Here is a 57,671-nt window from a genome sequence, read left to right as displayed (position 1 = left end):
AATTTATCTGTATTTTAGATTTTATTACCGCCGAATTTCAGCAATTTCTTAGGGCAATTGATCTAATTAATAATGAAGGAATAGAAACTTTATTAGAACAATTACTCGATGCTTTTACCCTCAAAATTGGGCAAATTCTACAAGCTGATCGCACTACTATTTTTTTAGTTAATCGAGGAAAAAATCAACTCTGGTATACCAAAGTTGATGAAGAAACTGGACTGGCAAAGGAAATCCGTTTACCGATGGATTCGGGAATTTTAGGATATGTTGCCCGCACGGGTAAGGGAATGAATGTCAGCGATGCTCATGCCTGTGAATTATTTGATGTGGATGTGGATGAACCCCCCGGATATTATGCCCGCACCATTCTGTGTATGCCGATTTTTAGCAGCCAAAATCCACAGGAATCCGTGGCGGTGGTACGGTTATTAAATAAAGCTGGAGATACGGAATTCACAGAGGAAGATGAACAACAATTTAGAGCTTTTGCCGATTCAATTGGGATTATTTTAGAAAGTTGTCAATCGTTTTTTGTTGCCGCCCGAAATCAACGGGGAGTCGCCGCCTTATTAAAAGCAACAACCACTTTAGGACAAAGTTTAGATTTAGAAACCACCTTACAAGCGGTGATGGAACAGGCACGGGATTTAATGCAAGCCGATCGCAGCACCTTATTTTTATTACAAAAAGAAACTCAAGAATTATGGACAAAAGTGGCGAATGCCGAGGGTTCAAAAATGATAGAAATTCGGATTCCTGCTAATCGTGGGATTGCCGGATATGTGGCTTCAACGGGTCAAGTTTTGAATATTCCTGATGCCTATTGTGATCCTCGTTTTGACCCCAATACTGACCGCAGAACTGGTTATCAAACCCGAAATATTTTATGTATGCCCGTGTTTAATGCGGCGGGGGAATTAATTGGGGTGACTCAGTTAATTAATAAACATAAAGGCAGTTTTACTAATTCCGATGAGGAATTTTTAAGGGCGTTTAATGCTCAGGCAGGAATTGCCTTACAAAATGCTCAGTTATTTGAAAATGTGATGGTAGAAAAGCAATATCAGAAGGATATTTTACAAAGTCTTTCGGATGTGGTAATTTCTACGGATTTACAAGGAAAAATTGTCACGATTAATGATGCGGCTTTGGAATTATTAGGGTGTCCTAAACCACAAGTTGGCGATCGCTCTATTCGTCAATATTGGGAAGAAAAATTAGCCGGACGTTATGTTTGGGAAGTCCTACCGATTGAAAATTTAAAATTCCGTTTAGAAGATAGTCTGCGCCACGCCGCCCGTCATTATGTGCCTGAACAAAGTTTAACCGTGGGTTTAATTAAAGTCGAAGAAACTCAAGGAGATGTTATCCAAACGAGCTATATTTTAGGAACTCCCGATCGCTCTAATCCTGAAATTTATCACCCTTGGGGAGAACCCACAGACGCCCAACCCAATAATATAACCTATCCTAAACAGCAAGTTAGACAAATAGAACGCAGTATTAATTTAACCGTTAATCCTCTGACTAATCCAGAAGGAGGGGTTAGGGGAGGGTTAGTGGTTTTAGAAGATATTAGTCGGGAAAAACGGATGAAAACTACCATGTATCGCTACATGACTCCGGGGGTAGCCGAACAGGTTATGGCCTTGGGAGAGGATGTTTTAATGGTAGGAGAACGCAAAGAAGTTACAATTTTGTTTTCCGATATTCGGGGTTATACCACATTAACAGAAAATTTAGAAGCCTCGGACGTGGTGGCATTATTAAACCAATATTTTGAAACCATGGTAGAAGCGGTTTTTTCCCATGAAGGTACTTTAGATAAATTCATTGGAGATGCTTTAATGGCGGTGTTTGGTGCACCTCTGCCTCTGCGAGACAATCATGCTTGGATGGCGGTAAAATCGGCTTTAGATATGCGCCGACGCTTAAAGGAATTTAACCAACTGCGACCGAATGAACCGCAAATTAGAATTGGTATTGGGATGAGTTCGGGGGAAGTGGTATCGGGAAATATTGGTTCCCAAAAACGCATGGACTATACTGTTATTGGGGATGGGGTAAATTTAAGTTCTCGCTTAGAACAAATTACTAAACAATATGGTTGTGATATTATTATGAGTGAAATGACTTATCATTTATGTCAAGATAAAATTTGGGTGAGGGAATTGGATCGGGTGCGGGTGAAAGGCAAGAATCAGGCGGTGAGTATTTATGAGTTAATTGGTAATCGTTCGATGGCTTTAGATGACTCGGTACAGGAGTTTTTAGATTGTTTTAATCAAGGGAGAATTGCTTATTTAGCGAAAGAGTTTAAACAAGCAATTCGGATTTTTGAAGAAGCTAAAAAAATGCGCCCTGATGACCGTGCGGTACAAATTCATCTAGTGCGATCGCAACAATATTTACAAACTGCTGTTCCTGAAGAATGGGATGGAGTTTATACGATGACAACAAAATAAATAGCAGCACCGCAGACGGGGGAGTTAGTTGGATTATAATTAAATTATTACCCTAAAAAATAGGAGCATCAATAAATGGCTATTGTCAAAATTTCTAAAGATTGTTTGATTAGTGAAGATCAAGATTCAATTACTTTAAATTTGCCTGATGATTGTTTAAAAACTGATCAGACTATAAATTATGATAAAATTGCTCAAGTTAGAGGAATTTTGAAAGCTAAGAAAAAGGATTTAATTGCCCATACTCAAAAACTACGTCAGGAGTGGGAATGAAATATCTTTATGATACCAATATTTTTATTGACTATTTTGCTGATGAGGGAGCAGTTATTGAATGGTTTAGTGAGGATTTTTTGACTAATAATCAAGTTATAATTTCAACCATTATCAAAATGGAATTACTATCTTATTCAGGATTATCTGTCAAAGAAGATCAAGCTATTAGAGAATGTTTAGAGCAGTTTGACAATATTTTTGTTACTCCTAAAATTGAGGAAGTAACTATTCAAATCAGAAAACAACATAAAATTAAACTGCCCGATGCTATTATTGCTGGCACGGCTTTAGTAGAAGGGGCAGTTTTGGTTACTCGAAATATAGATGATTTTCAAGGAATTTCAAGTTTAAATATAGTTGATCCTTTTACTAATTAATGAAATCATTCCATTAATTATATACAGGATTTAGACAACTGAACTCCTGATTTTTGTTTGATTTTAAATAACCAACAACCCAACTACTTTCCTTGTCGTTTAACTTCCTGTTCAATTTGATTCGGAATATTTTCTATTTCTGTGGATAGTTTTTCCAGAGATTGTTCCACCTTTTGATGTAGCTCATTCATTTGATGTTGTTGTAAATTGCCCCATTGGGGTAATTGATTAATAAATTGTTGTAGATCCACAATCACATGGGTTAAACTATTAATCTGGTCTAACTCCGGCCGTTTTTGGAACGCTTGCACAACAATTTCTAACTCCGATTGCATCATACTTAAAGTCTTTTCTAATAAATTTTGACGTTCTAAAATATTTTGAATTACCGCCATTAAAGATTGCAATTCCTGAGCTAATTGAGCATTGGGATTAATCGCCAGTCCCGAAGATATATTTAAAGTCGAGATAGTTCTCTGTAACTGATCCATTAGTTGATCTAAATCCGCCTTATGTTGCTGAATCAAACTTTTATTTGTTGCACTATTTTTCCGAATTTGTTGGGCTAACAATTGACGATTTAACCAATTTAATCCTAAAGCAAAAGAACCTGGAATCGCTGCATAGGTTATGGACTGTCCCGTGAGAAGACTAAACGAACCAATTATGGCAGCAATAATAAAGATTAATTCGACGAATTCTGGCCATTGCTTTTTATTAAACATATTATTTTTAGGAATTGTGTTTCTAGTTTGATCAGGAAAATCGACAAGGACTATTCAAATTATAACCCCCTCCTAAAGTTGCAAAATTAATCGCGCTAAATTAAAATAAATTAAAACCCCTAAAACATCAACAGCCGTGGTAATAAATGGCGCTGACATTAAAGCCGGATCTAATCCTAATGACCGGAATAAAAAAGGCAAAGACGAACCCGCCACCGATGCTAAAATAGAAATAGCGACTAAACTAACACCCACAGCCACAGCAACGGATAAATTTCCTGCTACCACAAATACCGCCGCCCAAATTGTCGCTAAAACCCCTAGGATTGAACCTAACAATGCTCCAGCTAATCCCTCCCGCCAAATCACTTGTAATGGCCCCATGGCTCGAATTTCGTCGGTATTCATGCCTCGAATCACAACGGTAGAAGATTGTGCTCCCACATTGCCGCCCGTTCCTGTTAGTAGAGGAATAAAAAATGATAACGCTACCACCTGTTGTAACAGATCCTGTTGAGATTTCAAAATTGCACCCGTTACACTATTTGTTAATAGCAAAACTAACAACCAAACCACCCGGCGGCGGGCAACGGTGAGCAGATCTACCTGAAAATAATTATCTCCATCGGTTTGTACGCCCCCCAAGGCATAAATATCTTCTGTGGCTTCCTGTTGAATAATATCTAAGACATCATCAACCGTAATAATTCCGACTAATCGCCGTTCACTATCGACAACCGGAATCGCTAAAAAATCATACCTTTGAATAATATCAGCTACTTCCTCTTGATCGGTGTCCGTTTGCACAGAAACAATATCTTGATTCATAATTTCACCGACGGTTTTATCCAGTGGGGTAGTCACTAAATCCCGCAAAGATAAAATGCCCAATAATCGCCGATCGGAGTCCGTCACATACAGAGAATAAATCGTTTCTTTGACATGGGCTAAACTGCGAATTCGTTCTAAACTTTGGCTAACCGTAAAATATTCTTTCAGGGAAACATACTCCGGGGTCATAATTCGTCCGGCGGTTCCCGCTTCATACCCCAGCAGCAAGGCCGTAGACTGACGTTCGGTGGGGCTTAACTCCGCCACAATCCGTCGCACCACCGAGGCGGGTAACTCCTCAAATAAACGCACCCGGTCATCGGGGGACATCTTATCCACAATGTCGATGACTTCTTGGCGCTTGAATTTCTCACACAGGGATTGTTGGACGCTCGAATCTAGTTGTTCGTAAACTTCGATCGCCTCATCTTTAGACAGCAAACGGAAAGCAATCACCTGCATGGTTTCGGGTAAACCTTCAATAGCTTCGGCTATATCCGTCGGTTGTACGGGCTTGAGAATGCTTTTCGCCCCGGTTAAATCCCCTATTTCCAGTAACATTTGCAGTTGCGCCCGCACCAACTCCCGTAACTCTTTACGCGAGATGGTTGACGTTGGCGGTATGGATTGATTGGCTTCAGTCAAAGGCATCTCTCCTAAAACAGTTCTGCATCTAGTCTAAGGGGTTGGGGTTAATAAAGGGATATTTTCTGGAATTCTCATCACTTTTCGGTGCTTTTTTTCGATGTCCTAATTTTATTGATGGGGGCTTTTTTTATTCGTCGCGATCGCCTTGTAATTTCCGATCTTTGTAAACAGAATTACAATCTCGAAAATTATACTATAATTAATTAACTTTAAGAAACTAAGTAATGATTAAAATATTACATCTTTCGGATATTCATTTGGGGAGTGGTTTTTCCCATGGACAAATCAATCCCGAAACCGGGTTAAATACTCGCCTAGAGGACTTTACCGCTACCTTGGGACGCTGTATTGATCGCGCGATCGCCGAACCCGTAGATTTAGTCCTATTTGGGGGAGATGCCTTTCCTGATGCGACTCCCGCCCCCTATGTTAAACAAGCTTTTGCCGCCCAATTTCGGCGGTTAGTCGATGCAGAAATTCCCACGGTTTTATTAGTAGGAAATCATGACCAACATTCCCAGGGACAAGGAGGAGCGAGTTTAGGAATTTATCGGACTTTAGGCGTTCCTGGTTTTGTGGTTGGGGATAGTTTAGAAACCCATACTATTCAAACTAAAAATGGTGCGATTCAAATTATTACCTTACCTTGGTTAACTCGGTCAACTTTATTAACTCGTCCCGAAACCGAGGGACTATCTTTAGAAGCGGTTAATCAACTTTTGATTGATCGTTTAACCGTGGTTTTAGAAGGAGAAATTCGGCAGTTAGACCCGGAATTACCGACGATTTTATTAGGACATTTAATGGCGGATAAAGCCAATTTAGGAGCGGAAAGGTTTTTAGCAGTGGGTAAGGGATTTAATATTCCCCTATCCCTATTAACTCGCTCTTGTTTTGATTATGTCGCCCTGGGTCATGTGCATAAACATCAAAATCTAAATCGAACTAATGATCCGCCAGTAATTTACCCCGGGAGTATTGAAAGAGTTGATTTTAGTGAAGAAAAAGAGGATAAAGGATTTGTATTACTGGAAGTAGAAAAAGGTCAGATAAAATGGGAATTTTGTGCCTTACCTGTGCGGTCTTTTTGTACAATTAAGGTAGATTTATCTAAGGTAGATGACCCGTTACAAACCTTAATTAAAGTGATTGCAAAAAATCCCATCCAAGACGCAGTTGTTCGGTTAATTTATCAATTGCGTTCCGACCAATTAGATTCGATTAATAATACAGAATTACAGCAGCTTTTGAGTACCGCCCATAGCTACACCATTAAACCCGAATTAGTGAGCCAATTAGCCCGACCTCGTTTACCCGAATTGGATTCTGGAAGTAGTATTGATCCCCTAGATGCACTCAAAACCTACTTAACCAGTCGCGAGGATTTGCTAGGATTTCAAACGGAAATGATAGAAGCGGCTCAACTACTATTAGCAGGGGAATCATAGAATTAAAATTCAGATGGAGGAGAATCATTCCGATGTTTTAAGGTTCGTTGAATTAACTCAATTAAAACTTGACTATTTGAGGCAGAATTTAGCTTTTGTTCTGGAGTATTATCTAAAGATTCAATCAACTCAGGGCTAATGTTTTTAGCCTGTTCGACAATTAAAATAATTAAATTAGGATTATAACTATCAATCAGTTTTTTTAATTCATTAATCACCATTTTTGCTCGTTCTAATTGTAAGGAAACCGAGTGGGAAATACCCGATTGATTTTGAGCAATATCTTGGAGATTCTGAACATGAAATTTAAAATGATTAGCCATCTTATTCATCTCCTGATTAATATTTAAAATTTGATTCAGCATTTGATTGATTTCTGTATTAATTTGATTAAATCCTTCAGGTGGAGATTGGGATTGATAAGCAACAATCGAGCCCTTTACGGCTAAATGACGAATTTTTTGCAGGATGTTACTACTGAGATTACAAGCGACGTGAATTGATTCTAAATCCTTAGAAATAGACGTACTCATGTCTTGGATAAGACTGGTATTAGAATTAATAGAATTAGTATTAACAACAATTTCATTAAAAGATTTGTTCGTTTCCCTAATCACTAACTGACTAATTTGTAAAAAATCTTCGTTGATTTCGGTAATTTTTTGGGCTGTTTCAAAAATTTCTTGTTGTTTGATCTTTAAAAAATCTTCATACTTTTTCTTGATTAATTCTTCTTTGCTTTTATAATATTTACTGCATTTTTTCATTTTATTTTTTTCTACATTAATAATCTCAAAAGATTGTAGAATTTGAGATTGTTGTTGTTGAATAATATTCTGAGCATAGTTTAAGAGTTTATTTTGAGCGAATAATAGAACTTGGACATCCACAATCCGAAAAATATCAGGTTCATAAACAACCACAATCGGCTCATACATCAACTCTTTAGATCGGTTTAATGCACTATTAATAGCGTCCGCAATTTTAGAATTATGATCTAATAATAAGGGGGGAGTTCTGAGATAGTCAAGAAGCACTTGAATAGGACTATTGAAATAAAGATTTTCTCGCTGTGAGGTGTTTATTTGTTCTCGAAACTTTGCTCGTGAAATCATTCCTAAGAAACGAGTTTCATCCATAACGATTACTCCAGGTAAATTAGGGTTTTGTGCGAAGTTCTGAGCGACAACTTTTCCTAAAGTCGTAGAACTAACTCGAAAATCATGAGAAAGGACAGAAGCTAAGGTAGAATCAAAAGTTATGGAAGATTGGCTGCTCATTAACTTTAGCGGTTTGGCAGAAACAGAGGTGATTTTAAGGTCATATTGATCCTATTGGACTATTTTGTCAAGTCCAGAGTATTAATAACTATAAAATAGCTACAACCTGTTTGCTTTTTTCCTCCTACCCTATTCTTTAGTGTGACGGTTCTATAAGCCTGTGGACGATGTTTTATATCAGCAACTTCAACAAGAGCGACTCTTAAATCAAGTGACGACTCAGATTCGTCAGAGCTTGGATTTATCGGTTATTTTATCAACGGCGGTTGAACAGTTGCGTCAACTTTTATTAGTCGATAGATTGATTATTTATCAATTTAATATCCCACAGCCACCGGACATAGAAACTCATACAATTAATCTTGAAAGAGAAAAACAACCCAATTTTATAAAAAAATTAAACGCAGAGGATTTGCCGGGAAAAGTAACCTATGAAGCTCGTTCTTCAGAGCAAATTATTTCTGTTTTAAATATATCTGAAAATCAAGATTGTTTAAAATATAGCTGTAATTTTCAGGATAAATATTATCAGGGTTTTATTCAATCGGTTTATGATATCGAGGATACTTATAATAATTCGTCATGTTTTATTGAATTTTTAAAACAATTTCAAGTTAAATCAATATTAGTGCTTCCTATTATGGTTCAGCAAGAACTATGGGGATTATTAATTGCTCATCAATGTTTAGAACGACGTCAGTGGAAAACCATGGAAAAACGGTTTTTAAATCAAATTACCCAACATTTATCCATTGCGATTTATCAAGCTGAACTTTATGCTCAAGTTCAACAACAAAAACAAACCCTAGAACAACGAGTCATACAACGAACCGAAGCTCTCCATGACGCCCTATTAGCAGCACAATCTGCAAACTTAGCTAAAAACCAATTTTTAGCCACGATGAGTCATGAATTGCGAACCCCCTTAACCTGTGTTATCGGAATTTCAGCCACTTTATTACGCTATTCCGGGGAAAAACCAGCGACTAAGCAACTGTCATTGGAGAAGCAACGGGGGTATTTAAAAACGATTCATGATAGCGGAGAAAAGTTACTGGAACTGATTAACGATATTTTGGATTTATCCCAAGTAGAATCGGGAAAAACCGTACTTCAAATTACTCAGTTTTCTTTATCAAAATTAGCTAAACAAGTTACAAAAACTTTTCAAGAAAAAGCTCAAAGTCGTCAAATAGAGCTAGTTAATGAACTGGAAATTAAATCTAATCAAAACTTGTTTACCGGAGACTATGATCGAACTCTACAAATTTTATTTAGTTTATTAGAAAATGCCATAAAATTTACACCGAATGGCGGAAAAGTAACCTTAAAAATAAAAGTAGATCAGAATACGGCAATTTTGCAAGTTGAAGATACCGGAATTGGCATTCCAGATGATCAAAAATCTCTCCTGTTTGAGAAATTTCAACAGTTAAATTCGACCTATGATCGTCAGTATGGTGGCGCGGGTTTAGGTTTGGCTTTAACTAAACAATTGGTAGAATTACATGGGGGAGTAATTCAGTTTAAATCCCAAGTGGGAGTGGGTTCTATTTTTACCGTATACTTACCCGCTTTACCGATGATTTCCCAACAATCTCAGGATAAAATTACACCATCGCCCTTAAAAACCTCCCTACCTGCGGTTTATTTTAATTCTTCCCATCGCAAGTGTGTTTTAATTGAAAATGATGAACAAACGGCGACGTTAATTTGTGATTTATTAACCGTAGCCGGATATCAAGTTGTTTGGTTGATTGAAGGATTTACGGCCGTCGAACAAATTAATTTTTTACAACCGGATGCTGTGATTATTAACCTCCATTTAGGTGGACAAATTAGTTATGAAATTCTCAACCAACTTCAGAATAAACCCCAAACCAAAAAGATTAAAATTTTGGCTTTAACCCATGAAAATTCCTGTCCTGAATCTAAGTTCTACAAAAATTTAGAAAATTATGATTGTTTAGTGAAACCGATTCAACCCGATGAATTATTGAATAAGTTGGGTTATTTAGTTTAATCAGTCATCAGTTAACAACTATTAGTTATTTGTGCCCGAGTGAATTGTTGACATCCTCACCGCCGTAAAACGGACGGTGATTCCTAAACTTCACAATTTAGGTTTCTGCTTCTTAGCAGTTGCCTTCACAGATTTACTCTGTTCGGGTCTTACACTCGCTCCACAGACTGACACGGCAAGCCCTGCCGCCAAAATATTTTTACTGGCGTTAAGATCTCGGTCATGGTGAGTCCCGCAGTTGGGGCACTCCCATTCTCGAATATTTAACAGCATTTTTTCCACAATATGCCCACAACTACTACACCGTTTAGAACTAGGAAACCATCTGTCTATTTCGATGTAGTTTCTCCCATACCAACGGCATTTATAGGCTAATTGTCGGGTGATTTCTCCCCAACTAACATCGGCTATTGCCTGCGCTAATTTAGGATTTTTGACCATATTTTTTACAGCTAAATCCTCAACCACAATCGTTTGGTTTTCACGAACTAATTGAGTCGTTAGCTTGTGTAAATGGTCTTTTCTACTATCGGTGATTTGAGCGTGAATTCTAGCTACTTTAATTCTGGATTTTTCCCGATTCTTTGACCCTTTCTGTTTTCGAGACAGACTTTTTTGTGCCTGACGTAATCTCTGATAATGTTTTTTAAAATGTTGAGGATTGGCTATTTTTTGCCCGTCACTCGTAATTACAAGGCTACTAATTCCTAAGTCAATTCCTATAGCTTTATCTGTTACAGGTAAAGGCTTAATGGTTGGGTCATCAAATCTTATTGAAATATGCCAACGTCCCGAAGGATGTAATCTGACGGTTACGGTACTCGGTTCACAATCTTTTGGAATTTGTCTTGACCATCGAATCGGTAAGGGTTCTAAGGATTTCGCTAAGTAGATTTGTCCGTTTTTAAACTTAAAAGCAGACTTAGTAAATTCTGCACTACCTCCTTGATGTTTTTTCTTAAAATTAGGATATTGAGTATGACCAGCAAAAAAGTTAGTAAAGGCTGTTTGTAAGTGTCTTAATCCTTGTTGTAAGGGGACACAACTTACCTGATTTAAAAAGTCTAAATCTTCCTGTTTTTTCCAATTAGTTAACATTGAAGACGTTTGACTATATCCTACTCTTTCTTGCTTTTCATACCATGCTTGAGTTCGTTCATGGAGTGCCTTATTGTAAACTAATCTTACACAGCCTAACGTGCGCCGCAATAGCGACTCTTGTTCAGGTGTTGGGTAAAATCGGTAAGAATAGGCTTTTTCCATGTTTCACTTTTTAGCATATATTTTGTCTAAGTGCTATCCTAAAAAAGTAAAGCCGTCTCCCATTTTCATGAGGGCAGGCGTAGAACGACGGGGTTTCAGACCCAATTTTTCGATGAATTCTTTATCTTTGCAATTAATAACATTTGGGCTGTTAACCATTGGAGCCTTAATTCATGTCCCGGTTGCCAATGCTAACCTCTCAAAAACCCTTGCTCTTGTCCCCCTATCCTCTGTCCCTTCTAGGGATTTAATTTCTAATAACTATCTTGATTCCCCTCTGATTTTGGCGGCTGATAAAACAGAAGAAGAAACCAATATTAAAGTCTATGAAAAGGCGAGTCCCGCCGTCGTTTCCATTGATACCAAAAAAACTAACGGTAGTGGAGCAATTATCAGTCCCGATGGTTTGGTATTAACCAACGCCCATGTTGTATCCGGCGGCGGAATCGTCACCGTTACCCTATCCGATGGCCGGAAGTTAGAAGCGGATGTGATCGCCTTTGGGGAACCCGGACTGGATTTAGCGGTGCTTAAAATTCGCAATGGCGGCAACCTACCGACCATTCCCATCGCCAGTCCCAATTCCGTGAAAGTGGGTCAACGGGCCTTTGCCATTGGCAACCCCTTCGGCCAATTCCAAAATACCTTAACCGTAGGGATTGTCAGCCGTTTGGACAAAACTCGCAATTTAATTCAAACCGACGCGGCCATTAACCCCGGAAACTCCGGTGGCCCCCTACTCAACAGTGATGGGGAATTAATTGGGGTGAATACGGCAATTTTTACCCGAGGTCAGGGCGGGGGAAATATTGGTATTGGTTTCGCCATTTCTGTTGACCGAGTTCCTCCCTTTTTACAAGCGGTGAAAGAGGGACGGGCATCCCGCACCCCGGTGGCGGAAACCCCAGCTTTTGAAAAGGAAAATGCCAAACGGATTGAATTAAATGGCCCGGAAGTTACGGATACTTTGAAACAGGGGGATCAAGTTTTACCCGTTGATAATAGTTTTTATCATATTTATACCTTTGAAGGGAAAGCGGGTCAACAAGTAACCATTGAAATGAATAGTAATCAGGTGGATTCCTATTTAATTTTATTAACAGAAGATGGAGAAGAAGTAGCTCAAGATGATGATGGAGGCGGAGATAAAAACGCCAAAATTGTAGTCACATTACCTACGGATGGTTCTTATCTTTTATTGGTCAATTCCTATGAATCAGGAGAGGCGGGAGCCTATCGTTTGCAGTTAAAAGCCACGGAATCCTCCTCGAATTCGGGAACGGGTCAAGTTATTTTAAATCAAGAAGGCGTCTTAGAAAATCAAGATTCTGTTTTGGCATCCGATGGTAGTTTGTATGATGAATATACCTTTGAAGGACAACAGGGACAGTCTATTTTAATTCGCTTAGAAAGTCAGGAGTTTGATCCCTATTTGGCATTATTTGATTCCAAGGGAAAACTAATTGCTGAAAATGATGATGCTAATCAATCCGATAAAAATGCACAAATTCGGGTGACTTTACCCGCCAACGGTCGGTATCGAGTGGTAGTCAATGCTTATGATAAAACAGGTCGAGGTCAGTATTTATTAACTGTCCGTTAGCGACTCCATGATTCCACTTATCTGATGCCGAAGTTTCCCCCTGTTCCGGTGTTCCCTGTTCCGGTGTTCCGGTGTTCCCCACTACTGAGGTTTTTATGCGATCAATGTTAATCTGGACAACAACAATGGGTGTATTCGCGGTGCTTCAGACCCCGTTATTAGATGTTCTGAAAGTCTCTAATTCCTATGCCTTCACAGGTTTAGCCCTGGAACAAGTCTTAGCCCAGGAAACCCCCTCCCCAACCACCATCCCTAGTCCTGAACCTTCCCCCAGTCCTGAGCCTTCCCCCAGTCCTGAACCTTCCCCCAGTCCTGAGCCTTCCCCCAGTCCTGAACCTTCCCCCAGTCCTAAGCCCCAGGAAACCCCCGCCCCTTCGACACCGACTCCCCTACTATTAGAAACCCAAGGTGAACTCAAAGAAGGAGATCAGGTTTTAGCGTCTGATAGCAGTTTGTATGACGAACATACTTTTGAAGGAAAAGAAGGTCAACAAATCACCATCTCGTTAGAAAGTCCTGACTTTGACCCCTATCTTGCCTTGTTTAATTCTGAGAATGAATTATTGCAAGAACATGATGATATTAGTCAAACTAATGCTAATGCTGAAATTACAATCACCTTACCCAAAACCGGAACCTATCGAGTGATTGTTAACGCTTATGATAGTAAAGGCAAAGGAAAATATTTGCTCAAAATTCAGTAAACAATAGAGACGTGCATGGGGCGCGTCTCTAAATTTATAGAGCAATACTTTCTAATAGTACCCAGTGACGATTATCAATAATTAATTGACTAACCTGTTCAAAGATTTCTCGACAATGATTATGGCTTTGCAAGGGTAAGGATTCATTTTTAATAAAAACCGTCATTTTAGTTTCATCTATCATGGAAGTAGCAGTATCAAACACGATTTCACCAATCACTAATTGATTAACGCTGACTTGACCAATATTTTCCCGAGCAATAATAGAACTCGGTGTTTCATAGGTGATTTCTAGGTTACAGGATTCTAAAATATCAATCATCATCGGTCGCAGATCTTCGAGACTGACATTAACAATAAAAAATCCAGTGTAGCGGGCCATAGGGAACTCCATCAAGTACAATAATTAATTCAGAGCTTCAAGAATTGAGGTTAGGTTGTTCCTCAAAGATTAAACTATTTAAAGGTTAATAGTCTATTCCAGACATTATCATATTTATACTACTTTTTGAATGCCAAGAGATCATTAACAGATGCAGGGAAAATTAATTGTTTTTGAAGGAGTTGAAGGGGCGGGGAAAACCACTCAGATGCAGCGTATCCAAGCTAGGTTACAAGGTCTGATAGATACACCCATCGTGATCACACGGGAGCCGGGGGGAACCCTCTTGGGCCAGGAGTTAAGACGATTATTGTTAGAATATCAGGGGGAAGAACCCATCCAGAATCGGGCAGAATTATTAATGTATGCCGCCGATCGCGCCCAGCACGTTCAGGGATTTCTCAAGCCCCTATTATACCAGGGAAATATTGTTTTATGCGATCGCTATACCGATTCAACCGTCGCCTATCAGGGGTATGGTCGAGGTTTAGATCTGAGTTTAATTGATCAATTAAATCAAATTGCCACCCAGGGGTTAGAAAGTGATTTAACCTTGTGGTTAGATGTTGATGTAGAAATGGGACTCGCCAGAACCCGCACCCGAGGTAAAATGGATCGGATGGAACAGGCAAATCTGGAATTTCATCAACGGGTACAACAGGGGTTTAAGCAATTAGCCCAAACTCATCCAGACCGAATTATTCCGATTAATGGAATGTTAAATCTTGATGTTGTCACAGAAACAATTCAATCGATTTTAATTGAAAAATTAACAGCCTGGGGATTTATAATTTAAGGGGGTATAAATACAATGAATGCCTTTTTTGAACCCATCATTGAACAACAAGCCGCCATTGAATTATTAACCCAAGTTGTAGCCCAAAATCGCCTTGCTCCAGCCTATTTATTTGCCGGGGTGGATGGTATTGGTCGGACATTAACTGCTAACTGTTTTATTGAATTTTTATTTTGCCAAAATCCCCATAAACCCGTCAATCAAAAACAGATTCACTCTCGAATTAAACAGAAAAATCACCCCGATATTCTTTGGGTGGAACCCACCTATTTACATCAGGGAAAACGACTTTCTGCCCAGGAAGCCACGGAAGCCGGAGTAAAACGGAAAGCTCCTCCTCAAATTCGGATCGAACAAATTAGAGAAATTAGTCAATTTTTGAGCCGTCCACCCTTAGAAGCCTCCCGGTTAATGGTAGTCGTTGAACACGCGGAATCCATGCCCGAATCCGCCGCCAATGGACTCTTGAAAACCTTAGAAGAACCGGGAAAAGCTACGATTATTTTAATCGCGCCCGGTATCGATTCTTTATTACCCACTTTAGTTTCTCGCTGTGCTAAAATCCCGTTTTATCGGTTAACCGATGCAGGTATGATTCAAGTCCTAAAACGCCATAATTTTGATGATATTTTATCCCATGCTGAAATTTTAGCCATGGCGCAAGGTAGCCCCGGACAAGCGATTTCCCATTGGCAACAATTACAAACTATTCCTGTAGAATTTTTAAATAAAGTTAAAAAACCTCCCTCTAATTTAAGAGCAGCATTAGAGTTAGCAAAGGAAATTAGTCAAACCTTGGATAGTGAGGCGCAACTGTGGTTAGTTGATTATTTACAACATTCGGATTGGCAAGATCAACAAAAAACTGGCATGATTGATCAAACCTTCTTAAAACAGTTAGAAAAAACCCGACAATATTTATTAAGTTATGTGCAACCTCGATTAGTTTGGGAATGCACATTAATGAGTCGGTTTTAGACAAATCAAAAACAACGGAGAGGGGGGGATTCGAACCCCCGGAACCTTGCGGCTCACCTGATTTCAAGTCAGGCGCATTCGACCACTCTGCCACCTCTCCAGTTGCTCATCGTTGAGCTAAATAATTATAGCATGGATGAGGATTGTACCAAGCACTGAGATAATAATTCTGTTTCAACGACCTGGAAGTCTTCACCCACCCAGACTAAGGACACTTCCGATACTTGGTTTTGGTCTAAACTGACAATCGAAAAATTCCGTTGCTGACCTCTACGGGTTGTTCTAATCCGACCAACACAGGCTGCATTCAGATAAACCGTCCCTTCTGGACTGGTAACTAACCGTTGACGCTGACGGCTTTTAGTATGGCGCAGATGATGGTGCATATGACCGAAAGCGACTAGGGGAATGGTTTTACCCAGGGTGCGGGCGTGGGCGATCGCTTCGGCAAAATCGGGATCACCATAATCCCCCCCGATGGGGTTCCAATCCTTCCCGCAGGGGGCCTCGGCTGCCTCTCCTAACCCCGTGGGGCCGTTGTGACTTAAAAACAGAATCCGGTCATAGGTGGCCGTTTCCACCGCCTGAATCATGCGTTGGGCGGATGCGGCCAAACCATCCACTCCAAATCGCTCCGTGTAAAAATCGTGATATTTCCATTCTGGCCCCCCCCAACTGAAGGGACGCCCTCCGACCACGGTTAATTGCAAATCGGGAAAATCCCGTTTTCCGTAGCCCACATGATCTTCCCCGATGATCTCTAGTTGTTCTTGGACACGATCTTCTATTGTCCGGTTATAGGGGCATTTTTGACGTCCCCAATCGGTGGCGGTGTACCAGGCGTCATGGTTGCCAAAAACGACGGCTTTGGGGATATCCAGGGCGGCGATGGTTTTCACGACATCCACCGCCTCATTGCCAAAATCCCCGACAAATAGGACTAAATCAACCTCTAAAGACTTTAATGCCAGGGCGTCCGCCTGTTCCCATTGATCATGAACGTCTCCAACAACGGCAATTTTCAGGGGTTTGATATTCACAAGGATGATAGTTTCAAAGCTTCCTAACCTAGAATAAGCAATTTTGGGGCAACCGTGAATCCCCGTTTTTGGTGAATTCAACTATAATTAAACTACCCTGAACAATATTGAGAGTTCCGATAAGGTTCTATGTTTACATCCACCCTGGCCTCGACCAACCATTCCACTGTTGCCGATTTACCCGAGGATTTGTTTGCCGCGATTCAAGAACTTAAGCAAAGATTGAATGCGGTTATTTTAGCCCATTACTATCAAGATCCTGATATTCAAGATATTGCTGATTATATTGGGGATTCCCTGGGACTAGCGCGACAAGCAGCCCAGACCGATGCCGATGTGATTGTTTTTGCTGGGGTTCACTTTATGGCAGAAACGGCTAAAATTTTGAATCCTGATAAGTTGGTATTGTTACCGGACTTGGATGCCGGGTGTTCTTTAGCCGAAAGTTGTCCCCCCGATGCTTTTGCTCAATTCAAAGCCCAATATCCCGATCATATTGTGGTGTCTTATATTAATTGTACGGCCGAAATTAAGGCGATGAGCGATATTATTTGCACCAGTTCTAATGCGGTGGAGCTTGTCCGGCAAATTCCTGAAAATCAGCCGATTATTTTCGCGCCCGATCGCAATTTAGGCCGATATGTCATGGCAGAAACCGGGCGAGAAATGGTATTATGGGAGGGGGCTTGCATGGTGCATGAAAACTTCTCCCAGAAGAAGTTAGTGCAGCTAAAAATTGAACATCCCGAAGCCGAAATTATTGCCCATCCTGAATGTGAACTTCCGGTTTTAGACCGGGCGGATTATATTGGTTCTACCACAGCATTATTAAACTATGTCAAAAATAGTCCTAAGTTAAGTTTTATCGTGGCAACCGAGCCCGGAATTATTCATCAAATGGAGAAGGAAACCCAGGGAAAATACTTTATTCCTGCCCCACCCATAAGTAATTGTGCCTGTAATGAATGCCCCCACATGAGGTTAAATACCTTAGAAAAACTGTATTTAGCGATGAAAAATTGTTCTCCAGAAATTAGCCTTTCTGAAGAAATCCGAATTGCCGCTTTACGTCCGATTCAACGAATGTTAGAAATGAGCAAAAATATTAATGTTCCCAAGGGATAGGAAGGAGTCAGAAAAATCACAATTTTTGTCAAAATTGTAATATTCTATGGTAGGAGTTCGTTATCTAAACCCCATTCGAGGTCTAGTTTAGAGAGTGAACTCCTACGTTTTTTTTCACGAATCACTTATGATTGCAATATAAAACCTAGATCAAAAATCTCCTTCTGAATATTAAACGCATAAATTTATCATGAATAAACATTTAATTATTTTCACCCGCTATCCCGAACCCGGAAAAACAAAAACTAGGTTAATTCCCGTTGTGGGAGAAATTGGAGCCGCAAATTTGCATCGTCAAATGACGGAAAAAACCGTCAATACAGCCCGACAATTGCAAAAAATAGAGTCTTTATCTCTTGAAGTTAGGTTTACCGGAGGCAATTTAGATGTGATGCAAAATTGGTTAGGATCGGATTTAATTTATGATGCTCAAAGTTTTGGAGATTTAGGAAATCGGATGTCAAAAGCCTTTCAAATGGCATTTTATGAGGAAAAAAACCAGATTCTCATGATTGGAACCGATTGCCCAGAATTAACTGTTGATATTTTATATCAGGCATTTAAACTATTGCAAGATCATGATACTGTGATCGGCCCAGCCCAGGATGGAGGATATTATTTAATTGGTTTAAAACGTCATATTCCTGAATTATTTAAAGATATTCCTTGGGGAACTTCAATGGTGTGTGAGATGACCCTCAAGATTTGTGAAACTCTGAATTTATCCGTCGGTAAATTACCTGTATTATTAGATATTGATCGTCCTGAAGATTTGGTTTTTACCGAATTTAGTAATGAACAGTTAGGGTATTATGGCCTGTGATGGCTATTTCCTAGAGATTGAGATTCAAGACTGACTCCCCAAAACCTTAAGTAATCTGGGATGATGGAGGGAGTATTATGCGGCTGTGTCATTCTAAATCAATACTGGGACTATTCGTGAGGCTAATGATATGGAGGTTGATGAATTATTAAAACGCTATGCAGAAGGAGAGCGCCTGTTTCGAGCCGTTAGCCTCGTCGGAGTGGATTTAAGTGGTGTTGACCTCCGGGAAGCCACAATTGCTCGAGCTAACTTGGAAAATACCTCCTTCGCGGGGGCAAACTTAATCGCGGCAAATTTTCGCGAAACCAAATTTACGGGTGTTGACTTCAGCGATGCGGATTTAAGCGATGTTAACTTAATTGGGAGCTATTTAGGCGATACCAAGTTCAACCGAGCTAATTTAAGCGGGTCGAGTTTGCGGGGGTCTTCTTCCAAAAATGTTAGTTTCAATCAAGCCAACCTCACCGAAGCCAACCTCACAGAATCGAATTTTGCCGGGGCGAATTTTGCCGGGGCGAATTTAACCCATGCTACCTTAGTCCGCACTAATTTGATGAAAGCTAATCTCACCGGAGCGATTTTAGAAAGTGCCAACCTAACTAACGTGATTCTGCGAGAAAGTATCTTAGAAGGGGCAAACTTAACCAATGCGACCTTGAGTGGGGGAATGATGATTGGGGCTAATTTTCATGAAGCGGATTTAACCCGAGTCACCATGATTGGGGCTGATTTAAGTGAAGCTAACCTGAGTGAAGCCAACCTCCGAGGAGCAAATGTGACCTGGACAACTTTACGCGGGGCGAATATGAGCCGAGCTAGACTCTACCGCACTAAATTATCCTGGTCGAATTTGAGTGGTGTCAATCTGATTGAAGCGATTATGATTGATACTAAATTAGATCAAGCAAATTTGAGAGATGCGGATACCCGAGGAGCAATTTTACCGAATAAATAATGGATAGGTTCTGTGCAAATACAATCGACCATTGATTCTCAAGAACTGTTGCGTCGTTATTTAGCTGGAGAACGAGATTTTAACCATGTTAACTTGATTGGAGCCCATCTCTGTCAAGTCAATTTAATTGGGGCTAATTTAACCGGAGCGTCCTTAGCTCGGGCAGATTTAACCAGGGCTATACTTCATGAAATTAACTTGACCAATGCCTTTTTGTATGGAAGTAATTTAAGTTTTGTTAAGTTGGGTCGAGGACAATTAAAAAATGCGGATTTGACCAAAGCTAACCTAGAAGGGGCGTTTTTGGTCAAGTCCGAAATGAGTGGGGTTAAACTCAGTGGCGCGATTTTACGCGGCGTTAATTTACGAGCGGCTAATTTATCTGGGGTTAATTTATGTGGGGCAAATTTGGTGGGTGTAAATTTACGCGGGGCTAATTTAAGTCACGCTAATTTAAACTGGGCAAATTTGACTCGCGCTAGACTCACCGGGGCAATTCTTAAAGACACCCAAATGACCGGAATTAATCTGAGTTATGCCCATTTATCAGAACTGAATCTTCAGGGATTGGATTTAAGTGGAGTTAACTTTACCCAAGCATTAATGACCCGAACTAATCTACAAGATTGTGATTTAACTGCCGCTAATTTGAGCCAGACTCAGTTAAAACAAGCGGATTTAAGTCGGGCTAAATTACAAGATGCGAATTTAGTCGAAGCTAATCTAATCAGTAGTAATTTGACCGATGCGGTGTTCATGCGGGCGGATTTATCCGGGGCTATTTTAACCCATGCGGCTCTGACGGGGGCTAACTTGAATTTGGCTCGGTTGAACAAAGCAGATTTGCGCGGTGCTAACTTGCGAAATGCCTATCTCTGGAAAGCGGATTTATCCGGGGCTAATTTGGCGGGAGCCAACCTTTATGGCGCCAGTTTACGCGGTGCTAACTTAGAGGGAGTTGATTTAACAAATGTTAATTTAACTGGAGCTACCCTGGCGGATGGGACAGTTAATCCCAGTTAAGATAGCCTTTCCCAGTTTCAGGTTCTAAACCCATTAAATCCTAGTTTTTAAAGGTTTTGAATCGCCATATTTTAACATTTTAGAGTAATTGACACTCTCACCGTCTGAAGACACGCTCGATTCTAACTTCAACCTAGATACTTGCTCCGCCAGGGTTTCCCCAAGTAGAGTAGGGGTTTCTAGTCCATTAGCGTTACTTCGGGATTGCCCATCCCTAGCTTGTTTACCAAGATTTAGAATATTAATTGCAGCATTTGTATCTCTATGCAACTGACATCCACAATTACAAATATGGGTGCGGGTTGATAGAGATTTTTTCACAATTACCCCACAATTACTGCATTTTTGAGAAGTGTAATGGGGCGTAACCGGAATTGCTAATTTATCAAACTTAGCTGCAAAATATTCTATCCATTTTCTAAATAAATACCAACTTGTATCACTAATTGATTTAGCTAAACAATGGTTTTTTACTAAATTTCTAACACTTAAATCTTCATAGACCACTACATCGTTAGATGTGCATACGTTACGCGCAATTTTCTTGGCGTGTTCATTCCGTTGTCTACTTACTTTTAAATGTTTTTTGGCGTAAAATTTTCTCGCTTTCCGTCGCCCCGATGAACCCTTGACCTTTTTGTAAATTTGTCTCTGAGATTGCTTAATTGATTGTTCCGCCTTTCTCAGAAACTTAGGATTAGGTTCTTGATAGTTGTTGGAGTCCGTGTAAAAGGACTCAATACCAACATCAAGTCCTATCTCTTTACCAGTTTTCGGTTGAACATCGGCGACGGTAATGTTTAGACAGAACTGGGCGTAATATCCATCGGCACGACGAATTAAACGCACCCGTTTTATGTCTTTAACATTGTAAGTATGGATATCCCACTTACCCAATAATTTAACTTTACCAATCCCGTTTTTGTCGGTAAAGGTAATTTGTCTTTTGGTAAGGTGTAGTTTCCATCCCGATGTTTTATATTCAACAGAACGGCAATCTTTTTGAAATTTGGGATATCCTTTTTTGCCAGAAATCTTTTTCTTGCAATGGTCACTGAGCTTTGCCGAAGTGTCATAAAAACGACTAATGGCAGTCCATCCTCGCTCGGCTGCGGATTGAACTGCCATTGAATTTAGGTCAGCAACAAAGGGAAATTGATTTCTGAGAGTCGTGGAATACTTATTCAAGGCAAATTTATCAATCTTCAATTCTCTTGAATTATCCATCCAATACCGAATCGCTTTATTACGAATGAATTGGGTGGTGCGAATTGCTTGATCAATCGCCTTATATTGATTTTGTTTACCCTTAACTTTGTACTCCAGAACTATCATAGAAATCTCCTTTTTTCGACCCACCTTATATTAACATAGATTGGGAAATATTCACGGGTAATAAATTCCCCTGAGTTGCTTTTCATCTGGTGGTCTGAAGACACGCTCGTTTTCAAGCTCCCAGGCTTGTCCTATAAAACAATCCTTTTTTTTATTGCCAATTCAAGGCAAAATAAAAGTATAGAGTTTTTTGTGAATTAGCCACTATGATGCTTAAAGCTAGAGATATTATGACCGCCGAGGTGGTCACCATCAAGGGTTCCGCCACCGTTGCCGATGCCGTTGAACAAATGAATGATCTGTGTTTACGCGCCTTGATTGTTGAACGGCGTCATCCACAGGATGCTTATGGAATCGTCACCGAGACCGATATTGTTTATAAAGTCACCGCCTACGGCAAAGATCCTAAAAAAATCCGGGTTTATGAAATTATGACTAAACCTTGTATTTCTGTGAATCCTGACCTGGGTGTGGAATATGTGGCGCGGCTATTTGCTCAAACCGGAATTCGTCGCGCTCCAGTAATTCAAGATCAACTAATCGGAATTATTTCTGTAACTGATATTCTGGCTAAGGGAGACTTTGTAGAAAATCCTAAAAGCATTCTATTAGAAGAACGGATTCAAGAGTCGATTGATGAAGCCCGGGCAATTTGTGCAGAAAAAGGAGCCACTTCCAAAGAATGTGCCGCGGCTTGGGATATTGTGGAAGAATTACAAGCAGAAGCGGCTCATCAAAAAGCCGAACGTTTAGAGAAAACAGCCTTTGATTTGTATTGTGAAGAAAATCCCGATGCGGCGGAAGCTCGGGTATATGATACCTAATCATTGATCAGAGTGGTTTCGGTGAGCAAACTTCTTACTAATCGTAACAATTTCCCCCTCTAACCAAATGGTATAGAGGGGGTGTGTTTTTGTCTAAAAACCGGGAATAACCAACAGTAACAAGGGAAAATCATGCAAGATCACTTCTTAAATCGAATTTTCGCTAAACTCCCTTTAAGAATTGTTTTTATTGTTCCCTTTGTCTTACAAATTTTGGGGATTGTGGGATTAGTTGGATATTTGTCCTACAAAGCCGGACAGAAAACCGTTGAAGATTTAGCCACTCAGTTAATGAATGAAGTGGGCGATCGCGTTGAACAAAACTTACGACTCTATTTAGAAACTCCCCATCATATTAATCAAGTTAATTTAAGCCAGATAGAATTAAATTTATTAACCTTACAAAATCTATATCCCTGGGAAAAATATCTCTGGCGACAAATTAAAATCCACCCCGATATGGCTTATATTGCGGTCACAACCGATAAAAACCAACAACGAAGCGGAGAGAAACTATTAGATGGCAGTTTTTATATTAACGTGGTTGGCGACGATGTGGGGATAAATTTTTATAGTTTTAAAGTCAATGAAAAGGGCGATCGCACCACGGGAAAGTTAATTATCAAAAATTATGATTTGCGTCAACATCCCAGTTATAAAAAAGCAGTTAAAGCCAGAGAATCATCTTGGAGTGATGTGTTTGTTTCCTTTTTAGAACCGACTTTACTGATAAGTGCTTTAGAACCTGTTTATAATCCTAATAAACAAATTCTTGGGGTGTTACTCTCTACTTTACGCCTCGATCAAATGGGTGACTTTTTAAATACCTTAAAAATTGGGAAATCAGGACAAACTTTTATTATTGAAAAAACCGGAAAACTATTAGCCACTTCCACAGGAGAAATGCCCTTTCACCAGGTCAAAGGTGAAAAAAAATTATTTCTAGCCACCGAAAGTAAAAATCTTGTCACCCGAGCGACGGCGGAGTATTTAAAAACCCACTTTTCCGACTTCAACCGCCTGCCTGAAAACCCCAAAATTAACTTAGAAATCGAGGCGCGAAACTATTTTTTAAGTGTGGTTCCTTTTCAAGATTCTCGGGGATTAGAATGGCTGATTGTAATTATCGTTCCCGAAAATGATTTTTTAGGGCAAATTAAAGCCCATAATAAAACCACTTTATTACTGAGTTTGGTAGCCTTTTTTATTGCGTTATTAGTGGGATTATTAACGGCTCAATGGGTAATTAAACCAATTATTAAACTAAATCAAGCCTCTAAAAATATTGCTCAAGGAAAATGGGATCAAATCCCGGAAGTTAACCGTTATGATGAACTGGGAAAATTAGAAACATCGTTTAATTTTATGGCAAATAAGTTAAAAGAATCTTTTTCTATTCTTCAAGAAAATGAACATCGTTTAAGTCAATTTTTAGAGGCTGTTCCCATTGGAATTACGGTGCATGAACCTACAGGCAAAATTTATTATATGAACCGAAAAAGCCTAGAAATATTAGACATTAAAGAAATTTTAGATTCAGAAAAAGAAAATTTTAGTCAGACTTACAAAATTTATAAGCTAGGGACAAATCAATTTTATCCCTTGGAGGATTTACCCGTTATTAGAGCTTTAGCTGGGGAAACAATTTATTTAGATGATTTGGAAATTCATCAGTCAGAAAAAATTATTCCGGTTGAAATTTGGGCTACGCCGATTTATAACCATCAAGGTGAAATTATTTATGCGATCGCCGCCTTTCAAGATATTAGTCAACGCAAACAAACCGAACAAATTTTAGCAGACTATAATCGTACCTTAGAAACCGAGGTTAAACAACGCACCACCGAACTCGCAGAAGCCAAAGATAAAGCGGAAGTTGCCAACCGTGCTAAAAGTATTTTTATTGCTAATATGAGTCATGAATTGCGAACTCCTTTGAATATTATTCTCGGTTTTACCCAAATGATGAATCACTCTCAAACCCTATCTGCTAAAGATCAAGAAAATATTAAAATTATTCATAATCATGGAGAATATTTATTAAAGTTAATTAATAATATTCTATCTTTTACAAAAAGTGAATCCGAAAAATATACTTTAAATCTTAATGATTTTGATTTCGATTCTTTTTTAGATGACCTAAAAAAATTATTTGATTTTCGTGCAAGTAGTCAAGGTTTAACCTTAACTTTTGTTAAAGATAAAACTCTCCCTCAATATATTTGTACCGATGAATTAAAATTGCGTCAAGTATTGATTAATTTCCTCAGTAATGCCTTAAAGTTTACCTCCGTTGGTGGAGTTTTCCTGGAAATTAAAAAACTTGATCTTGATGGTTTAGAAGTCGATCAAATTGCACTTAACTTTAGGGTTAGGGACACAGGAGTAGGAATTGCTTCCGAAGAATTAGATCAAGTTTTTAAGGCTTTTAACCAAACTGAAAGCGGAAAAAATGCTCAAGAAGGGGCGGGTTTAGGGTTAGCTATTAGTCAGCAATTAGTAGAATTAATGGGAAGTGAAATCACTGTTCAAAGCGAAATCGGGGTAGGAACTTGCTTTGAATTTACCTTGCGGGTAAAATCCATGGGGAAAAATTTAGTAGAAACTCCTCAGAATGATCTGGATTCAGAGATTTCTGTAGACCCTCAAACATACTTACCAACTTTTAATTTAACGGCTGAAAGTTTTGCAGGAATGTCTTTAGAATGGATAGAACAATTATATCAAGCAAGTTCCTCCTTAGATGAGCCCTTAATTTTTAATTTAATTGATCAAATTCCACCGGAAAAACAGGCGTTATCGGAAGAATTAAAATATTGGGTGAATCATTTTAGGTTTGATTTGATTTTTAATGTATTGGAAAATATAATTCAAAAATCTTAATTAACCATGAATCCAACCATTGAGAGTAAATCGACCATCAGCAAACTGTCGAGAGGGACAATACACGGGTAAAACTTCATGTTTACAGCGACTATCAAAAAATATAATACTATTATTAAGCGGTTGAATCTGAGTAAATTTTTCTTGAATAATGGCTGATTTACCTGTGATTTTAGTTTCATATAACCTCAAATCTCCACCATAAAAACCTTGAGGTTCTTGATAAAAATAGTACACATAGGTTAATTTACGATTAGCTGCTTTTCCCCCGTCTACATCTTGATGAATTTTATAATATCCTCCATGTAAATGAGCCGTAATTTGAATTTCTAAATGGGCGACTAAAAACATTTGTATTTTTAATTGTTCCATCACCTGCGGTCTAGCGGTAAGAATTTTTTGAGTAATTAATTCATGAAATTCTGCAAAGTGTTCAGGAAGTAGAATATAGGATTGACGATATTGTGATTCTTGATTAATCACTTCCGAGGAAAAGAAATTATTTTGATTAGCGAGGGTCAGGTTTAAAAGTTTTTGGTAATCTTCTTTTGAGAAAAAATCATTAATTTGTAGATAATCAGGATTTATAATAATTGTTTCTGGTTCTGGAATATTTGATAAATCATCTCCAGATGGGATAATATCTGATAAATTTGAATTAAAATCTTTCTGTTGTGATAATATTCCTATTTCTAATACTTTTAATGCGGCATTTAGCCTTTGATCATAGGGAATTTCTGGTTGATTCAGGCTAGATTTTACAATATCTAAGGCTTGATTGAAAATTTGATCAAATTCTGGATTATATCTTTGAGTATTATCCGAATCAGATAACATTGGAGATAATTTTTTTTGCATACATCAAAGTTTTGATAAAATCAATTCCTTGATTATACTCAGTTTTGATCCTCCCAAGGCAGAAATTTATAAAAAACCATGTATTAAATCGAAGACGGCAAAGAACAACAAAAACTTTGCAAGTAATTATACATTTGACGGAATAAGGGGCATTTTCTTTGGACTTGACTCGGATCAATTTTCAATAAAAGAATAGGGGTATCAATTCCTTTAGAAAAACGTGGTTTATGCCGATCAGTTTCATCTTGAATACTCGATTGGATTAGTGCTTCTGATAGTTTATCTTGACAGCAATCTCTTTGAGAGTCATACTCACTAAATGATTCTGGATGATCAAAAGAAATATTGGCTTTTGTCTTCAGCCACCAACGCATCCGTTCCTGTCTTCCTCTAAAATCAGGATGTTTAGCGATTGAATTATCCCAATCTGCAATAATCCAAGATTCCAGTTCAGGCGCGGCAAACCCAATCAATTTTGGAATCTGATCACAATCTGGTATTATGGATAGAGATGCTAATATTTTTTGTCTTTGTGTTTCTGGATTACGACAATCTAAATCATCAAAAACAAAAATCAGGTTACATTGATTTATTTCTGCTTTTAAAGCAATCGGTAATTGCTCTTGAATTTGCTCAATTAAACTCTTACCTGTTCTTCCATAACTCATTAACGGATTGGGTTTAGGGCCGGGTTTTCGACGAACTGGCGTTTTTCTTTGGAATTGACACCCCGGAAAATTTTGTGTTAAAAAAGGGATTAATCCTCGAACTTCCGCTTCACCCCCTCCAGCAAAAACCCATACTACCACGGCCAACCTCCCAAACTCGGATCGCCAACACGATATAAATCGCCTAATTGCCAACCTTGTGTTAATTTTGGTTCCAATATTTCCCGAGAAAGGGGTTTAATTGAAAAATGGTTTTGATCAGTGGAATGAAAATAAGAAACATTCTCTAAACAATCGGTAAAATGATCTAAAAGATCGGGGCTATGGGTAGTAATAATCACCTGAGTTTTTTGAGATGCTTGTTTAATCCACTCGGCTAAAATGGGCATCCAGGCAACGTGCAATCCTAATTCTGGTTCATCAATTACTAAAAAAGAAGGTAGGACTGGAGAATGTAATATTGTTGCCCAACACAACATCCTCACTGTACCATCGGACATTTCATTGAGAAAAAAGGGTTCATTCGTGTCTTGAAAATGCCATTCTACAGTTAAAGATAAACGACCAGAACGGATTGGTCTAATTCGACGACTTTTGGGTAGAATGGATTTCATTGCTAAATTAAGACTTTCCTCAAAATCAATATTTTTATTATATAAGTTATCCAATACTAAAGCTAAGTTATCGCCTGATGGAGACAAGTAAATATCACTTTGTCCCAGTTTTGGTTCGGCGGTTCTAATTTGGTTTAAATCCATGTTATTAGCATTATAAAAATGCCACTTTGAAACCAATTCAATTAATTCTCTCCTGATTTTATAAATCGGTGTATTCTCAGGAGGGGATTGACTATTTTCTAAGATTTTAGTAATTGATGATAAGCCCAAGGATTTTGTAGAAATATTGTCTAAACTTTCAAAATGAGTGGGGTAATATTGACCGGGTTTATCATAAACAGATACAACCCCTTTGCCTAATTCTCTATTATGTAATTTATAATAATAAAAAGGATCAGAGTTAGCATGATCATGTAAATCTTCCCCCCCATATAAATATTCTTCTGAAACCGTCGCCCAGGTTTCTCGCCTATCAGTATAGAGTTGTAAGTCAAAAACTACGCTGTCTCTTTGAGGATTATTCGTCTGGGAAATTTGGGAAAAACAATAATAAAGATTAACTTTTGCTGGACTACTAACACTACTATCTAAAATTCTAGTGCCACCAATTTTAGAAATGGCATCTTCAAAACTACTCACACCCTGATTTTCTTCGGGAATATTAATTAAGCAATTTTTCAAGAATTTAAGACAACTAATAAAATTACTTTTTCCCGAACCATTGGAACCGATAAATATATTCAGATTACTCAGATAAAATAGTTGTTCAGAACATAAATTTTTGTAGTTTTTAGTTGCCAAAAAATGCAATAATGGTTGATTCATAAATTTTGACAATAATCAATAGACTTGTTATCCTATCAGAAAATCAAACAATATGCAATAATCAAACACATAAACCCTTAAAAATTAGGAGAACTGACATTGAGCATCAAGAGCGAATATACCCTAAAAAAAGAGTTTAGTTGTTCCGGTGTGGGATTACATACGGGTGTGAACACAACCGTTAGAGTTTTACCTGCAAATATTGGGGAAGGACGCTATTTTGTGCGGGTTGATTTACCGGAAAATCCTAAAATTCCGGCTATATTAGAATCGGTATTATCCACAACTTTATCCACAGAATTAGGCACTACAAACGCTAAAGTTAGAACCGTTGAACATTTGTTAGCCGCCTTGACGGGAATGGGAATTGATCACGCTAGAATTGAAATTGATGGCCCAGAAGTCCCCTTATTAGATGGTTCGGCTCAAAATTGGGTCGAGGCGATCGCCACCGTTGGACGTCAACCCCTCGATAGTTTCCCCCAGGATGTCCCTAATTTTCAAATTACCCAACCCCTATCCGTCCAACAGGGCGATGGTTTTGTAGCCGTTTTTCCCGCATCGGAAACCCGATTTAGCTATGGGATTGATTTTTCTGCTCCAGTGATTGGCAATCAATGGTATAGTTACACCGCTAATCCTGAAACTTTTGCCAGGGAAATTGCCCCAGCTAGAACGTTTACCTTAAAAGAACAGGTGGAACAGTTACGCCAGGCTGGGTTAATCAAAGGAGGGAGTCTGGATAATGCTATAGTTTGTGACAATCACCAATGGTTAAATCCACCTTTGAGATATGCAAATGAACCCGTGCGTCATAAGATTTTAGACTTAGTAGGGGATTTGAGTTTATTGGGTTTTATCCCCCAAGCTCATTACTTAGCATACAAAGCCGGACACCATCTCCATGTTCAACTGGTTCAGGAATTATCAAAGTAGTAAGCCCTTTAGGGCTTCTTTCTACCACTAACTAACGCTAAATTAAATTCATCGGATATGGACGACGCCCCCGTATTGAACGCTGAAACAGTATTGATGATTGAGGAGATTCAAAATCTATTGCCCCATCGCTATCCTTTTGCCTTGGTGGATCGAATTATTGAATATATCCCAGGTAAAAAGGCCGTGGGCCTAAAAAATGTCACCATCAATGAACCCCATTTTCAAGGTCACTTCCCCGGACGTCCGATTATGCCCGGAGTTTTGATAGTGGAAGCCATGGCCCAGGTGGGCGGAGTGGTTTTAACCCAACTTCCTGATTTGAAAGGGAGTTTATTTTTATTTGCGGGAATTGATAAAGTCCGGTTCCGTCGTCCCGTAGTTCCGGGGGATCAATTGATCATGACCACGGAATTATTGACCGTGAAACAACGCCGTTTTGGTAAAATGCAAGCTCGCGCCGAAGTCGATGGTAAACTGGCCTGTGAAGGAGAACTGATGTTCTCTCTTGTGGACTGAATTTTTGTATCTTGTTAGGTTTTAACCCATTTTAATTTCTATGACGACCTTAATTCACCCCACTGCTGTGATTCATCCTGGTGCAGAACTCCATCCTACGGTTCAAGTTGGCGCTTATGCTGTGATTGGGGAACACGTTAAGGTCGGTGCGGATACGGTAATTAGTTCCCATGTTGTGATTAATGGTCGTACGGAAATTGGCGATCGCAATCAATTTTTTCCCGGGGCGGTGATAGGTTCCGAACCTCAAGATCTCAAATATGATGGTTCTTTGAGTTTAGTTAAAATTGGCAATGATAATCTGATTCGGGAATATGTCACCATTAATCGCGCTACAAATGCCGGGGACGCGACGATTATTGGGAATCAAAATTTATTAATGGCTTATGTTCATGTCGCCCATAATTGTGTGATTGAAGATCAGGTGGTAATTGCCAATTCTGTCGCTTTAGCGGGTCATGTTTATATTGAATCAAAAGCCCGATTAAGTGGGGTTTTAGGGGTGCATCAATTTGTCCATATTGGGCAATTAGCCATGATTGGCGGGATGACCCGAATTGATCGAGATGTGCCTCCATTTGTGTTAGTTGAGGGGAATCCTTCTAGGGTGCGATCGCTTAATTTAGTCGGGTTAAAACGGGCGGGATTTAGTTCCGAGGATTTTTCTTTATTAAAAAAAGCCTTTCGCTTATTATATCGTTCTGAGTATTCTTTTACCCAAGGATTAGAACAGTTAGATTTATTACCAGATCATGCTGCTATTCAACATTTACGCCAGTTTATTAAACGCTCTCAAACCGATCCCGGACGTCGGGGGGTGACTCCCGGGGCGAAACGCCAAACAACAGAAGATTAAGCAGGATTTTAGATAATCATGGATTTAAAAACGCTCTATGAAATCGATGATGCTGAATGGTTACAAGAAACCGTTAAATTAATTAAAAATCACCAATTTGAACAGTTAGATATAGAAAACTTAATTGAGGAATTAGAGGATTTGGGTAGAGAAAAGAAAAACGCGGTAGTGAGTCTTTTAGAACAAATTATCCGTCATTTATTATTACTGCAATATTGGACAAGGGAGGCTGACTATAATAGAGTTCATTGGGAAGAAGAAATTTATAGCTTTAGAGTTCAGTTGAGACGAAAAATTACCACAAATCTCCGTAATTATTTAGATTCAGAATTTGACTCTATCTATCAGGATGCGTTAGGATTTGTGAAAATTAAAACTCAAAATTCCGTCAACTTTCCCCCGGAATGTCCTTACAACCTGGAGCAATTACTAGATATTAATTGGTTTCCGGTTTAGATTTTATTGACAAAATGATCCCGTAATAAACGGTTAATAAAACGATAGCGATTATCGGTTTTTTGTAATAATAACTTATCCGTCGCATCATTCAAAAATCGTTGATAATTCCAAGGAATATTGCCATTTTTCCACAGAATCCATCGGATTACTAATTGTTCTATATTTTGTTTTAAACCCGATTTTTCTAATAAAATTGCCCATAATAATCCCAATCCTATTCCCGTAATTAATAGCAGATTTATTTTAGTAATAATTCCAGCGATCATAATCCCGATAATGATCACCCAAATTAAACCTAAAATCAACTTTAATATCAATTTATAACGCGGTTTTTGTTCATTTTCATCTAACCAATGAATCGGTATTTTTTTAACAGAAAATTCTGTAACTTCATCGGTTGTAAGTCGAGTTGCTAACCATCCTAACCATCTTCTAAAACTTTCGGATTTAGGAGCTTTTCCTGGAAGATATTGAGATTTATGAATATCCTGATTCAGTTGACGACGAATATAGGCATTAAATAAATAATCACGTTGTTCCTCAAAGGAATTAAGATGTTTCCAAGACATGATTAAAATTTCTTCATAAGCTAAGGTCATCATGGTTAAATACAACGGTATTTTCGCTAACTTTAATAAAGGTTGATCCGTTTCAATATTTTGCCAAAGTTCTCGACTACGGGAATTAATCAAATAATCTTGAATTTGTGGAATTGTTAAGGGACGTAAAAAAATAGCCCCATTCAAATCCAAGGGTTCGGGAAGTTTTTTGTAACTAACAATACTAGCGCAGATGACTAAATGTAAAGGGGAAACATCCCCATTTAAAAGTTGATTAATCTGTTGAACACATTTAACCTGTTTATCTAAAGAAAGTTGATCTAACCCATCAATTAACGGTAAAATTTGAAGCTGTTGTATCCAATTTTGACCGACCACCTTAGAAATTCCATACTTAATATACAGTTGTTCGACAATCCAATCTATTATGGGTTGATCGGAATTTTTCCAAGTTGATAAATCCAGTAAAACAGGAATAGGTTCTTCCACATCCGTTTGAGCGCGACCTACTAATACTTTAGCTAATCCGATTAAGGTTGTGGTTTTTCCCGAACCCAGAGATCCTAAAATTAATAATCTGCCATTTAAGCGATCAAAAACCTGAATAATTCCCGTATCATTCGTTAAACGAAGACTCTGATGATGACTAACTTTTAACTCCACATCCCAAATACGTCGCATTTTTAACGGGGGCGTTTCTTGAGCTAAATGAGTTAATACCGCTCGATGTAGCGACTGTAAGCGATACTGCTTAACTTCATTTTGGACTTGAAGCAGTAGTTTTTGACGATTTTGTAATTCAACCTGGGAAGAAGTCAATTTTGACATTGAAGATTTAGGATTGTGAAAAACAGCAACCTGCCCGTTTCCGTGAAAATATAATCAGTATATAGCAATCCTAAATCTTCTGTGAAAAAAACTGTAGGGGTTTCATCTTCAAACCCCCAGAATAAAACCGTCTAATCTAATTAAACAATCACAAACTGATTCCTGGTCAGGGTAGGTTTATTCGTGAGTTGGGCTAATTGGATTAGGGATTGAGACTTGTTACCATCAGGGTCAAATCCCAGTAAACCCGTAGAGGTGTTATAGAAGAACGTAGCCATGTCCCCTAAATAATTTAAGTTTGTACCACTGATAAAAACACCCTTACTGGATGCAGTTGTGCTTAACGCTGTTCCTGCTACTAATCCCGCACCAAACCCGGCGGCGGAAATATTAAACACATCCCCTTGACTGGGACTAAAATCTGTTAGGGTGTCTTGGCCTTGGTTGCGGTTATTATAAACAAATTTATCAGCACCACCGCTACCTGTCAGTTTATCGTTGCCATCGCCTCCTTGAAGGGTATTATTAGAAGTATTCCCGATAATCACATCATTATAGGCCGAACCTTTAACCACGGTTTTATCCTCGAGAACCTGTTTTTGTCCAGTGGCGTCGAGAATAGAGTCAAACCAATAGTTAGCCATTTTATCGTAACCAGTGGCCGTAGGATGCAAACCATTATCCGCAGGAGGGGCGGTCATATCGGTTTCTAGGATTGGGTTTGATCCTTGCCACATATTGACGAATTTGACGTTTTCTGAAGCCGGTTTACTGTCAACAATTCCAGGAATCAGAGCATTATATTTTTTGACGTTCTCGAATCGGGAAGCGTAGTAAGAACTCTTAGGATGGATCGGTGCAATTGTACTAACCAACAAATCTCCGTTATCAAAGTTAGGTTTAGTGATAATTGCATCAATTAAACTACTCAATCGACTGCCCATCGTCGAAACATTTCCGCCTGCATCATTTGTACCAATCATCAACAGCACAACATCAGGATCAGAAGCCGGAATCCAATTATTTACCCCACTCCCTGGAACATCAGATTTGCCATCTTTAATATTGTTAATCGTCCATCCTGAATGACCTTGATTGTTTTTGTCGGGTAGGTTTGTGGTTCCGTTGGACTGGCTACCCACGAAATCAATCGGAACACCCAAGGATTGAAAGCGATTCCATAAACCAAGCCGATATCCATTCCATTCCGCTTCAAGTTGACTGCTATTTTCTTTCCCTGCGGTAATGGAGTCTCCCAGGGGCATAATTTTCAGGGTTTGGCTGGAGTCGGGAATATAACCGATTCCCTGTTCTAAGTTGATATTCACCCCTTTGGACGCTTGGCTATAGTCGGCGGTGTTACCACTACTATTAACTGATACGCTGAACGTGCCTAGGGTTCCACTGGCAACCGGATTGTTGATGCGATCGAGAACTTGATTGCTTTGCATTGCAACTGTATAAGTTCCGGCTTCGTTAAGGTTCCAACTGCTTCCGGGAGCATTAATTTTATAGGTGGCGGTGGCAACCTTACCATCACTATTCAGATTGTTACTAACTAGGGTTGCTAGTTGATTAAACGCATTTGGCCCAGTGACGCGCACATCCTGACTATCAATCGTAGAAGCATCTACCGCCAGATTGTCACTATATTGAACGGTGAAGGTGTAAGCCTCAGTATCACCAGAGGTGACGGTAAGACTATTAGCAGTCAAACTGGGAGTAGGAGCAGTATTATCTCCCGCCGGGACAAACTCAATTCGGTCAATTCTGGCATTTTCGCCGCCATTAATCGCTCCCTTGATTTCAATTTTGTCATTTTGGTTAACTTGAAGGTTTTTGAAGACGATTTCTGTCAGATTTTGAGCAGAAGCACTACTCCCTCCCAAACTCTGGTTAGCTGTCCAAGTCTCAACGGTCGATCCTTCAACTCCTAAAGAAATCTGAGATTGACCATCGCTTTCATCAAAGTACCTCACCACAATATCGTAAGCGCCCGAAACACCGGAAAAGTCTTCGGTTGTGGCGGTTCCTGTTGCTCCTAGGGTCGAACTCAGACCAATGAATTTACCTCCAGAAGCAAAGCTTGCCGACTCAATCCGATACCCCCCTGCTAAGGTCATGGCTTCACCTTCGATAGTCACAATGTCTATCGGGGTTGAGGTGGGAGTCTGGACGTCAACTTGGAATGTATCTAAGGTACTACTAACAACGCTGTTATCACTGGTGTCTTTAACTTGGCTGGCTGCGACCGCAACACTATAGTTTCCGGCTTCGTTACTATCCCAACTACCTCCGGGGGCGTTAATACTATAGGTCGCCGTCCGGGGTGTACCATCGCTATTGGTATCGACACTCACAAAGCTGGCTAGTTGATTAAATCCATTCGGCCCGGTGACTCGAATATCTTGACTATCAAGACTGGAAACCTTGACTCCTTTATCATCACTATAGGTGACGGTGAAGGTGTAACTATTATTACTTCCTAATGTTCGGGTACTATCGTTGGCCGTGGCTGTGGCGGTAGGGGCGGTGGTATCGACGGGGGGAGGCGGTGGAGGGGTGATAGGAGTGACGGGAATAAATTCTACATAGTCAAACCGGGCGTTTTCTCCTGCTTCTAAGATTCCCGCCAGTTGAATTTCATCCCCAAAATTAACTTGAACTCCAGGAATTGTTTTTAGGGAAAAGTTTGTTGCCGCGGCGCGACCACCGACTAGGGATTGATTAGCGACCCACTCACTAATTTTATTTCCCCCAACAGAAATTGAGAGAGGAGATTTGCCGTCAGTTTCGTCAAAATATCCGACGACTACATCATATAAACCGGAGCCTTTGCCAAATGTTGTGGTGGCTGTGCCTGTGTTTCCTGAGCGTAGACCAATATATTTCAGGCCCGATGCAAAGTCTCCTAACTCGATATCGTATCCCCCGGCTCGGTTCATGTCTTCGGCTTGAATTCTCACTTTTTCGGCGGGGGCGGTGGTATCGAGGGGGGGAGATTCAACGGTAATACCGAATGTATCTAATTCACTACTAACAACGCTGTTATCACTGGTATCACTAACTTGGCTGGCTTCAACGACAACACTATAGTTTCCGGCTTCGTTACTCTCCCAACTGTCTCCGGGGGCGTTAATACTATAGGTAGCCGTTCGGGGTGTACCATCGCTATTGGTATCGACACTCACAAAGCTGGCTAGTTGATTAAATCCATTCGGCCCGGTGACTCGAATATCTTGACTATCAAGACTGGAAACCTTTACTCCTTTATCATCACTATAGGTGACGGTGAAGGTGTAACTATTATTACTTCCTAATGTTCGGGTACTATCGTTGGCCGTGGCTGTGGCGGTAGGGGCGGTGGTATCGACGGGGGGAGATTCAACGGTAATACCGAATGTATCTAAGGTACTGCTAACAACGGTATTATCACTGGTGTCTTTAACTTGGCTGGCTTCAACGGCAACACTATAGTTTCCGGCTTCGTTACTATCCCAACTACCTCCGGGGGCGTTAATACTATAGGTCACCGTCCGGGGTGTACCATCGCTATTGGTATCGACACTCACAAAGCTGGCTAGTTGATTAAATCCATTCGGCCCGGTGACTCGAATATCTTGACTATCAAGACTGGAAACCTTGACTCCTTTATCATCACTATAGGTGACGGTGAAGGTGTAACTATTATTAGTTCCTAATGTTCGGGTACTATCGTTGGCCGTGGCGGTGGCGGTGGGGGCGGTGGTATCGACGGGGGGAGATTCAACGGTAATACCGAATGTATCTAATTCACTACTAACAACGGTGTTATCACTGGTATCCCTAACTTGGCTGGCTTCAACGACAACACTATAGTTTCCGGCTTCGTTACTCTCCCAACTGTCTCCGGGGGCGTTAATACTATAGGTCGCCGTCCGGGGTGTACCATCGCTATTGGTATCGACACTCACAAAGCTGGCTAGTTGATTAAATCCATTCGGCCCGGTGACTCGAATATCTTGACTATCAAGACTGGAAACCTTGACTCCTTTATCATCACTATAGGTGACGGTGAAGGTGTAACTATTATTAGTTCCTAATGTTCGGGTACTATCGTTGGCCGTGGCGGTGGCGGTGGGGGCGGTGGTATCGACGGGGGGAGATTCAACGGTAATACCGAATGTATCTAATTCACTACTAACAACGGTGTTATCACTGGTATCCCTAACTTGGCTGGCTTCAACCGCAACACTATAGTTTCCGGCTTCGTTACTATCCCAACTGCCTCCGGGGGCGTTAATACTATAGGTCGCCGTCCGGGGTGTACCATCGCTATTGGTATCGACACTCACAAAGCTGGCCAGTTGATTAAATCCATTCGGCCCGGTGACTCGAATATCTTGACTATCAAGACTGGAAACTTTTACCCCTTTATCATCACTATAGGTGACGGTGAAGGTATAACTATTATTACTTCCTGAAGTTAGGGTACTATCGTTGGCCGTGGCTGTGGCGGTGGGGGCGGTGGTATCTTCTACTGGAGAGGGAAGAATCGAAATAGGGATATATTCAATATAATCAATCCGTGCAACTTCTCCGGTGTGGAGTTGACCCTGAACTTGCACTTGATCGCCCGTTGTTAGATTAACATTAGACTTTTGAATTATAACGAAGTTTTTGGCGGAGGCGCGGGTGTCGCCTAAATTTTTATTAGCAACCCAACTATCAAGATTTACCCAGTCTTGATTAGAAGATTTTTGTTTTAGACTATAGGGAGATAAACCATCATTCTCGTCATAATAACTGACGACAATATCATAGGTTCCAGATGCTAAGTCAAAGTTATGAGTGATAGTTCCAACTGTACCATCATTAGGCAGGCGGATCAGTTGACCACCGGAAGCAAAGGTTCCATTTTCAACCACATAGCCCGTTGAATTCAAACCCAAGACTAAACTTTCAGCTTCTACACGGATATTTGACATTTTAACCTCCTAAATTTATACATACATCCTGTAGAATGCAGCCCAGTGATGAACTTATTCTCAGTAAATTCCCTGAGTCGAATCTAACACTTTTATATACAGTCTCCTTGACCGAGTGTCCGGTTTTACCAAAGATTAATATTTGAACGGCTTTTAATAAAGGAACGGTAAAGTAAGGATTCAGACTTTACTGTTCATCTTTACAAAATCTCTACTTTTTTAAAGATGAATCTCCCCTAACTTCACAAAACTAGGGTTTATTTAAAGCACTCAAATTGATGAAAGAAAGCCCCATGGCAAGATTGCCTGTTCCCTGCTATAGTGTGGGAAAAATTTAGAGGATGATTCGGGTTCGTTGTTTTATGTCAAACTATGAATAAATTTTTATCATATTAGGAGAAACGCTCAGTGGAATCCCAGATTGATCCGAATTTAATATTGGCTTCCAACCGTAAAAATACTCGGGAGATTTTTCTTGAACAAATCCCGATTCTATTGATTCTGTTACTAGCACTGGGACTACGGTTGTATCAACTCAGTACCGAAAGTGTCTGGATTGATGAAATGCTGAGTATTCGGGACGCTCAAAAGTTCGAGTTTAGTCTCCCCTATCTGCGTCCGTTTTACTACATACTCTTGAAGTTCTGGATGCAGTTGGGTAATAGTGATGCTTGGTTGCGGGGACTTTCAATTGTTTTTAGTTTAGGAACGATTTATTTTACCTATGGGTTGGGATATCGAATTGTTGGTAAATCTACGGGGTTAATTGCTGCTTTTATGGCGAGTGTATCCCCTTTATTTATTAATCATGCCCAAGAAATTCGGATGTATACGCTGATTTCGTTTTTGAGTGTGGCGGGAACATTTGCCCTCAGTTACACCCTAGAACAACCGAGTTATAAAAATTTAACGGGGTGGACAATTGCCCGAACTCTCTTAATTTTAACCAATCCTAATAATATCCTAATTTTAGTGGCAGATACGGTATTATTCGGATGGAAATTTCGCAAACAACGTCAATATTTACTAGCTTTTGGTCTAGGTTTATTGGTCATTGGTTTATTTTTTCTTCCCATTTTCTGGACTCTGACGATTGGGGGTGTATCCGATGAGTTTATGAAGAAACAAGTAGAAGAATACTCGAGGCCAGGAATCACTCAAATCCTAGGGATGTTAACCCAATTTACGGTATATTGGCCGATCAGAAATCTGCTGGAATCCAATCAAATTTTCCTTGATAAAAGTGAGTTAACTGATGCCACACTATTAAGTCAATTATTCACAGTTAAAACCCTACCGCTTTTATTTTATGCTGGTTTTACTGCGGTTCTGATTACTTTATTGGTTGTTTCATTATTAAATCTCTTTAGCAAGCGTCCCTCAGAACGGTTAGTCTGGTTAGCAACTTGGGCATTGGTTCCGGCGAGTTTAATGTTGTTTGTTTCTTATTATAAAAACTCGATTTGGTTTCCCCGTTATCTTCTGTTAATTGCACCCTATTTTCTGATTTTAGTGGCGGCGGGTTTTGTGGTGATTTGGCATTGGAAAAAGCCCCTAGCTATTATTATTGCTATCGCTTATGCTCTGGCTGTAACTGGGGGTCTGGTCGATTACTATAGCAGACTCTATCGCAATGATTGGCAAGGAGCAGCCCAATATATTTATCAAAATAAACAGCCGGGGGATCGGGTGGTGATGCACTCAATTCCCAACTTTTTTGAACTTTCACTGCCCCGTTATTACCCAGAACCTAACCAAGTTTATTTCCTCAACCATCCGGGTTCTGAGGATAAATTAACCCCTGTCTATATTAAACAACAGTTAGGGGGTTCTTTGCCTGTGAATTCTAATCTTTGGTTTGTTTGTTGGTTATTCTGTGACGAAACCGACGGTATAAATCGAGTATTTAGTACCCTAGCTGGAGAAAACTTTAAAGTTGAACAGAAAAAAATCTTTACCAGCCTGGAATTTAAACCCATTCAGATTTTTCGGGTGACTCCTGCTGCGGCTCCCACACCATCCCCTAACCCCAAGTAAAACTACCTGATTCGATATTTTCCCCCGATTAGAGATTGATTTTAGGAGATAAATGTTCAGAAAACACTTGATGGAATCAGTTAGGTAGTGTTATTTTATAGTCACCGATGAGCTACGGACTAACTACAGGATACTTTACCCGCTTTTTAAATCTACTTGAATTCATCTTTTCTGCTGATTTTCTAATACAACTATTCCCTTTTTGAAGGATTAATATGGATATTTCACAATCACCGATTTTAAAAACTCCCGAACCTCAAAAACAGTATGGAGATTTGATTTTTGGTTCTCACTCCTTATCTGTTTCAATCGTTGTACCCGTTTATAACGAAGTCGAAAGTTTACCCCGATTGATCGAAGCCATTGATACTAATATGGCTGCTTTAGGCTTAAGTTATGAATTGATCTGTATTGATGATGGGTCAAGCGATGGATCGACAGAACTCCTAAAACAGCAAGCCCAAATTAATCCTAATCTGAAAGCGATTGTTCTCCGACGCAATTATGGGCAGACCGCAGCCATGGCGGCCGGATTTAAGTATTCCCAGGGTCAGGTGGTGATTACCATTGATGGTGATTTACAAAATGATCCCCAGGATATCGGTATGCTGTTGACGGAGTTGGGCAAGGGTTTTGATGTTGTGAGTGGTTGGCGGAAAAATCGGCAGGATGCCAAAATTAGCCGTTTGCTTCCCTCCCGGATTGCAAATTGGCTAATTAGTAAAATGACTGGGGTACAACTGCATGACTACGGTTGTTCTCTCAAGGCTTACCGGGCTGAGTTAATCGCCGATATGAAACTTTATGGAGAATTACACCGATTTTTACCCGCTTTAGCGTTTATTGAAGGAGCCAGAATTACGGAAATTCCCGTTAACCATCATGCTCGTCGTTTCGGTCACAGTAAGTATGGTATAGATCGCACCTTCCGGGTGGTGATGGATCTATTAACTATTTCTTTTATCAAAAAATTCCTCACCCGTCCCATGCACGTTTTTGGTCTGTTGGGGATGTTGGCTTTTGGTTTTGGAATTATTCTGGGTGGTTATTTAAGCTTTATTCGCCTGGTCTTGGGCGAAGGAATTGCTGATCGTCCTTTACTCACCTTTACGGTGTTAATGACGCTGACCGGAATTCAACTCTTTTGTTTTGGTCTTTTGGCTGAACTTTCAATGCGAACCTATCACGAATCTCAAGATCGACCGATCTATCGAGTTCGTGAAGTGATTGAATCTAACGGTAATGGTAACAACCGAAAAACCAGTTAATCTTCTAAACAGGCGATGGCACTGTTGACTTGAAAGAGTTTACACATCATATATTCGGGGTGAAATGTAGAGGACGAGTGACAAACCGATGGGGAGGCAGGACTTTCTACAGGGTTGTTTTGAGGTTGAATACACACGGCAACCTGTCCGACTCCAATCATTAAGGTTTGCACTCGTTCAAGCATTTGATCAATGTCCAATAGTAATTTTTCTGCCACGAACAAAGAAGGGGTAACAATAAAAAAGGTTTTGACTCCGGTGGGACTAGGAGCAAAACCAAAGCTACATTCAGAAAGTTGAGACTGGTTTGAGGGAGGGAAGGCGTCACGAAAACGTTCAATTAACGCCTGATACAAAGACTGACTGAGCGCACGATCGTCAGATATCGGTTGAGGTAACATGGTTCGTCCTTACCAAAAAACTCGGTATAAAACTCCGTCGTCTTAAGACGGCTTTTTATTATTTACTGGTCATTAACTCTACTATCTAGTTTAACATCAATTAATTTCCCATGGATTGAAATTTTTAATCAGACCCATAAGCAAATCCCATGGTAAATTCAAAACGGACTCACACCAAACAAGTTGATTTCAGCCAATGTGCAATAGATTGATCATCACAATTACCAAATTCTTTCACCTAAATTATAGGGGGGGTGAGGACAGGCCTCACCCCAGGGTGTCGGGTTTTAGGTATGTAGGAATTATAGATCAAGCGTCCTGAAATAGTAAAGGCAGATCAATTTGATAAATATCGCCTCAAAAAAATACAAGGGCGAGTTTTCCTCTCCCGAACAGAGAGGCTTTCTCGCCCCTATTTTTCTGTAGTTCCGCACAGTCTAACCGTTTATTCCGCGTCGCCTTCTTCTTGGTCGTCAGTGGGATAGTAGAATCCTGTAGAACGACCGGTGAGAACAGACTTCCCGAGGGATAACGCTTTTTCAGCTTGTAGTCTTGCTTTCCGCTTCCAAGTCGCCTTGCGCATATCGCGTCTCGACCTGGACATTTTCTTCTTGGGTACAGCCATGAGCCTAGATTAATGAAGATTTTGCACAAACTATTATATTACCTTATTTGTGTCCTTGGCTCAAGATTTTTTTCCCGAAAGTTTACAACGACTTCCAAAATCCGACTAAGGCATCTCGACGGTTAAAATAACAGGGGTGTGATCACTCGGCTGTTCCCAGGTTCTAGGGGTTTTATCGATGATAGAACTACTGGCGACTTCATGCAAGGGTAAGGTTAAATAATGGGTATCAATGCGCCATCCCGTATTGCGTCGGAAGGATGCTTGGCGATAGTCCCACCAACTGAAATGTCCTCCTTCCGGGGTGAACTTGCGAAAGCCGTCTTTAAAGCCTAATTCTAATATTGATTGTAAAGCCTGACGTTCAGCATCACTCGCCATAATATGGTTTTCTCGACCCTTGGGGTTATGAATATCAATATCTTCTAAAGCAATATTAAAGTCACCACAAATACAAATTTTTTCGGTTTGAGTTAACAGAAGTTTTAAATAGTCTTTGAGATGGTTTAACCAGTTTAATTTATAGTTGTATTTATCGCTATCAATACTAGAACCATTAGGAACATATAAATTAACTATAGCAATTCCATTGATAATTCCGGTTAAAACTCGTTTTTGTTCATCAAAGTTTTGAGAGGGTTCAGTATTTAAAATATCAGAAAATCCAAAGTGAACCGCATCTAGGGGAGTTTTACTAAAAATTGCCACCCCGTTATAGGCTTTTTGACCATAAATATAAATATTATAACCCAATTCTTCAAAACCAGAACGGGGAAAATCTTTATCTATAACTTTAGTTTCCTGTAAACACAGAATATCAATTTCATTGGTTTGTAACCATTGCCATACCTGATCTTTTCTAGTTCTAATCGAATTAACATTCCACGTTGCAATTTTCATCTTTAACTCCTGATTAAATTTGTTATCGCGCAGAGAGCGCAGATGTTTCATTTTTATCTATAGTTAGTCCTTTAAATTCAGAATATATCAAATTCATGTAATATTATTTCCTAATCGTTTCAAAATTTTTAGTACATCATAAAGCTCATTCTGTAAAGGTAAATGGGAAAAAATACGAGAAATATTATATTGGGGTGTTCCTTGACAATTTAGTTTAATAAAAAAGAACTCTCCCCCATTAGTCACCATACCAAATACAGGTTTTTTAACATTAGAATTAGCCATCATATAAGCTAAAGTTTGAGGAATTGCCATATCGAGATTAATTTCAGTTCCCTTAGATTCTAATACCACTATCCAAAATCTTCTTGATACCACTAAAAAATCAATTCTTCCTCGCAAAATTTCCTCTGATACTTCATTCGTAGCTACTGATGTACTAACTTCAACAGCAACTTCTCCTTGCATCTGAAATGGAGGATCGTAAAAACCAGCTAATTCCAGTAAGGGCGATAAAACTACGAGATTAACTAACCCTTCAGCTAGATGTCCATTAGCTCGATGATAGCGATATCGGGCTTTAATTCTATCTAATACTGCTTTCTCCGAGTCAGTTAAATTAATTGAATCTTCCGTCCATTCTAGGAAAAAATTAACATCCGCAGTACGAACTAAATTAAATTGCTTTTCTGCTTCGCTAATCGTGGTAATTCTTTTACTAATGGCTGTTTGAGACATCTTAATCAGTAGAAAAATAAAATTACAAATGACAAACTAAACAGGGTAATTCATAATCTTTTTGAGCCAAAATCGCTTCTAATGCTTCATCTAATGCTTCAGTAAAAGTACAATCAGGGCGAGATTAATTCTATTATACCATGACAGATCTTATAAAAATAGCTTTGTACGAATATTGCTAAAGCATCGCACAAAGCTATTTTTGAGTTAGAAATGATAGTGCCGCATCACAACAACGGGGTTAGATAGGACAACATAAACCGCCCGCCCGTTGACTAAACAGAGCATTTTCTCGATAGTCTACGGGACAATCAATCACGACTGGAACATCTTGATTTAAGGCTTCTTTGAGAATAGGAACTAAATCGGTTGTAGCTTCAACTCGATAGCCTTTTAATCCCATACTTTCGGCAAATTTAACAAAGTCAGGATTGCCAAATTTGATAAACGCAGACTCGCCAAATTGGTCGTTTTGTTTCCATTCAATTAATCCATAACCGCCATCATTAAATATCAAAGTCACAAAGGGAGTTCCCACTCGTAAAGCGGTTTCAAGTTCCTGATTATTCATCATAAATCCGCCATCTCCCGTGACCGCCACTACCTTCCGATTAGGATAAACTAATTTAGCTGCAACTGCGCCAGGAATCGCAATTCCCATGGCTGCAAATCCATTAGAAATTAAACAGGTATTCGGCGTTTCACAATGATAATGTCTTGCCATCCACATTTTATGAGCGCCGACATCTGAAATCACAATATCTTCTGGGCCCATGACTTGACGCAAATCATAAATAATTTTTTGCGGTTTAATCGGGAAGGCATCATCCTTGGCATAAAATTCGTAATTATTACGAATATCTGTTTTTAATTTTAAAGCATAGGGTTCGGGTTTTCCGGTACGGTCTGACCGTCTTAAAATTTCATGCAGAGAGTCAGAAATATCCCCAATAATTTCAGCGATTGGAATATAACTACTATCAACTTCGGCGGGGGTTTCACCAATATGAACAATCGGAATTTTACCTTGGGGATTCCATTTTTTTGGCGAATATTCAATTAAATCATAGCCAACGGCGATGATCAAATCCGCTTTATCAAACCCACAACTAATATAATCCCGCAGTTGTAATCCCGTTGTCCAAAGGGCCAAAGGATGGGTATAGGGGATCATTCCTTTGCCCATAAATGTATTAACAACGGGGATATTCAGTTGGGTCGCAAATTCGCTTAAAGCCGCACTAGCATTCCCCCGAATTGCGCCATTTCCTACTAAGATTAAGGGATTATTGGCTTTAGAAATAGCGATCGCGGCTTCATTCATACTCTGATAAGCCGAATAAACTTTTTCTCGCTTATCTTGTTTAAGAGGATAACCCTCGACCTCCATGCTGGCAATATTTTCTGGGAGATCAATATGCACCGCGCCGGGTTTTTCCGCTTGGGCTAATTTAAACGCTTTCCTGACAATTTCTGGAGTAATACTAGGGCGAACAATTTGGGCATTCCATTTAGTAACCGGGGCAAACATTGCCACTAAATCCAAATATTGATGGGATTCAATGTGCATTCTATCAGTACCCACTTGACCCGTAATTGCAACTAACGGCGCTCCATCTAAATTCGCATCCGCAACCCCGGTCATTAAATTAGTTGCGCCCGGGCCTAAAGTTGATAAACAAACCCCCGCCCGTCCAGTTAAGCGCCCATAAACATCGGCCATAAATGCGGCGCCCTGCTCATGGCGAGTGGTAATAAATTTAATTGAGGAGGTTTTTAAGCATTGCAGGATTTGCATATTTTCTTCCCCTGGAACCCCAAAAATATACTCCACACCTTCATTTTCCAGACATTTAACTAACAGTTCTGCTGTGTTCATGATTTTTTAATGTGAATGAAATTTGATATTTAGAAACCGGGTTTATGAACAAAAATCTTGATTTGAATAAACCCGGTTTCTTGTTTATGATCTCCTAAACTCTGGTCATAAACCCGGTTTTTTACCCTATTTAATCCAAACCGTTTTAATATTCACAAATTCGTGAATTCCTTGGCTACTCAATTCCCGTCCATAACCAGAACGTTTGATCCCACCAAAGGGTAAGCGGGGATCGGATTTAACTAAACCATTAATAAACACTGCACCCGCTTCTAATTCTCGAATACAACGCTCTTGTTCGGCCCGATTCGTTGTCCAAGCACTCGCACCCAAACCGAAAATTGTGCTGTTGGCCAGGGTAATAGCTTCCTCTAAAGAATTAACCCGGAAAATTAATGCTACAGGCCCAAAGAATTCTTCACTGTAAGCGGGGGTTCCTTCAGGAATTTGGGTCAAAATTGTTGGCGGATAAAAATTACCTAAAGATTCCAGGGGTTGACCTCCGGTTAATACTTTGGCTCCGGCTTGAACACAGCTTTGAACCTGTTGGTGTAATTCTTTCAAAATACCCGGCGTTGCTAAGGGCCCGACTTCGGTATCGGGTAACATCGGATCACCAATTTTTAAAGCCGCAAATTTCTCCGCCATACGACTTTCAAATTCATCGGCAATTGTACTGATCAAAATAAACCGTTTGGCCGCAATACAGGATTGTCCATTGTTTAACATTCGGGCGGTAACGGCGGCATCAACGGCGGCATTTAGATCCGCAGTTTCTAACACAATAAACGGATCACTTCCCCCTAATTCTAGGACAGTTTTTTTAATGTTTTGACCTGCTAAAGATGCCAAACTAGCGCCTGCGGGTTCACTTCCGGTTAATGTTCCGGCTTTAACCCGATCATCGGTAATAATTTGAGCCACTTTATCAGACCCCACTAATAGGGTTTGAAATACGCCTTCAGGAAATCCAGCCTTTTGGAAAATTTCCCCAATAGCTAAGGCGCATTGAGGCACATTAGAAGCGTGTTTGAGTAAACCCACATTTCCCGCCATTAATGCGGGTGCAGCGAAGCGGAAGACTTGCCAGAAGGGAAAATTCCAGGGCATGACTGCTAAAATTGCCCCTAAAGGTTCGTAAGCAATAAAGCTATTACTGGCGTCACTTTCTGCGGGAACATCGGCTAGGAATTGGGCTGCATTTTCTGCATAAAAGCGACAGACAGACGCACTTTTTTTGACTTCTGCGATCGCTGAAGTAACGGGTTTTCCCATTTCCAACGTCATAATTTTGGCGTAGGTTTCGGCATTTTCTTCTAACAAGTTAGCCGCGTTTTTCATCCATTTTGATCGCTGTTCAAAAGAGACTTGCCGATAGTCTTTAAAAGCGCCATCTGCTAGAGACAAAGCAGCATCAATTTCGGCATTGGTTAGGGGAGTAAAGGTTTTTACCGTTTCCCCTGTGGCCGGGTTAATTGTAGCAATGCTCATAATTGATTGTTTAGTTTTAAGTTAGAATTTTAAGGTTTTACTGTTTTTATCGTAACTCTTAAAAACTCCCAATTTTCACTTCTGGGATCACAGGTTAATGACTTGATACAAAACTGTACAATAGTACAAACAAATTCAAGATTCTTAACAATTTTCCCCTCCTCTAATTTAGGAGTGGCAAGAATTAATTAAAGAAGGGGAATTTTAAGTAAAAAGTCAAAGTCTACATTCAAACATTAGAGTGGTTTAAGAAATGTGAATCTAAAACTCTTTTAACGGAATTAGTTAATACTTCAACTTGATTTTCCTCTAAGTTTTGATTTTCATTCAGTTTGGGTTCAGATGCCATTTCTGTTAATTGAGAATTGATTTTAGGGTTAACATCACAAAACTCAATAATGGCTTCCGATATAGATTCAATTCGTTCGGATTCTGATTCTGTCTCGGAGTTATCCAAAACCCTTTCTAATCGGGTTAAATCATTTAAAACTTCTGCTGAAAATAGTTCGGGTTTCTGGGTCACAATTTCAGAAAAAAACGTAATTACCTGTTGAGATTTCATAACAATCAGTATCCTGACTAAGATTGACAAAAATATATACAGGACTTACGCACAAGACCAAAGAAACCGGGTTTCTGGCCCTGATTTTACGGATGAAATCTGGATTTCTCGTTCAGAAACCCGGTTTCTGCGTAAGTCCTAATTAATCCTAGATTATCAAAATTTGACTCCAAATGCCAAGGAAAATTTTTCCATTATCAACAGAGAGAGTAAGGGCAATTCATGAATTGCCCCTACCTATGCTCAACTTGGCATTAGTCCTGTTTTATTTACCCTTATTGGGGTTTTTAGCCTGTTCTAAGGCGATTTCTTTGACCGCTTGGAACGAATTAATATTAGAAGATCCTTCGATAGCTTTTACCGCTAAATCTTGAACTTGTTTTAAGGCAGAATCCAATTGTTTTGATAGGGTTTGTAGACGAGTATCTTGACTTTGGATGGTTTCCATTAAGGACTTAACCCGCAATTCATAATATTGTTTTTGACCCTCTACTTCTTTGGCGAGTAAATCCGATTTAATTTTGGCTTGATAATTGCCAATATTCCGTCCCAGGTCTTTTCCTCGTTTGATATTATCTTCCAACTTTTGAGGAAATTCTTCTACTTTGGCTTTAACTTCTGCATAAAGTTTTTCTCGTTCTGCAATGGTTTTTTCCCGTTCTGACCATTGTTTTTCCTGTTCTTTTTGTAAATCTTCAAGCTGTTTATACAGGGTTTTCTGGGTTTGTGAATAGGTGTCGCTATCAATATTTCGTTGTAATTCTAAGTTATAATTGTAGGTTTCTTGATCCCGCGATCGCGATTTTTTATAGGTTTCATTACGTTCTTTAATTGTCCGTTGATATTCTTCCTGTTCTTTTTGCCATGCTTTTTGCTGTTCTTGAAATTCCTGTTCTAAGGTTTCTCGTCGTAGACTTAACTCCTGATCAAAGGTTTTTGCACTGGTTTCATAGCGTTGAACTAAAGTGTCTAAGGTATCATCTTCAACGGTTTCTAAATCATGTAATTCTGCCAATTGTTGTAATTCATGGGTAACATTTTGACGCAATTCTCCCAGTTTTATCGCTTCAGATGTTAGTTGTTCTGATAATTCATTAATCGCACTCCCAAACCCCGTTTGTAATAGCAATAAATGATCAATTGTTTGCTGCATTTTAGGTTTTTGTTCAACGGGTGTAGAGGTCATAGGTTTTATTTTTTCCTGATTCATGGGTTTAACTTCTTTGGGAGTAGAACTCAGTTGTTTGATTTGGGTTTCCAAGTCATTTTTTTCCTGGGCTAACTCTTGATAGGCTTCCAAAAGTTCGGCTTTAGTATTGCGATCGCTTACTTTTTTAGTCATTTTGTTTTCCTTTATTTTGGGTACGGGTAAGAACTACAATCAGCAAATTTTTGGGGTTTATTTCGTCCCAGTATTAGAACTGGTTGAACTAGAAAAAGCCCGCATTGCTAGATCCTGAGCTTGTTTTAGGGTTTCTTGTAACTGAGTTGTGATTTGGGTGATTTGTTCATTTTGTCGTTGAATTGTTTGCTCCAAAGATTGAACTTGTAACTCATAACCCTGTTTATTAGATTCCCATTCTTTAGCCAATAAATCTGATTTAACTTTTGCTTCTCTTGTGGCTTCTTGAATCGCTTCTTCCTTCGCCTGATCATGGGCTTGTTTTAGTTGTTCTTCATATCCAGCAACTTGCTGTTGATTGGCTTCAAATTCAGCTTGATTTACCGTTAGAATTTGTTCTCTTTCTGTCCAGTTTTTATCTTTTTCTTGGTTTAATTCTAATAACTCCCGTTCTAACTTCCTTCTGACATCTTCATATTCATCAGTTTCAATTCTTCGAGTTCGTTCTAACTCATAATTATAATCAGCTTCCCCTTGTTCACGACTGCGGCTTAAACGTTCGGTTTCTTCCTCAACGGTAGTATCAAACTCCCCTTGTTCCTTTTCCCAAATTTTGCGTTTTGTAGTAATATCTTTTTGTAAAACTTCTTGCCCCAGGGTGGCATTCTGTTCCAATAAACTTAATTTTTCCTGATGTTCTTGGGTTAAAATATGTAAAGCATCAGCAACAATCCGAATTTTATGAATTTCCTTAAAATGCTGATTTTCAACCTCAATTCCTCGGTTTAATTCCTCTAATTTTGTTGATTCTGTTCTTAATTTTTCCGTTAATTCTAGGATAATAGAGCCAAAATCTAATTGTAAATCCGCTAACCCTTTAACAATACTATCGACGGTATAAGTCGCCGCAGTTTCTAAAATTTGTTTGCCTTTTTCCTGCTCCGCTTCCTGTTCCTTGGTGGCAACTTTTGACTCAATGCGTTTTTGTTCGGCTAAAATTTGTTGAAAGGCGGCTAAAAGTTGGGTTTTGCTAGTAGGGACAAAAGGGGAATGGGTCATGATCAGTTTCTCCGTTTATAACATCAGCTAGATGAATCAGCAACGGGTGGATATCCCGTTAAAGGTTAATTTTGTTTTCGCAGTTGAGTAACAATATCTTGATATTTTTCAGTCGGTACTGAATCAAGATGGGTGGGATTTTTAGCGATCGCTTGTAGAATATTTTGACAATTCTGACAACGATTTCCTTCCCAACAATAGCAATTTTTAACCAAGTTTAGCAATAAATTTTGCAGGTGTTGATTTTGGTCTAACAACGCCTGATAATTGCGCTGAACCGATTGAATGACTAAGGATAAATGCTTAATATCTTCACCGATATTTTCCAAATCGTGCATCGTATCTTGACGAACTTGATAGGTTAATTCACCGGTTTGAATAAATTGGTGTTCAACCGAATCGCCGGGTTTCAAGTGAATCATTTTTTTCATGTTTTCCTAGAACAAAAAAATAGGAGGCGGGAAAATACCCAGATATTCACCCGCCCTCAATAACTTACACCGAAACCGCATCTAAAGCCGGAGGTAATGCCACCTCTTGCACAGAATTTAAGATCAATTCGGAATGTTCATCTCCTTTCGCATAAGCCGCCATTAAACAGGCAATTTCATGGGGAGGTAAATTATCTAAACAGACCATTTTTCGAGTTCCTTCTAAATCAATCATCCGTGATAAATTACTAGAATCCGATAAAACCGCCGCCGCTTGTTCCACAATCGACCAATCCGTGCGTTCCTGCCAAGACCATTTTAAACTATAATAATTAATGGGTTTTACAACTCCATTTTCATCGGGTTTCTGGCCGGAATGTTTGGTGAATTCAGGGATAAAAATTCCCGTTGCAGGTTCCACTCCTCGGGCTTGAACTGAAGCCACTAAACGGTTAAAATCACTCAATCCCCGAGATTTTAAATAAGTCACCATCACGACACCTTTCGGCAGTTCTCCTGATTCTGCAACCAACCAAATTTGTCCCCATAAGGTGTGTTCTGTTTGTCCTAAACTACCAAAAAATTTGCTAAATTTCAGGATAGTCATGGAACATTTAGAACCATAATCCGTGTCTCCAATTGTCCACTGTCCCGACTGACAATTATTCCGAACAGTAATCGGAATTTCAGGAACTAATAGGGCTTCTTTCGGTTTTGCACCAAAGACAGTAAACGTCGCTCTTTCTAAGGTTTTAGTCATTTTCTTTTCCTTAATTATTCAGAATTTTTGCACTAATTTTCCCCGTCAAGGCGAGTTGAGAGGGATCTCGATTTTCTCGCCTCAATTTTAATTAATTGGGAAAATATCCTATCGAATTAAATGGGATTGTTTTTCCGGTTCAGGATAGGTATACAAGGGCTGTTGTTGAGCTTTAAGAAGGTTTAAAACCCCTAACAAATGCTCTAATAAATGGGTGTGGGCGGTGGTAAAATGAATACTAAATCCTTCTCCATCCCGGGCATAACCTGGACAGACTAAGGATGCAGAACTTTGTTCTTCATGGATGGCAATATAAAGCCAATCCTCGTCTTCTAATTTGTAGTGAGTATCTGTCCAAGTTCTGAGCATGGCATTTTCCTCCGGTATGGATTTTGGTTTTTTTACTAAAACCTCAATCCCCAATTAATCGGGTGTTGTAAACACAAGAGTTCAGGTTGAATCATTAGACCTTTACGACAAAAGCGGTTTGTGGCTTTTGGGTATTGAACTTTTATTCAACTCCTCCTATCTTAGTCAATGTTGATGTAATCGTCAAGTCCCAAGGGAAAAATTTTTTTGATCCCGATTTCCCCATCTCTACCCCTTGGTGACTCGTAAGGAGTAGACTGGTGGTAGTGGGTTGAAATTTTATTCAAACCAGAGTATTATCGGAATCGGGAGGAATGTACTATGGAACAAACCTTTGGAAAGCTAATTCGTCAGGCGCGGAAAGAGAAATTCTACTCACAGCGCCAGTTAGCAGCATTGCTGGAAGTGGATTTCACCTATTTATCCAAGCTAGAAAATGACCGGGCAGACTACTCTCCTAAAGAAGATGTAATTAGGGGTTTGGCAAGAAATCTGGGTTTGGATGAGGAGGAATTGATCTTTTTGGCGGGGCGTATACCTCAGCATTATGAGACATTTCTCAAAGAGAATAATAAGAGTATGACGGCACTATTCCGCCGAATGCAAGAAAATCCAAACTTTGCCCAGCAAATTTTTGAGGCGGCGCGGGAGGTTGAATAAGTGAGTATCCTGAAACCCTATCGCTTTTATCGTCGAGAGTCGATTGAGCGGCGGGCAAATGAGATTTTGCGACGGATGCAAGCCACACCCAATTTTGCCCCAGAGTGGCCGTTTGAGGCTTCTTTGGTGGCAGATTTCCTCGATTTAGGAGTGGTTTGGGATTGCATTGTGCCCGATGAACAGGGGGCGATCGCGGCTCGAATTTTGCCCACGGAACGACTCATCGAAATTAACGAAGAAATTCAAGATAAACCCAAGGGCTTTATTGAGTCTACCATTGCCCATGAAATCGGTCATTGGGTATTACATATTGATCATGATCAATTAGAGTCTGGAGGGTCAGAAACTTCGGAAAATCTATCAGATGAACCCTTTGTTTGTCGAGCTACAATTGAAGATGCCCATTTAGCATCTATTGAATGGCAAGCCCAATATTTTGCCAGTTGTTTGTTAATGCCTCGCCCAATTTTAGAAGCCAAACGAGTCGGTCGAGATTTAACTAATTGGCAACATCTTTATACTATTAAAGATGAGTTAGGGGTGAGTATTTCTAATTTAACCAATCGTTTACAGGAATTAGGTTGGATTTCTATTCCTAAGGGAGAACGCACGATTTACCCGGGAAAAGCTGCCTAAAATATCGACCATTTTAGCTGATTATTGACAGTTATTAAATCCCAATACGACCATGCCCAATCTGTCCCTTCCCTATCCCGATGATTTGCTCGTTACTTCTGGTAAATCTCCCGAAGGCTTAGAAGCTGAATTGCTCTTTTTGCTGGCAGTAAAGCTATTTGAGTTACGGCGACTATCTCTCGGAAAAGCTGCCGAATTTTGTCGAATGAATAAACTGCAATTTATGTACGAAATCGGACGATTACAAGTTCCGGTAATCAACCTAGATGATGACCAAATCGCTGACGAATTACGGGATGATTAATCAGATTATTATTGCCGATAGTAGTCCTCTGATATCCCTAGCTATTATCGAACAACTAGAACTTTTGCCCCGGTTGTATCAGCGAGTTTTGCTTCCCCCTGCTGTTTGGAATGAAGTCACAGTTCAAGGGTTAGGCTTACCGGGAGCCGAGGCAGTTAGTCAGGTGAAATGGCTGGAAATAGAAGCACCATTACCGATGCTGTTAGAGCCATTATTAATATTAGTAGATCACGGAGAAGCAGAAGCTATTAAACAAGGAATAATTGAACATTGGGAACACTATGACGGTGACGGAGGCAGAATCATTTTTTATGTAAAAGAATTTGATAGACCGCTAGAATGGGTTGGTGATGGAACAGGAGAAAAAGGATATTGTTGGTCAGAGAACTAAGGTGATATGAACATAAGGTAACAGTGTAGAATGGTAGAAAGGAGGAACACAAGATGAACATTTCTATCATCGATGAAGTTGTTGAACAGCTAAAAGTCATGCCGGAGGATTTGCAATGGCAGGTAGTAGATACTTGTTGGATACTAATATCATTATTGCTCTTTTTATTTTCAAGAAGTTAATAACTTGCAAACAATAGCTTGGTGATTTCTCTCCATCGTTCCAAGGCTCTGCCTTGGAATGCTTTCATTGAGGCTCCGCCTCTTTTATAGGGGTGGCAGAGCCACCGTAATTGCATTTCTAGGTAGAACCTAGAAACGAGGTTAAACGAGGTTAACATAGATTTCACTATTAATATATTCATGTTTTATGGTATTTTTAGTTTCGATTTCGAGGTATTGTTCCGGTGTTAAATAATTAGGGTCAGAAAGGGCAATCATTGTTTTAATATTCCTATTTTAATTTAAAATTAACGTTGGTAATCTTAATTAAACAACAGGTTCAATAAAGCGTTGATTAGCTCGAACAAAAAACGCCGCGCCTTGATAGGAAACCACTAACCAAGGTTTACCGACTTGATCAAATTTAATCGGATAACGGTACTCAGGATGGAGGATTAATACCGTACCCGTGGGAAAACTCGTATCAATATTATAATTAAATCCTGGGCCACTGCGAGCATTTAACTTTTTAGCAGAAATTACTTGCCATTGTTGCCAATTTCCCTTGATAAAATCCCCTAATTCATTGGGAATAGGAGACGGTTCAGATTGAATGGCATTAGAACTTTTAATCGCTGCTATAGCTTGTTTTATTTTGAGGTTAGTGGTATCCCCAATCATCCCATCAATAGGTAATTCCATTTCCTCTTGAAAGGCTTTAATAATGGTTTCTAAATTGTGATCAAAAGGCATTCCCAACCGACCAATATTATAGCCTAACTGTTCTAACTGACCTTGAATTTCTCGAACCTTGGCACCGGGTTCACCACGTTTTAAAATCATGTTTAACTTCTCCTCTCAATGTTCCGGTTTTATGTTAACATATAGGAATACTAAATAGCCCTTAATATTAAATCATTCTCTCGACTCAGTTAACAAGATGTATCCCTATTTTTCGTTTTAGCAATTAGGTTAACACAATGGATAGACGGCAATTTTTAAAATTTGTAGGAATTTCAGGTACATCAGCGATCGCAACTTTAGGCACTCACGGATGGATTGCCAAAAGCCTGGCTGCTTCCCCCGGCTCAAAACGCTGAATTGTGGTTTTTCTCCGAGGTGGGATTGATGGTTTAAATGTGGTAGTTCCTTATGCTGAACCCGCATATTATGCCGCCCGTCCGATAATTGCCATTCCCAAACCCGGAACCGAAAAAGGGGCGTTAGATTTAGATGGTTTTTTTGGGGTTCACCCAGCTTTATCCCCCCTAATACCTCTTTGGAAGCAAAGTAATTTAGCCTTTGTTCATGCAGTGGGTTCTCCGATTTCTAACCGTTCCCACTTTGAAGCCCAAGACCAGATGGAAACTGGAACCCCCAACACTCAAAAAACCGCCGATGGCTGGATGAACCGTTTATTGGGTGTTTTGCCTGGACATACTCCCGTTGAGGCTGTCAGCGTGGGTACGGTGATACCCCGGATCTTGTCCGGTTCCCAGTCCGTCGCCAATATTACCCTCAATTCCAACAGTACCCGGGAACTCCCTATTGATGGGGATCAAGTTAAGGCGGCTTTTGATCAACTTTATGCCAGTAACGACGCCCTCAGTTTAGCCTACCGAGAAGGGAGAACCGCCCGAGAACGACTCCTGAAGGAATTAGACGCGGAAATGCAAGCCGCCAACCAGGGAGCACCCTTACCCAAGGGATTTGCGGGGGAAGCTCGACAATTGGCGAGTTTGTTAGTGCGAGATCCGAGTATTCAACTGGCCTTCATGAATCTGGGGGGCTGGGATACCCATGTGGGTCAGGGGGGAGCAACTGGACTTTTAGCGAATCGGTTGGCTTTTTTATCAGAGGGTTTGGTCGCATTGGTGGAACGGTTGGGGGATGTTTATAGGGATACAACGATTGTGGTGATGTCCGAATTCGGCCGCACGGTTCAGGAAAATGGCAATGGCGGGACAGATCACGGCTATGGGAATGTGATGTGGCTCTTGGGCGGGGCGATCCAGGGGGGAAAAGTTTATGGGAAATGGCCGGGTTTAGCTAAGTCGGAGTTATTTGAACAACGGGATTTAAAGGTGATAACGGATTTTAGAGAGGTAATTTCTCGGATTTTAGCGAGTCAGTTTAAACTCAATTCTCAGCAGATGGGTCGAGTTTTCCCCAACTTTATCCCCTCTCAAACCGTGAGTTTACTCTGAAATTGAGATTCAAGGTTAGAAAGTTGGCAAAATTTGGTAAATTATTAAAATATTCTAAAAATACAGAATTATCTGCTAAATTGCTGATTTCTGTTTGCAACTTATACAATTGGGTTTCATGGCGAAAAGTTCGTGGCGATATGGTCTTTCAAAAAGCACCAAACAAATACTAAAATCAATTGCTCTGATGATTTTGGGGATGGGGTTGATAGTTTTATTATCCGCCCACCCTGGTATGGCAAATACTCCCAAAATCTTTCCAGAAATTCGAGGGGTTTGGGTGACTACTAATGATACAGATATTGTTAGAGATCATGTTAAATTACAGGAAGCAGTTAATCAACTAGCACGACTCAATTTTAATACGATTTATCCGGTGGTTTGGAACTCGGGTTATGTGTTTTATCCGAGTCGGGTAGCTCAAGAGGGAGGATTTCAGCCATTTATTCGCAAAGGGTTACAGGGACAAGATATTTTAGCGGATTTAATTAATTTAAGTCATCAAAAAGGGTTATTAGTAATTCCTTGGTTTGAATTTGGATTTATGACCTCGCCGTCTTCGGAATTAGCCTTAAATCATCCCCAGTGGTTAACCAGCCGCCAAGATGGAATTCAGACTTGGGAAGGCGCCGCCGGAGAGGTAGTTTGGTTAAATCCCTTTCATCCAGAAGTCCAAAAATTAATTACTAATTTAGTGTTAGAAGTCATGACCCAATATCAGGGGGATGGTATTCAATTCGATGATCACTTGAGTTTACCGATTGAATTTGGTTATGATCCCTATACGGTTAAGTTGTATCAGCAACAAACGAATTCACTCCCTCCGAAAGACCCGAAAGATCCTGCTTGGGTGCGTTGGCGTGCGAATAAAATTACAGAATTTGTGGAAAAATTGAATAAAACCGTAAAAGCGAAAAACCCTAAAGCGATTTTTTCCGTTGCTCCTAATCCCTATCATACCGCTTATAATAGTCATCTTCAAGACTGGGTAAGTTGGGTGAAAAAAAATCTAGTTGATGAGTTAATTGTCCAGATTTATCGACCTGATTTACCTAGTTTTGTGCGAGAATTAGTTAAGCCAGAAATTCAAGAAGCCCGGGGCAAAATTCCGACGGGGGCTGGAATTCTAACGGGTTTAAGAAATCGACCCATAGGGATGCAACAAATTCAAGCTAAGATACAAGCGGCGCGTCAAAATGGCTTAGGGTTTTCATTCTTTTTCTATGAAAGTTTATGGGATGAAGCCCCCGAACCCGCTAATGAAAGACAAGCAAAATTTAAATCCCTATTCTATTATCCGGCTTCGAGGGCATTTTTGCGATAATCTTTAAAAGGGGGAATAGGTAATGGGCAATAATGATTGATTTTTCAAGTATTCTAAGATTCTTAACAGCTTATATCTTCCCTATTACGAATTACGAATTACGAATTACGAATTACGAATTACGAATTACGAATTGCGAATTACGAATTACCCATTACCCATTACCCATTACCCATTACCCATTACCCTGTTACTGAGCGAAGTCGAAGTATTACCCATT

The 57,671-nt window shown here is 39.7% G+C and carries 53 protein-coding genes and 1 tRNA gene (1 of these 54 running past the window's edge); 28 read left to right on the top strand and 26 right to left on the bottom strand.

All coding sequences use genetic code 11. The features are described 5' to 3' along the window. From PL9631_RS24255 to PL9631_RS24245, 3 genes are all read left to right on the top strand, one after another. Positions 1–2,468, top strand: partial view of an adenylate/guanylate cyclase domain-containing protein gene (locus PL9631_RS24255; protein ID WP_083624420.1) — the 3' portion only. It extends 97 nt beyond the left edge of the window; only the last 2,468 of its 2,565 coding nucleotides appear in the window; its start codon lies off the left edge, out of view; its stop codon occupies positions 2,466–2,468. A gap of 75 nt (positions 2,469–2,543) precedes the next feature. After that, entirely contained in the window at positions 2,544–2,741 is a 198-nt protein-coding gene (locus tag PL9631_RS24250) for a hypothetical protein (RefSeq protein WP_083624418.1), read from the top strand. Next, the gene (locus tag PL9631_RS24245) at positions 2,738–3,121 is read left to right on the top strand and encodes a type II toxin-antitoxin system VapC family toxin (RefSeq protein WP_083624417.1); all 384 of its coding nucleotides are present in this window, start codon (positions 2,738–2,740) and stop codon (positions 3,119–3,121) included. The genes PL9631_RS24250 and PL9631_RS24245 overlap by 4 nt, the downstream gene beginning before the upstream one ends. An 83-nt stretch (positions 3,122–3,204) precedes the next feature. Here the strand turns inward: PL9631_RS24245 and PL9631_RS24240 are convergent, their stop codons facing one another. Continuing rightward, positions 3,205–3,846, bottom strand: a complete 642-nt coding sequence (locus PL9631_RS24240; RefSeq protein ID WP_083624415.1) for a hypothetical protein — start codon at positions 3,844–3,846, stop codon at positions 3,205–3,207. A gap of 72 nt (positions 3,847–3,918) precedes the next feature. Then, positions 3,919–5,328, bottom strand: a complete 1,410-nt coding sequence (gene mgtE / locus PL9631_RS24235; RefSeq protein ID WP_156090692.1) for a magnesium transporter — start codon at positions 5,326–5,328, stop codon at positions 3,919–3,921. A 221-nt stretch (positions 5,329–5,549) separates the two neighbouring features. Between mgtE and sbcD the strand changes: the two genes are divergently transcribed. Then, entirely contained in the window at positions 5,550–6,773 is a 1,224-nt protein-coding gene (gene sbcD, locus PL9631_RS24230; RefSeq protein WP_083624414.1) for an exonuclease subunit SbcD, read from the top strand. A gap of 2 nt (positions 6,774–6,775) precedes the next feature. Here the strand turns inward: sbcD and PL9631_RS24225 are convergent, their stop codons facing one another. Further along, on the bottom strand, positions 6,776–8,053 hold the full coding sequence (locus tag PL9631_RS24225; protein WP_156090691.1) for a CBS domain-containing protein: 1,278 nt from the start codon (positions 8,051–8,053) through the stop codon (positions 6,776–6,778). Between the two features lie 160 nt (positions 8,054–8,213). On the opposite strand from PL9631_RS24225, the gene PL9631_RS24220 reads away from it, so the two are divergent. Then, the gene (locus PL9631_RS24220; protein WP_083624410.1) at positions 8,214–10,076 is read left to right on the top strand and encodes a hybrid sensor histidine kinase/response regulator; all 1,863 of its coding nucleotides are present in this window, start codon (positions 8,214–8,216) and stop codon (positions 10,074–10,076) included. Between the two features lie 90 nt (positions 10,077–10,166). Here PL9631_RS24220 and PL9631_RS24215 read toward each other — a convergent pair whose 3' ends face one another. Then, positions 10,167–11,339: an RNA-guided endonuclease InsQ/TnpB family protein gene (locus tag PL9631_RS24215; protein ID WP_083624409.1), complete on the bottom strand. Its 1,173-nt coding sequence runs from the start codon at positions 11,337–11,339 to the stop codon at positions 10,167–10,169. A 112-nt stretch (positions 11,340–11,451) separates the two neighbouring features. On the opposite strand from PL9631_RS24215, the gene PL9631_RS24210 reads away from it, so the two are divergent. Together PL9631_RS24210 and PL9631_RS24205 are read left to right on the top strand one after the other, a co-directional pair. Continuing rightward, on the top strand, positions 11,452–12,942 hold the full coding sequence (locus PL9631_RS24210; protein ID WP_083624407.1) for a DVUA0089 family protein: 1,491 nt from the start codon (positions 11,452–11,454) through the stop codon (positions 12,940–12,942). Positions 12,943–13,037: 95 nt separating this feature from the next. Next, entirely contained in the window at positions 13,038–13,646 is a 609-nt protein-coding gene (locus tag PL9631_RS24205) for a PPC domain-containing protein (RefSeq protein WP_156090690.1), read from the top strand. Between the two features lie 34 nt (positions 13,647–13,680). Here the strand turns inward: PL9631_RS24205 and PL9631_RS24200 are convergent, their stop codons facing one another. Beyond that, positions 13,681–14,028 (bottom strand): hypothetical protein, encoded by a 348-nt coding sequence (locus PL9631_RS24200; protein ID WP_083624404.1) that lies wholly within the window; start codon positions 14,026–14,028, stop codon positions 13,681–13,683. A 151-nt stretch (positions 14,029–14,179) separates the two neighbouring features. Between PL9631_RS24200 and tmk the strand changes: the two genes are divergently transcribed. Together tmk and PL9631_RS24190 are read left to right on the top strand one after the other, a co-directional pair. After that, a complete protein-coding gene (gene tmk / locus PL9631_RS24195) occupies positions 14,180–14,824 on the top strand; it encodes a dTMP kinase (protein ID WP_083624402.1) in 645 nt (214 codons plus the stop codon). 15 nt (positions 14,825–14,839) lie between these two features. Further along, positions 14,840–15,802 (top strand): DNA polymerase III subunit delta', encoded by a 963-nt coding sequence (locus PL9631_RS24190; protein ID WP_083624400.1) that lies wholly within the window; start codon positions 14,840–14,842, stop codon positions 15,800–15,802. A 15-nt stretch (positions 15,803–15,817) separates the two neighbouring features. On the opposite strand, the gene PL9631_RS24185 is transcribed toward PL9631_RS24190, so the two are convergent. Next, a tRNA-Ser gene (locus tag PL9631_RS24185) sits at positions 15,818–15,902 on the bottom strand. A 25-nt stretch (positions 15,903–15,927) separates the two neighbouring features. Next, the gene (locus PL9631_RS24180; RefSeq protein WP_083624473.1) at positions 15,928–16,851 is read right to left on the bottom strand and encodes a TIGR04168 family protein; all 924 of its coding nucleotides are present in this window, start codon (positions 16,849–16,851) and stop codon (positions 15,928–15,930) included. A 120-nt stretch (positions 16,852–16,971) separates the two neighbouring features. Between PL9631_RS24180 and nadA the strand changes: the two genes are divergently transcribed. The 4 genes from nadA to PL9631_RS24160 all read left to right on the top strand — a co-directional run bounded on the left by nadA (position 16,972) and on the right by PL9631_RS24160 (position 20,771). Next, positions 16,972–17,967, top strand: coding sequence for a quinolinate synthase NadA (nadA, locus tag PL9631_RS24175; protein ID WP_083624398.1), 996 nt, complete (start codon positions 16,972–16,974; stop codon positions 17,965–17,967). A 190-nt stretch (positions 17,968–18,157) separates the two neighbouring features. After that, a complete protein-coding gene (locus PL9631_RS24170; RefSeq protein WP_083624396.1) occupies positions 18,158–18,790 on the top strand; it encodes a TIGR04282 family arsenosugar biosynthesis glycosyltransferase in 633 nt (210 codons plus the stop codon). Between the two features lie 130 nt (positions 18,791–18,920). After that, a complete protein-coding gene (locus tag PL9631_RS24165) occupies positions 18,921–19,748 on the top strand; it encodes a pentapeptide repeat-containing protein (protein WP_083624394.1) in 828 nt (275 codons plus the stop codon). A gap of 30 nt (positions 19,749–19,778) precedes the next feature. Beyond that, a complete protein-coding gene (locus tag PL9631_RS24160; RefSeq protein ID WP_083624472.1) occupies positions 19,779–20,771 on the top strand; it encodes a pentapeptide repeat-containing protein in 993 nt (330 codons plus the stop codon). Between the two features lie 33 nt (positions 20,772–20,804). Here the strand turns inward: PL9631_RS24160 and PL9631_RS24155 are convergent, their stop codons facing one another. Further along, complete coding sequence (locus tag PL9631_RS24155; protein ID WP_083624392.1) at positions 20,805–22,106, bottom strand: RNA-guided endonuclease InsQ/TnpB family protein; 1,302 nt, start codon at positions 22,104–22,106, stop codon at positions 20,805–20,807. Between the two features lie 206 nt (positions 22,107–22,312). On the opposite strand from PL9631_RS24155, the gene PL9631_RS24150 reads away from it, so the two are divergent. Then, complete coding sequence (locus PL9631_RS24150; RefSeq protein WP_083624391.1) at positions 22,313–22,930, top strand: CP12 domain-containing protein; 618 nt, start codon at positions 22,313–22,315, stop codon at positions 22,928–22,930. Between the two features lie 132 nt (positions 22,931–23,062). After that, positions 23,063–25,813, top strand: coding sequence for an ATP-binding protein (locus PL9631_RS24145; protein ID WP_083624389.1), 2,751 nt, complete (start codon positions 23,063–23,065; stop codon positions 25,811–25,813). On the opposite strand, the gene PL9631_RS24140 is transcribed toward PL9631_RS24145, so the two are convergent. The 3 genes from PL9631_RS24140 to PL9631_RS24130 form a co-directional block, all read right to left on the bottom strand. Continuing rightward, the gene (locus PL9631_RS24140) at positions 25,814–26,671 is read right to left on the bottom strand and encodes a 2OG-Fe(II) oxygenase (RefSeq protein ID WP_083624388.1); all 858 of its coding nucleotides are present in this window, start codon (positions 26,669–26,671) and stop codon (positions 25,814–25,816) included. It abuts the gene before it with no gap. Positions 26,672–26,754: 83 nt separating this feature from the next. Next, positions 26,755–27,480 (bottom strand): DUF4276 family protein, encoded by a 726-nt coding sequence (locus PL9631_RS24135; protein ID WP_231516846.1) that lies wholly within the window; start codon positions 27,478–27,480, stop codon positions 26,755–26,757. Beyond that, positions 27,474–28,781 carry an AAA family ATPase gene (locus PL9631_RS24130; RefSeq protein ID WP_083624387.1) on the bottom strand — a complete coding sequence of 436 codons (1,308 nt, stop codon included), beginning with the start codon at positions 28,779–28,781 and terminating at the stop codon, positions 27,474–27,476. The genes PL9631_RS24135 and PL9631_RS24130 overlap by 7 nt, the downstream gene beginning before the upstream one ends. A gap of 99 nt (positions 28,782–28,880) precedes the next feature. Here PL9631_RS24130 and lpxC point away from each other — a divergent pair, with 99 nt between their 5' ends. The 4 genes from lpxC to PL9631_RS24110 are packed head-to-tail and all read left to right on the top strand — an operon-like array spanning position 28,881 to position 31,548. After that, on the top strand, positions 28,881–29,717 hold the full coding sequence (lpxC, locus tag PL9631_RS24125) for a UDP-3-O-acyl-N-acetylglucosamine deacetylase (protein ID WP_083624385.1): 837 nt from the start codon (positions 28,881–28,883) through the stop codon (positions 29,715–29,717). A 57-nt stretch (positions 29,718–29,774) separates the two neighbouring features. Next, positions 29,775–30,236, top strand: coding sequence for a 3-hydroxyacyl-ACP dehydratase FabZ (gene fabZ / locus PL9631_RS24120; RefSeq protein ID WP_083624384.1), 462 nt, complete (start codon positions 29,775–29,777; stop codon positions 30,234–30,236). A 40-nt stretch (positions 30,237–30,276) separates the two neighbouring features. Then, positions 30,277–31,092, top strand: a complete 816-nt coding sequence (gene lpxA, locus PL9631_RS24115; protein WP_083624382.1) for an acyl-ACP--UDP-N-acetylglucosamine O-acyltransferase — start codon at positions 30,277–30,279, stop codon at positions 31,090–31,092. 18 nt (positions 31,093–31,110) lie between these two features. Next, positions 31,111–31,548 (top strand): DUF29 domain-containing protein, encoded by a 438-nt coding sequence (locus PL9631_RS24110; RefSeq protein ID WP_083624380.1) that lies wholly within the window; start codon positions 31,111–31,113, stop codon positions 31,546–31,548. Here the strand turns inward: PL9631_RS24110 and PL9631_RS24105 are convergent. Both PL9631_RS24105 and PL9631_RS24100 read right to left on the bottom strand, forming a co-directional pair. Further along, entirely contained in the window at positions 31,545–32,939 is a 1,395-nt protein-coding gene (locus PL9631_RS24105; RefSeq protein ID WP_083624379.1) for an NACHT domain-containing protein, read from the bottom strand. The two genes, PL9631_RS24110 and PL9631_RS24105, sit on opposite strands and share 4 nt — an antisense overlap. A 140-nt stretch (positions 32,940–33,079) precedes the next feature. Continuing rightward, complete coding sequence (locus tag PL9631_RS24100) at positions 33,080–37,906, bottom strand: GDSL-type esterase/lipase family protein (RefSeq protein WP_083624377.1); 4,827 nt, start codon at positions 37,904–37,906, stop codon at positions 33,080–33,082. 408 nt (positions 37,907–38,314) lie between these two features. Here PL9631_RS24100 and PL9631_RS24095 point away from each other — a divergent pair, with 408 nt between their 5' ends. Further along, positions 38,315–39,943, top strand: coding sequence for a glycosyltransferase family 39 protein (locus PL9631_RS24095; RefSeq protein ID WP_083624376.1), 1,629 nt, complete (start codon positions 38,315–38,317; stop codon positions 39,941–39,943). A 215-nt stretch (positions 39,944–40,158) separates the two neighbouring features. Continuing rightward, positions 40,159–41,211 (top strand): glycosyltransferase family 2 protein, encoded by a 1,053-nt coding sequence (locus PL9631_RS24090; protein ID WP_083624374.1) that lies wholly within the window; start codon positions 40,159–40,161, stop codon positions 41,209–41,211. Here the strand turns inward: PL9631_RS24090 and PL9631_RS24085 are convergent. From PL9631_RS24085 to PL9631_RS24030, 12 genes are all read right to left on the bottom strand, one after another. Continuing rightward, positions 41,208–41,612, bottom strand: a complete 405-nt coding sequence (locus PL9631_RS24085) for a hypothetical protein (protein ID WP_083624372.1) — start codon at positions 41,610–41,612, stop codon at positions 41,208–41,210. The two genes, PL9631_RS24090 and PL9631_RS24085, sit on opposite strands and share 4 nt — an antisense overlap. Positions 41,613–42,057: 445 nt before the next feature. Further along, positions 42,058–42,237 carry a 50S ribosomal protein L32 gene (gene rpmF, locus PL9631_RS24080; protein WP_083624371.1) on the bottom strand — a complete coding sequence of 60 codons (180 nt, stop codon included), beginning with the start codon at positions 42,235–42,237 and terminating at the stop codon, positions 42,058–42,060. 105 nt (positions 42,238–42,342) lie between these two features. Further along, positions 42,343–43,137, bottom strand: coding sequence for an exodeoxyribonuclease III (gene xth / locus PL9631_RS24075; RefSeq protein ID WP_083624468.1), 795 nt, complete (start codon positions 43,135–43,137; stop codon positions 42,343–42,345). 93 nt (positions 43,138–43,230) lie between these two features. Then, entirely contained in the window at positions 43,231–43,875 is a 645-nt protein-coding gene (locus PL9631_RS24070; protein WP_083624369.1) for a type I restriction endonuclease subunit R, read from the bottom strand. Between the two features lie 241 nt (positions 43,876–44,116). Then, positions 44,117–45,754, bottom strand: a complete 1,638-nt coding sequence (locus PL9631_RS24065) for an acetolactate synthase large subunit (protein WP_083624368.1) — start codon at positions 45,752–45,754, stop codon at positions 44,117–44,119. Positions 45,755–45,880: 126 nt separating this feature from the next. Further along, the gene (locus PL9631_RS24060; RefSeq protein WP_083624366.1) at positions 45,881–47,245 is read right to left on the bottom strand and encodes an NAD-dependent succinate-semialdehyde dehydrogenase; all 1,365 of its coding nucleotides are present in this window, start codon (positions 47,243–47,245) and stop codon (positions 45,881–45,883) included. 229 nt (positions 47,246–47,474) lie between these two features. Beyond that, on the bottom strand, positions 47,475–47,807 hold the full coding sequence (locus PL9631_RS24055) for a hypothetical protein (protein ID WP_083624365.1): 333 nt from the start codon (positions 47,805–47,807) through the stop codon (positions 47,475–47,477). 265 nt (positions 47,808–48,072) lie between these two features. Continuing rightward, entirely contained in the window at positions 48,073–49,149 is a 1,077-nt protein-coding gene (locus PL9631_RS24050) for a coiled-coil domain-containing protein (RefSeq protein WP_083624363.1), read from the bottom strand. Between the two features lie 57 nt (positions 49,150–49,206). Continuing rightward, the gene (locus PL9631_RS24045) at positions 49,207–50,208 is read right to left on the bottom strand and encodes a coiled-coil domain-containing protein (protein ID WP_083624362.1); all 1,002 of its coding nucleotides are present in this window, start codon (positions 50,206–50,208) and stop codon (positions 49,207–49,209) included. 65 nt (positions 50,209–50,273) lie between these two features. Further along, the gene (locus PL9631_RS24040; RefSeq protein ID WP_156090689.1) at positions 50,274–50,630 is read right to left on the bottom strand and encodes a hypothetical protein; all 357 of its coding nucleotides are present in this window, start codon (positions 50,628–50,630) and stop codon (positions 50,274–50,276) included. A gap of 73 nt (positions 50,631–50,703) precedes the next feature. Continuing rightward, positions 50,704–51,399 (bottom strand): hypothetical protein, encoded by a 696-nt coding sequence (locus PL9631_RS24035; protein WP_083624359.1) that lies wholly within the window; start codon positions 51,397–51,399, stop codon positions 50,704–50,706. Positions 51,400–51,507: 108 nt separating this feature from the next. Then, on the bottom strand, positions 51,508–51,768 hold the full coding sequence (locus PL9631_RS24030; RefSeq protein WP_079679629.1) for a hypothetical protein: 261 nt from the start codon (positions 51,766–51,768) through the stop codon (positions 51,508–51,510). A gap of 321 nt (positions 51,769–52,089) precedes the next feature. Between PL9631_RS24030 and PL9631_RS24025 the strand changes: the two genes are divergently transcribed. The 4 genes from PL9631_RS24025 to PL9631_RS26360 are packed head-to-tail and all read left to right on the top strand — an operon-like array spanning position 52,090 to position 53,759. Next, positions 52,090–52,428: a helix-turn-helix domain-containing protein gene (locus PL9631_RS24025; protein WP_083624357.1), complete on the top strand. Its 339-nt coding sequence runs from the start codon at positions 52,090–52,092 to the stop codon at positions 52,426–52,428. Next, a complete protein-coding gene (locus PL9631_RS24020; RefSeq protein ID WP_083624356.1) occupies positions 52,429–53,064 on the top strand; it encodes an ImmA/IrrE family metallo-endopeptidase in 636 nt (211 codons plus the stop codon). A 52-nt stretch (positions 53,065–53,116) separates the two neighbouring features. After that, positions 53,117–53,368 (top strand): UPF0175 family protein, encoded by a 252-nt coding sequence (locus PL9631_RS24015; protein WP_026795634.1) that lies wholly within the window; start codon positions 53,117–53,119, stop codon positions 53,366–53,368. Continuing rightward, positions 53,361–53,759, top strand: a complete 399-nt coding sequence (locus PL9631_RS26360; RefSeq protein ID WP_197046492.1) for a hypothetical protein — start codon at positions 53,361–53,363, stop codon at positions 53,757–53,759. Before PL9631_RS24015 ends, PL9631_RS26360 begins: the two co-directional genes overlap by 8 nt. A 488-nt stretch (positions 53,760–54,247) precedes the next feature. On the opposite strand, the gene PL9631_RS24000 is transcribed toward PL9631_RS26360, so the two are convergent. Next, the gene (locus PL9631_RS24000) at positions 54,248–54,763 is read right to left on the bottom strand and encodes a peptidoglycan-binding protein (RefSeq protein WP_083624354.1); all 516 of its coding nucleotides are present in this window, start codon (positions 54,761–54,763) and stop codon (positions 54,248–54,250) included. A gap of 137 nt (positions 54,764–54,900) precedes the next feature. Here PL9631_RS24000 and PL9631_RS26865 point away from each other — a divergent pair, with 137 nt between their 5' ends. The 3 genes from PL9631_RS26865 (at position 54,901) to PL9631_RS23990 (ending at position 57,451) form a co-directional block, all read left to right on the top strand. Beyond that, positions 54,901–55,020 carry a twin-arginine translocation signal domain-containing protein gene (locus PL9631_RS26865; protein ID WP_231516845.1) on the top strand — a complete coding sequence of 40 codons (120 nt, stop codon included), beginning with the start codon at positions 54,901–54,903 and terminating at the stop codon, positions 55,018–55,020. 3 nt (positions 55,021–55,023) lie between these two features. After that, positions 55,024–56,127 carry a DUF1501 domain-containing protein gene (locus PL9631_RS23995; protein WP_231516844.1) on the top strand — a complete coding sequence of 368 codons (1,104 nt, stop codon included), beginning with the start codon at positions 55,024–55,026 and terminating at the stop codon, positions 56,125–56,127. Positions 56,128–56,245: 118 nt separating this feature from the next. Further along, complete coding sequence (locus tag PL9631_RS23990; RefSeq protein ID WP_083624353.1) at positions 56,246–57,451, top strand: glycoside hydrolase family 10 protein; 1,206 nt, start codon at positions 56,246–56,248, stop codon at positions 57,449–57,451. Positions 57,452–57,671: the final 220 nt, after the last annotated feature.

It is taken from the genome of Planktothrix paucivesiculata PCC 9631 (genome assembly GCF_900009265.2).
GTDB classification, from domain to species: Bacteria; Cyanobacteriota; Cyanobacteriia; order Cyanobacteriales; family Microcoleaceae; genus Planktothrix; species Planktothrix paucivesiculata.
Note: the sequence above shows the minus strand (reverse complement) of the source record. Positions and strands in the feature narration are given on the sequence as shown.

Coding starts and splice junctions, on each gene's coding strand:
- PL9631_RS24250 (WP_083624418.1), top strand. CDS start 2,544: ATGGCTATTGTCAAAATTTCTAAAGATTGTTTGATTAGTGAAGATCAA.
- PL9631_RS24245 (WP_083624417.1), top strand. CDS start 2,738: ATGAAATATCTTTATGATACCAATATTTTTATTGACTATTTTGCTGAT.
- PL9631_RS24240 (WP_083624415.1), bottom strand. CDS start 3,846: ATGTTTAATAAAAAGCAATGGCCAGAATTCGTCGAATTAATCTTTATT.
- mgtE (WP_156090692.1), bottom strand. CDS start 5,328: ATGCCTTTGACTGAAGCCAATCAATCCATACCGCCAACGTCAACCATC.
- sbcD (WP_083624414.1), top strand. CDS start 5,550: ATGATTAAAATATTACATCTTTCGGATATTCATTTGGGGAGTGGTTTT.
- PL9631_RS24225 (WP_156090691.1), bottom strand. CDS start 8,053: ATGAGCAGCCAATCTTCCATAACTTTTGATTCTACCTTAGCTTCTGTC.
- PL9631_RS24215 (WP_083624409.1), bottom strand. CDS start 11,339: ATGGAAAAAGCCTATTCTTACCGATTTTACCCAACACCTGAACAAGAG.
- PL9631_RS24210 (WP_083624407.1), top strand. CDS start 11,452: ATGAATTCTTTATCTTTGCAATTAATAACATTTGGGCTGTTAACCATT.
- PL9631_RS24205 (WP_156090690.1), top strand. CDS start 13,038: ATGCGATCAATGTTAATCTGGACAACAACAATGGGTGTATTCGCGGTG.
- PL9631_RS24200 (WP_083624404.1), bottom strand. CDS start 14,028: ATGGCCCGCTACACTGGATTTTTTATTGTTAATGTCAGTCTCGAAGAT.
- tmk (WP_083624402.1), top strand. CDS start 14,180: ATGCAGGGAAAATTAATTGTTTTTGAAGGAGTTGAAGGGGCGGGGAAA.
- PL9631_RS24190 (WP_083624400.1), top strand. CDS start 14,840: ATGAATGCCTTTTTTGAACCCATCATTGAACAACAAGCCGCCATTGAA.
- nadA (WP_083624398.1), top strand. CDS start 16,972: ATGTTTACATCCACCCTGGCCTCGACCAACCATTCCACTGTTGCCGAT.
- PL9631_RS24170 (WP_083624396.1), top strand. CDS start 18,158: ATGAATAAACATTTAATTATTTTCACCCGCTATCCCGAACCCGGAAAA.
- PL9631_RS24165 (WP_083624394.1), top strand. CDS start 18,921: ATGGAGGTTGATGAATTATTAAAACGCTATGCAGAAGGAGAGCGCCTG.
- PL9631_RS24155 (WP_083624392.1), bottom strand. CDS start 22,106: ATGATAGTTCTGGAGTACAAAGTTAAGGGTAAACAAAATCAATATAAG.
- PL9631_RS24150 (WP_083624391.1), top strand. CDS start 22,313: ATGATGCTTAAAGCTAGAGATATTATGACCGCCGAGGTGGTCACCATC.
- PL9631_RS24145 (WP_083624389.1), top strand. CDS start 23,063: ATGCAAGATCACTTCTTAAATCGAATTTTCGCTAAACTCCCTTTAAGA.
- PL9631_RS24140 (WP_083624388.1), bottom strand. CDS start 26,671: ATGCAAAAAAAATTATCTCCAATGTTATCTGATTCGGATAATACTCAA.
- PL9631_RS24130 (WP_083624387.1), bottom strand. CDS start 28,781: ATGAATCAACCATTATTGCATTTTTTGGCAACTAAAAACTACAAAAAT.
- fabZ (WP_083624384.1), top strand. CDS start 29,775: ATGGACGACGCCCCCGTATTGAACGCTGAAACAGTATTGATGATTGAG.
- lpxA (WP_083624382.1), top strand. CDS start 30,277: ATGACGACCTTAATTCACCCCACTGCTGTGATTCATCCTGGTGCAGAA.
- PL9631_RS24110 (WP_083624380.1), top strand. CDS start 31,111: ATGGATTTAAAAACGCTCTATGAAATCGATGATGCTGAATGGTTACAA.
- PL9631_RS24105 (WP_083624379.1), bottom strand. CDS start 32,939: ATGTCAAAATTGACTTCTTCCCAGGTTGAATTACAAAATCGTCAAAAA.
- PL9631_RS24100 (WP_083624377.1), bottom strand. CDS start 37,906: ATGTCAAATATCCGTGTAGAAGCTGAAAGTTTAGTCTTGGGTTTGAAT.
- PL9631_RS24090 (WP_083624374.1), top strand. CDS start 40,159: ATGGATATTTCACAATCACCGATTTTAAAAACTCCCGAACCTCAAAAA.
- PL9631_RS24085 (WP_083624372.1), bottom strand. CDS start 41,612: ATGTTACCTCAACCGATATCTGACGATCGTGCGCTCAGTCAGTCTTTG.
- rpmF (WP_083624371.1), bottom strand. CDS start 42,237: ATGGCTGTACCCAAGAAGAAAATGTCCAGGTCGAGACGCGATATGCGC.
- xth (WP_083624468.1), bottom strand. CDS start 43,137: ATGAAAATTGCAACGTGGAATGTTAATTCGATTAGAACTAGAAAAGAT.
- PL9631_RS24070 (WP_083624369.1), bottom strand. CDS start 43,875: ATGTCTCAAACAGCCATTAGTAAAAGAATTACCACGATTAGCGAAGCA.
- PL9631_RS24065 (WP_083624368.1), bottom strand. CDS start 45,754: ATGAACACAGCAGAACTGTTAGTTAAATGTCTGGAAAATGAAGGTGTG.
- PL9631_RS24060 (WP_083624366.1), bottom strand. CDS start 47,245: ATGAGCATTGCTACAATTAACCCGGCCACAGGGGAAACGGTAAAAACC.
- PL9631_RS24055 (WP_083624365.1), bottom strand. CDS start 47,807: ATGAAATCTCAACAGGTAATTACGTTTTTTTCTGAAATTGTGACCCAG.
- PL9631_RS24050 (WP_083624363.1), bottom strand. CDS start 49,149: ATGACTAAAAAAGTAAGCGATCGCAATACTAAAGCCGAACTTTTGGAA.
- PL9631_RS24045 (WP_083624362.1), bottom strand. CDS start 50,208: ATGACCCATTCCCCTTTTGTCCCTACTAGCAAAACCCAACTTTTAGCC.
- PL9631_RS24040 (WP_156090689.1), bottom strand. CDS start 50,630: ATGATTCACTTGAAACCCGGCGATTCGGTTGAACACCAATTTATTCAA.
- PL9631_RS24035 (WP_083624359.1), bottom strand. CDS start 51,399: ATGACTAAAACCTTAGAAAGAGCGACGTTTACTGTCTTTGGTGCAAAA.
- PL9631_RS24030 (WP_079679629.1), bottom strand. CDS start 51,768: ATGCTCAGAACTTGGACAGATACTCACTACAAATTAGAAGACGAGGAT.
- PL9631_RS24025 (WP_083624357.1), top strand. CDS start 52,090: ATGGAACAAACCTTTGGAAAGCTAATTCGTCAGGCGCGGAAAGAGAAA.
- PL9631_RS24015 (WP_026795634.1), top strand. CDS start 53,117: ATGCCCAATCTGTCCCTTCCCTATCCCGATGATTTGCTCGTTACTTCT.
- PL9631_RS26360 (WP_197046492.1), top strand. CDS start 53,361: ATGATTAATCAGATTATTATTGCCGATAGTAGTCCTCTGATATCCCTA.
- PL9631_RS24000 (WP_083624354.1), bottom strand. CDS start 54,763: ATGATTTTAAAACGTGGTGAACCCGGTGCCAAGGTTCGAGAAATTCAA.
- PL9631_RS26865 (WP_231516845.1), top strand. CDS start 54,901: ATGGATAGACGGCAATTTTTAAAATTTGTAGGAATTTCAGGTACATCA.
- PL9631_RS23990 (WP_083624353.1), top strand. CDS start 56,246: ATGGCGAAAAGTTCGTGGCGATATGGTCTTTCAAAAAGCACCAAACAA.